59 protein-coding genes (2 of these 59 running past the window's edge) are annotated in these 57671 nt (G+C 45.2%); 25 read left to right on the top strand and 34 right to left on the bottom strand.

All coding sequences use genetic code 11. From position 1 onward, the window contains the following. From AAAA78_RS02600 to flgF, 8 genes are all read right to left on the bottom strand, one after another. A protein-coding gene (locus tag AAAA78_RS02600; RefSeq protein ID WP_340590159.1) for a flagellar protein FlgN crosses the window boundary here: on the bottom strand, positions 1–431 show its 5' portion. It extends 88 nt beyond the left edge of the window; only the first 431 of its 519 coding nucleotides appear in the window; the start codon lies at positions 429–431; its stop codon lies beyond the left edge, outside the window. Positions 432–545: 114 nt separating this feature from the next. After that, on the bottom strand, positions 546–875 hold the full coding sequence (flgM, locus tag AAAA78_RS02595; protein WP_340590158.1) for a flagellar biosynthesis anti-sigma factor FlgM: 330 nt from the start codon (positions 873–875) through the stop codon (positions 546–548). A gap of 80 nt (positions 876–955) precedes the next feature. Continuing rightward, positions 956–1693, bottom strand: a complete 738-nt coding sequence (locus AAAA78_RS02590; RefSeq protein ID WP_340590157.1) for a rod-binding protein — start codon at positions 1691–1693, stop codon at positions 956–958. A 643-nt stretch (positions 1694–2336) separates the two neighbouring features. After that, positions 2337–3344 carry a flagellar basal body P-ring protein FlgI gene (locus tag AAAA78_RS02585; protein ID WP_340590156.1) on the bottom strand — a complete coding sequence of 336 codons (1008 nt, stop codon included), beginning with the start codon at positions 3342–3344 and terminating at the stop codon, positions 2337–2339. Next, positions 3337–4095 carry a flagellar basal body L-ring protein FlgH gene (locus tag AAAA78_RS02580; RefSeq protein ID WP_340590155.1) on the bottom strand — a complete coding sequence of 253 codons (759 nt, stop codon included), beginning with the start codon at positions 4093–4095 and terminating at the stop codon, positions 3337–3339. The genes AAAA78_RS02585 and AAAA78_RS02580 overlap by 8 nt, the downstream gene beginning before the upstream one ends. Before the next feature lie 11 nt (positions 4096–4106). Next, positions 4107–5036, bottom strand: coding sequence for a flagellar basal body P-ring formation chaperone FlgA (flgA, locus tag AAAA78_RS02575; RefSeq protein WP_340590154.1), 930 nt, complete (start codon positions 5034–5036; stop codon positions 4107–4109). 3 nt (positions 5037–5039) lie between these two features. Further along, positions 5040–5825, bottom strand: coding sequence for a flagellar basal-body rod protein FlgG (gene flgG, locus AAAA78_RS02570; protein ID WP_340590153.1), 786 nt, complete (start codon positions 5823–5825; stop codon positions 5040–5042). A gap of 15 nt (positions 5826–5840) precedes the next feature. Beyond that, the gene (flgF, locus tag AAAA78_RS02565) at positions 5841–6656 is read right to left on the bottom strand and encodes a flagellar basal-body rod protein FlgF (RefSeq protein ID WP_295905979.1); all 816 of its coding nucleotides are present in this window, start codon (positions 6654–6656) and stop codon (positions 5841–5843) included. Between the two features lie 223 nt (positions 6657–6879). Between flgF and AAAA78_RS02560 the strand changes: the two genes are divergently transcribed. Both AAAA78_RS02560 and AAAA78_RS02555 read left to right on the top strand, forming a co-directional pair. Next, the gene (locus AAAA78_RS02560) at positions 6880–7857 is read left to right on the top strand and encodes a lytic transglycosylase domain-containing protein (protein WP_340590152.1); all 978 of its coding nucleotides are present in this window, start codon (positions 6880–6882) and stop codon (positions 7855–7857) included. Next, on the top strand, positions 7854–9041 hold the full coding sequence (locus tag AAAA78_RS02555; RefSeq protein ID WP_340590151.1) for an aspartate kinase: 1188 nt from the start codon (positions 7854–7856) through the stop codon (positions 9039–9041). Before AAAA78_RS02560 ends, AAAA78_RS02555 begins: the two co-directional genes overlap by 4 nt. 10 nt (positions 9042–9051) lie before the next feature. Here AAAA78_RS02555 and AAAA78_RS02550 read toward each other — a convergent pair whose 3' ends face one another. Beyond that, complete coding sequence (locus AAAA78_RS02550) at positions 9052–10725, bottom strand: hypothetical protein (protein ID WP_340590150.1); 1674 nt, start codon at positions 10723–10725, stop codon at positions 9052–9054. A gap of 73 nt (positions 10726–10798) precedes the next feature. After that, positions 10799–12331 (bottom strand): hypothetical protein, encoded by a 1533-nt coding sequence (locus tag AAAA78_RS02545; RefSeq protein ID WP_340590149.1) that lies wholly within the window; start codon positions 12329–12331, stop codon positions 10799–10801. A 283-nt stretch (positions 12332–12614) separates the two neighbouring features. Between AAAA78_RS02545 and AAAA78_RS02540 the strand changes: the two genes are divergently transcribed. From AAAA78_RS02540 to AAAA78_RS02495, 10 genes are all read left to right on the top strand, one after another. Further along, positions 12615–13100 (top strand): glutathione peroxidase, encoded by a 486-nt coding sequence (locus tag AAAA78_RS02540; RefSeq protein ID WP_340590148.1) that lies wholly within the window; start codon positions 12615–12617, stop codon positions 13098–13100. Positions 13101–13238: 138 nt separating this feature from the next. Next, positions 13239–15446, top strand: coding sequence for a S8 family serine peptidase (locus AAAA78_RS02535; protein WP_340590147.1), 2208 nt, complete (start codon positions 13239–13241; stop codon positions 15444–15446). Between the two features lie 130 nt (positions 15447–15576). Then, on the top strand, positions 15577–17052 hold the full coding sequence (locus tag AAAA78_RS02530) for an aldehyde dehydrogenase family protein (RefSeq protein ID WP_340590146.1): 1476 nt from the start codon (positions 15577–15579) through the stop codon (positions 17050–17052). An 11-nt stretch (positions 17053–17063) separates the two neighbouring features. Then, entirely contained in the window at positions 17064–18311 is a 1248-nt protein-coding gene (locus tag AAAA78_RS02525; protein ID WP_340590145.1) for a GTP cyclohydrolase II, read from the top strand. After that, positions 18304–19518, top strand: a complete 1215-nt coding sequence (locus AAAA78_RS02520) for a URC4/urg3 family protein (protein WP_340590144.1) — start codon at positions 18304–18306, stop codon at positions 19516–19518. Before AAAA78_RS02525 ends, AAAA78_RS02520 begins: the two co-directional genes overlap by 8 nt. Before the next feature lie 10 nt (positions 19519–19528). Continuing rightward, positions 19529–20158 (top strand): uracil phosphoribosyltransferase, encoded by a 630-nt coding sequence (upp, locus tag AAAA78_RS02515; RefSeq protein WP_295900043.1) that lies wholly within the window; start codon positions 19529–19531, stop codon positions 20156–20158. 9 nt (positions 20159–20167) lie between these two features. Further along, the gene (gene udk / locus AAAA78_RS02510) at positions 20168–20776 is read left to right on the top strand and encodes a uridine kinase (protein ID WP_340590143.1); all 609 of its coding nucleotides are present in this window, start codon (positions 20168–20170) and stop codon (positions 20774–20776) included. A 116-nt stretch (positions 20777–20892) separates the two neighbouring features. After that, positions 20893–21702 carry a hypothetical protein gene (locus AAAA78_RS02505; RefSeq protein ID WP_340590142.1) on the top strand — a complete coding sequence of 270 codons (810 nt, stop codon included), beginning with the start codon at positions 20893–20895 and terminating at the stop codon, positions 21700–21702. 291 nt (positions 21703–21993) lie between these two features. Continuing rightward, the gene (locus AAAA78_RS02500) at positions 21994–22815 is read left to right on the top strand and encodes a hypothetical protein (RefSeq protein ID WP_340590141.1); all 822 of its coding nucleotides are present in this window, start codon (positions 21994–21996) and stop codon (positions 22813–22815) included. 14 nt (positions 22816–22829) lie between these two features. Then, entirely contained in the window at positions 22830–23330 is a 501-nt protein-coding gene (locus tag AAAA78_RS02495) for a hypothetical protein (protein ID WP_340590140.1), read from the top strand. Between the two features lie 35 nt (positions 23331–23365). Here the strand turns inward: AAAA78_RS02495 and AAAA78_RS02490 are convergent, their stop codons facing one another. Together AAAA78_RS02490 and AAAA78_RS02485 are read right to left on the bottom strand one after the other, a co-directional pair. Then, complete coding sequence (locus AAAA78_RS02490; RefSeq protein WP_340590139.1) at positions 23366–23668, bottom strand: hypothetical protein; 303 nt, start codon at positions 23666–23668, stop codon at positions 23366–23368. A 2-nt stretch (positions 23669–23670) separates the two neighbouring features. Next, positions 23671–25230: a L,D-transpeptidase family protein gene (locus AAAA78_RS02485; protein ID WP_340590138.1), complete on the bottom strand. Its 1560-nt coding sequence runs from the start codon at positions 25228–25230 to the stop codon at positions 23671–23673. A 228-nt stretch (positions 25231–25458) separates the two neighbouring features. Between AAAA78_RS02485 and AAAA78_RS02480 the strand changes: the two genes are divergently transcribed. Next, positions 25459–25689, top strand: coding sequence for a CsbD family protein (locus AAAA78_RS02480; protein ID WP_295900050.1), 231 nt, complete (start codon positions 25459–25461; stop codon positions 25687–25689). Between the two features lie 182 nt (positions 25690–25871). Next, entirely contained in the window at positions 25872–26843 is a 972-nt protein-coding gene (locus AAAA78_RS02475; protein ID WP_340590137.1) for a hypothetical protein, read from the top strand. Positions 26844–26879: 36 nt separating this feature from the next. On the opposite strand, the gene AAAA78_RS02470 is transcribed toward AAAA78_RS02475, so the two are convergent. Continuing rightward, positions 26880–27644 (bottom strand): substrate-binding periplasmic protein, encoded by a 765-nt coding sequence (locus AAAA78_RS02470; RefSeq protein ID WP_340590136.1) that lies wholly within the window; start codon positions 27642–27644, stop codon positions 26880–26882. Between the two features lie 169 nt (positions 27645–27813). Between AAAA78_RS02470 and AAAA78_RS02465 the strand changes: the two genes are divergently transcribed. From AAAA78_RS02465 to AAAA78_RS02455, 3 genes are all read left to right on the top strand, one after another. Further along, a complete protein-coding gene (locus tag AAAA78_RS02465) occupies positions 27814–28164 on the top strand; it encodes a hypothetical protein (RefSeq protein ID WP_340590135.1) in 351 nt (116 codons plus the stop codon). 90 nt (positions 28165–28254) lie between these two features. Beyond that, positions 28255–29061: a TIGR02147 family protein gene (locus tag AAAA78_RS02460; RefSeq protein WP_340590134.1), complete on the top strand. Its 807-nt coding sequence runs from the start codon at positions 28255–28257 to the stop codon at positions 29059–29061. Next, positions 29058–29435, top strand: coding sequence for a hypothetical protein (locus tag AAAA78_RS02455; RefSeq protein ID WP_340590133.1), 378 nt, complete (start codon positions 29058–29060; stop codon positions 29433–29435). Before AAAA78_RS02460 ends, AAAA78_RS02455 begins: the two co-directional genes overlap by 4 nt. Before the next feature lie 342 nt (positions 29436–29777). Here AAAA78_RS02455 and AAAA78_RS02450 read toward each other — a convergent pair whose 3' ends face one another. From AAAA78_RS02450 to AAAA78_RS02435, 4 genes are all read right to left on the bottom strand, one after another. After that, the gene (locus tag AAAA78_RS02450; protein ID WP_340590132.1) at positions 29778–29984 is read right to left on the bottom strand and encodes a tautomerase family protein; all 207 of its coding nucleotides are present in this window, start codon (positions 29982–29984) and stop codon (positions 29778–29780) included. Between the two features lie 181 nt (positions 29985–30165). Next, entirely contained in the window at positions 30166–31293 is a 1128-nt protein-coding gene (gene recA, locus AAAA78_RS02445; RefSeq protein WP_340590131.1) for a recombinase RecA, read from the bottom strand. Between the two features lie 72 nt (positions 31294–31365). Continuing rightward, the gene (locus AAAA78_RS02440; RefSeq protein ID WP_340590130.1) at positions 31366–31851 is read right to left on the bottom strand and encodes a CinA family protein; all 486 of its coding nucleotides are present in this window, start codon (positions 31849–31851) and stop codon (positions 31366–31368) included. A 2-nt stretch (positions 31852–31853) separates the two neighbouring features. After that, positions 31854–32333, bottom strand: coding sequence for a phosphatidylglycerophosphatase A family protein (locus AAAA78_RS02435; RefSeq protein WP_295900062.1), 480 nt, complete (start codon positions 32331–32333; stop codon positions 31854–31856). Between the two features lie 388 nt (positions 32334–32721). Between AAAA78_RS02435 and trpS the strand changes: the two genes are divergently transcribed. Beyond that, on the top strand, positions 32722–33720 hold the full coding sequence (gene trpS / locus AAAA78_RS02430) for a tryptophan--tRNA ligase (protein ID WP_340590129.1): 999 nt from the start codon (positions 32722–32724) through the stop codon (positions 33718–33720). A gap of 10 nt (positions 33721–33730) precedes the next feature. Here trpS and AAAA78_RS02425 read toward each other — a convergent pair whose 3' ends face one another. Then, positions 33731–34219 carry a YybH family protein gene (locus AAAA78_RS02425; RefSeq protein WP_340590128.1) on the bottom strand — a complete coding sequence of 163 codons (489 nt, stop codon included), beginning with the start codon at positions 34217–34219 and terminating at the stop codon, positions 33731–33733. A gap of 29 nt (positions 34220–34248) precedes the next feature. Beyond that, entirely contained in the window at positions 34249–35937 is a 1689-nt protein-coding gene (locus AAAA78_RS02420) for an AMP-binding protein (protein WP_340590127.1), read from the bottom strand. 107 nt (positions 35938–36044) lie between these two features. On the opposite strand from AAAA78_RS02420, the gene AAAA78_RS02415 reads away from it, so the two are divergent. From AAAA78_RS02415 to alaS, 3 genes are read left to right on the top strand one after another with little or no spacing between them, the layout of a single operon-like run. Then, entirely contained in the window at positions 36045–37187 is a 1143-nt protein-coding gene (locus AAAA78_RS02415) for a metallophosphoesterase (RefSeq protein WP_340590126.1), read from the top strand. 22 nt (positions 37188–37209) lie between these two features. Next, positions 37210–37674, top strand: coding sequence for a regulatory protein RecX (locus AAAA78_RS02410; protein WP_340590125.1), 465 nt, complete (start codon positions 37210–37212; stop codon positions 37672–37674). Continuing rightward, complete coding sequence (gene alaS / locus AAAA78_RS02405) at positions 37661–40384, top strand: alanine--tRNA ligase (RefSeq protein ID WP_340590124.1); 2724 nt, start codon at positions 37661–37663, stop codon at positions 40382–40384. The genes AAAA78_RS02410 and alaS overlap by 14 nt, the downstream gene beginning before the upstream one ends. 73 nt (positions 40385–40457) lie before the next feature. Here alaS and AAAA78_RS02400 read toward each other — a convergent pair whose 3' ends face one another. After that, on the bottom strand, positions 40458–40940 hold the full coding sequence (locus AAAA78_RS02400) for a hypothetical protein (RefSeq protein ID WP_340590123.1): 483 nt from the start codon (positions 40938–40940) through the stop codon (positions 40458–40460). A 127-nt stretch (positions 40941–41067) separates the two neighbouring features. Here AAAA78_RS02400 and AAAA78_RS02395 point away from each other — a divergent pair, with 127 nt between their 5' ends. Then, positions 41068–41886 (top strand): LysR family transcriptional regulator, encoded by an 819-nt coding sequence (locus AAAA78_RS02395; protein WP_340590122.1) that lies wholly within the window; start codon positions 41068–41070, stop codon positions 41884–41886. Positions 41887–41892: 6 nt separating this feature from the next. Here AAAA78_RS02395 and AAAA78_RS02390 read toward each other — a convergent pair whose 3' ends face one another. The 3 genes from AAAA78_RS02390 to AAAA78_RS02380 all read right to left on the bottom strand — a co-directional run bounded on the left by AAAA78_RS02390 (position 41893) and on the right by AAAA78_RS02380 (position 46686). Beyond that, positions 41893–42492, bottom strand: coding sequence for a hypothetical protein (locus AAAA78_RS02390; RefSeq protein ID WP_340590121.1), 600 nt, complete (start codon positions 42490–42492; stop codon positions 41893–41895). Between the two features lie 103 nt (positions 42493–42595). Next, on the bottom strand, positions 42596–44845 hold the full coding sequence (locus AAAA78_RS02385; RefSeq protein WP_340590120.1) for a hybrid sensor histidine kinase/response regulator: 2250 nt from the start codon (positions 44843–44845) through the stop codon (positions 42596–42598). A 59-nt stretch (positions 44846–44904) separates the two neighbouring features. Then, positions 44905–46686 (bottom strand): hypothetical protein, encoded by a 1782-nt coding sequence (locus AAAA78_RS02380; protein WP_340590119.1) that lies wholly within the window; start codon positions 46684–46686, stop codon positions 44905–44907. Positions 46687–46907: 221 nt separating this feature from the next. On the opposite strand from AAAA78_RS02380, the gene AAAA78_RS02375 reads away from it, so the two are divergent. Next, positions 46908–47297 carry a hypothetical protein gene (locus AAAA78_RS02375; protein ID WP_295900077.1) on the top strand — a complete coding sequence of 130 codons (390 nt, stop codon included), beginning with the start codon at positions 46908–46910 and terminating at the stop codon, positions 47295–47297. A gap of 55 nt (positions 47298–47352) precedes the next feature. Here AAAA78_RS02375 and AAAA78_RS02370 read toward each other — a convergent pair whose 3' ends face one another. The 6 genes from AAAA78_RS02370 to AAAA78_RS02345 all read right to left on the bottom strand — a co-directional run bounded on the left by AAAA78_RS02370 (position 47353) and on the right by AAAA78_RS02345 (position 51588). Further along, complete coding sequence (locus tag AAAA78_RS02370) at positions 47353–47607, bottom strand: hypothetical protein (protein ID WP_340590118.1); 255 nt, start codon at positions 47605–47607, stop codon at positions 47353–47355. Continuing rightward, positions 47607–48953 carry a DUF3373 family protein gene (locus tag AAAA78_RS02365; protein ID WP_340590117.1) on the bottom strand — a complete coding sequence of 449 codons (1347 nt, stop codon included), beginning with the start codon at positions 48951–48953 and terminating at the stop codon, positions 47607–47609. The genes AAAA78_RS02370 and AAAA78_RS02365 overlap by 1 nt, the downstream gene beginning before the upstream one ends. Before the next feature lie 216 nt (positions 48954–49169). Further along, the gene (gene rpsI, locus AAAA78_RS02360; RefSeq protein ID WP_295900080.1) at positions 49170–49568 is read right to left on the bottom strand and encodes a 30S ribosomal protein S9; all 399 of its coding nucleotides are present in this window, start codon (positions 49566–49568) and stop codon (positions 49170–49172) included. Between the two features lie 12 nt (positions 49569–49580). Then, positions 49581–50021 carry a 50S ribosomal protein L13 gene (gene rplM, locus AAAA78_RS02355; protein ID WP_367276354.1) on the bottom strand — a complete coding sequence of 147 codons (441 nt, stop codon included), beginning with the start codon at positions 50019–50021 and terminating at the stop codon, positions 49581–49583. A 113-nt stretch (positions 50022–50134) separates the two neighbouring features. Continuing rightward, entirely contained in the window at positions 50135–50923 is a 789-nt protein-coding gene (truA, locus tag AAAA78_RS02350) for a tRNA pseudouridine(38-40) synthase TruA (RefSeq protein WP_340590116.1), read from the bottom strand. A gap of 29 nt (positions 50924–50952) precedes the next feature. Next, the gene (locus tag AAAA78_RS02345; protein WP_340590115.1) at positions 50953–51588 is read right to left on the bottom strand and encodes a L,D-transpeptidase family protein; all 636 of its coding nucleotides are present in this window, start codon (positions 51586–51588) and stop codon (positions 50953–50955) included. A 180-nt stretch (positions 51589–51768) separates the two neighbouring features. On the opposite strand from AAAA78_RS02345, the gene AAAA78_RS02340 reads away from it, so the two are divergent. Continuing rightward, positions 51769–52038 carry a hypothetical protein gene (locus tag AAAA78_RS02340; RefSeq protein ID WP_340590114.1) on the top strand — a complete coding sequence of 90 codons (270 nt, stop codon included), beginning with the start codon at positions 51769–51771 and terminating at the stop codon, positions 52036–52038. Between the two features lie 62 nt (positions 52039–52100). On the opposite strand, the gene AAAA78_RS02335 is transcribed toward AAAA78_RS02340, so the two are convergent. Together AAAA78_RS02335 and AAAA78_RS02330 are read right to left on the bottom strand one after the other, a co-directional pair. Then, positions 52101–53123 carry a hypothetical protein gene (locus AAAA78_RS02335; RefSeq protein ID WP_340590113.1) on the bottom strand — a complete coding sequence of 341 codons (1023 nt, stop codon included), beginning with the start codon at positions 53121–53123 and terminating at the stop codon, positions 52101–52103. Further along, entirely contained in the window at positions 53124–53885 is a 762-nt protein-coding gene (locus AAAA78_RS02330) for a DUF4423 domain-containing protein (protein WP_340590112.1), read from the bottom strand. A 178-nt stretch (positions 53886–54063) separates the two neighbouring features. Between AAAA78_RS02330 and AAAA78_RS02325 the strand changes: the two genes are divergently transcribed. Further along, positions 54064–54555: a hypothetical protein gene (locus tag AAAA78_RS02325; protein WP_295900086.1), complete on the top strand. Its 492-nt coding sequence runs from the start codon at positions 54064–54066 to the stop codon at positions 54553–54555. An 82-nt stretch (positions 54556–54637) separates the two neighbouring features. Here AAAA78_RS02325 and AAAA78_RS02320 read toward each other — a convergent pair whose 3' ends face one another. The 3 genes from AAAA78_RS02320 to AAAA78_RS02310 all read right to left on the bottom strand — a co-directional run. Next, positions 54638–55738 carry a hypothetical protein gene (locus AAAA78_RS02320; protein ID WP_340590111.1) on the bottom strand — a complete coding sequence of 367 codons (1101 nt, stop codon included), beginning with the start codon at positions 55736–55738 and terminating at the stop codon, positions 54638–54640. After that, on the bottom strand, positions 55735–57138 hold the full coding sequence (locus AAAA78_RS02315) for a CFI-box-CTERM domain-containing protein (RefSeq protein ID WP_340590110.1): 1404 nt from the start codon (positions 57136–57138) through the stop codon (positions 55735–55737). The genes AAAA78_RS02320 and AAAA78_RS02315 overlap by 4 nt, the downstream gene beginning before the upstream one ends. A 524-nt stretch (positions 57139–57662) precedes the next feature. Next, positions 57663–57671: the end of an aspartate-semialdehyde dehydrogenase gene (locus tag AAAA78_RS02310; RefSeq protein WP_340590109.1), read on the bottom strand. It continues 999 nt past the right edge of the window; 9 of the gene's 1008 nt are visible here — the last part of the coding sequence; its start codon lies off the right edge, out of view — the gene reads right to left on this strand; its stop codon occupies positions 57663–57665.

Genomic DNA, 57671 nt, shown 5'->3' with positions numbered 1-57671 from the left:
GTGTCTTTGATATCATTCAAAGCGCCGTTCAATGTGTTCAGAGCGGACTTTGTGAATTCTTCGTTTTCTTTGTTAATTTCTGTGATTCTTTTGATCAGGATATCGAGAGCTGCGTGTTGTGTGCGCAAACGGTCTGCGGCGGGTGTGCCTGCAAGTTTTTGTGCTAGCTCCAACAAACGTGGATTTTCAACGTCAGCGCCGACCATTGTTGCGAGATCCATGGCATAGCGTGAACGCAAAGAATCTTGAGCGCGAAGTTTGAATAGCAACTCTTCTTTGAGTTTGTTGCTTTCATCCAAGGCTTCACGATCTGCTTTGAGAAGAATTTCTTTTTCTTTGCGTACGATATCGAGAAGAGAACGATAGACCTTTGTAAGTTCTTCGAGATTGGCTTCTAACTTGTGAAACGCTCTTTCTACTGTTGCGTCCATCTTCATCATCCTTGATGCCGCTTACTGCGGTTTAGATTTTATTTTTCAACTTCGAACTTGAAGCTGCTTCAGCCTCCGCGCCCCAGCGCTGCGGCTCTGCCGACTGCCGTCGGTTTAAAACTCCAAATGCTCGTCGACCATTTTGTCGGCGATAGCTTTTGCATCGACTTGGTATTTTCCTTCGTCGATCAATTTTCTGAATTTAGCAACTTTCGCTTCGTCAACGTCAGGAGCAGACATCGCAAGTTCTTTGATGCGTTTTGCTTCTTGTGCGCGAGGAGAAAGTTCAACACGAGAAGATTCGCCAAGTGAAGATGAAGACAACAAATCCGCTTTGTTCGTTGCCGCACCCGTGGCTTTATTTTTTACGCCGTCGGCTTTGTCGGAACGAGCGGAATCAGTAAGATTCAAATTTTGTCCGACTTTATTGTGCGTGATCTTCATTGCGATCCTCCATGCTTTCGAGTGCTAAAAGACACTCTTTTGTTCTTTTCATAGTACCACATTGAGACAGTTACACCAAATCATTCTGAGACAGTTTCTGGTCCAGGTTCTACAGTCCAGTAGAGTGATTTTGCCTCTGAACTTAAAAACCCAAGGGTGTCGCCAGCTTGCAGTTTTTGTCCTGTCGAAACATTCGACACAGCTCCCTTAAAAACCATCTGACTTTTAAGACCATTGTCGTGCCCAATTTCAACGAGAGTTTGATTGTCCACAAGAGAACGTTTCCCAAGGAGAACCCCATCCCATGGGGCTTTCACAGGTTCCTGAGGATTTTTTCCATCAGAAGCGAGAGTTGTTTCATTGAGATTGCGATCGATACGATAAGACACAGATTGTTTTTTACCAGGATGCTGAAACGGCTGAGCACGATACTCACTTTTATTATCCAAAGGAAGTGGCCCTTGAGGTTTAGCAACAGGAGCTTTAATTCCCATAGCCACACCAAATTTATCAACAAGCTGCTTGTAGATAACATCAGAAAGCCCAATGCCCCCACGCTCGCCCCATTTTTCAACATAGTGATCATCAAGCTGCTCTTTAAAAATTTTCTCAGCCTGATTAGATTGCACGAATCCACCTTCATGCACAGTAGACCGCATAGCCTTCATCATCTCCCGAAGAAAATGCTTCTCATACATATCAGAAACTTCCCGAAGCTTCTGATCAGGAGTTTTCTGCTGATGAGGCGCACCCATAAACTTAGAATCAAAAGCCTTAAAATTTCCAGAGCCCCCAGATGCGCCATTAATGTCGCTCATACAAGACTCCCAAGAAAAAATTGAGAACTAAAAAATCGAAAATTAGAAATTAGTGAACAAGAAAAAGGTAGTTGGTACCTTTTAGCCGAAGGCCAGATATCAAAGCGTTCAGAAGTAAACACTTTCAGAGTCAAACCGAGCGCCTGAATCCCACTCAACCCCTTTTTCGCTTCTACAACGAACTTTGTCGTGAGAGGTAAGTGAAGGGTTGCAGCAGCCCTGCGCAAGTTCCGCAGCGCCAAGAAAGAGGTGCAGCAGTACTCAGAAAACAAAAAACGAAAATCCAACAATGCCAAGAAAGACAAAGAAGCGCGAGGACTGTCCGAAGCGAAGGGCTGCTGCAACCCTTCACTTACCTCACACGTAGCAATGTCCGCTGTCGAAAGAAGAGAAAAAAAGGGGAGTTGAGTCGGAGAATCATGCACATCCTGTGCTTGACTCTGAGAGTGTAGCTTCGGCTCATGTTCACCAATCCTTGGTGCGTGCTGACCTATTGCTCCTGTTTCCTGCGAGAAACTTTTGACTCTTGACCTTCCATGGTTCGCGATCTCTTCCTCACCCTCCCCGCGTATCTGGCACATCCATGTGTCAGACACTAATACTTCAATTCTATTAAATACTGTGTCATTTCGAAACACAAATTTCATAATACTTCGAGTTCCCCGTGCAAAGCTCCAGCTGACTTGATGGACTGAAGTATAGTAATCAGGTCCTTTGGCGAGACACCCAGTTTGTTTAGTGCCTGCACAAGTTCCCCAACGCTCACACCTGTGTCGAGAACAGCGACTTTTTCTTCGCTGCCTTTTTTACCGTCGCCCACTTTCACTGCGATAGATCCGTGTGAAATGGCAACTTTTGAAATTTTGACTTTATCTCCAATTACAATAGTTCCTGTTTTTTCATTCACAACCACGCGGGCTTTCATGTCGGGATTGATCTCGATAGATTCAATCGTCGCAAGCAACTCCACACCGCGGTTTTCATAAGCAAACGGAGTGATGATATCAATCGTTCCAGCATCTTTCGCTGTTGCGTAGTGACCGCCAAGTTCTTTATTGATTGTAAGAACAGAGCGCGCCGCTGTTGTGAAATCAGGATTGATCAACGTCAAACGATACATTTTGCGAGAAGAAAAATCCGCCGTCATATCACGCTCAATGATGGCGCCATTCGGAATGCGCCCTGCAGTCGTGTGTGAATCTTTTCCGTCGCCACCGATCACGATGCTTCCTTGTGCGACAGCGTACACTTGTTCATTCGCCGCACGAAGAGGGGCTTGCAACAAAGTACCACCTTGCAAAGAAGATGCATCACCGATTGCACTCACTGTGATATCAATCGGATTTCCCGCTTTACCAAAGGCAGGCATTGTTGCTGTGATAATAACCGCTGCCGCATTTTTGCTGGCAAACTCTGGAGAATCCAATTTCATTCCCAGTTTGTCGAACATGCGCACGACACTTTTACTCATGAATTCATTTTTTCCGTCGCCAGTTCCTTTAAGACCAACAACGATCCCGTAACCAATCAATTGGTTTTCGCGCACACCACGAATGCTTGCGATATCTTTCAAACGAGCCGCATTGGCACCCTCATAGTAACCAAGAATGAACAATGCGATGATAGCGAGGATTTGAAAAATTCTATTCATTGCGTGTCTTTCTGATGCTCACGACATCATATTGAGGATCAAGAAGTTTGTCTGAAGTAATTCCCTGATCGTTGAAATCCTCAGGGCGAATAAGTCCTGTGACGATCACTTTGTATTCACGTTTTCCGATCATGAAAGGTTGTTGGCCTTTCACGCGGTAATTTCCATCGGCTAATTTTTCAATCAAGCGCGTTGGAATGTTTTGCACTTCAGCCAACCCGCCTTCTTCTTTTTCCTCTTTAGCAGGTTCTGGTTTTTTTGCTTCAGAAGCCGGAGCACGAGCGCCTTCTGCATTCGCAGCCAATGAGTTGTTCAACTCAGGTTGCTGTTGCTGCTGTTGTTGCTCTTCCAATTGTTTCAATAATTTTTTGATCACGGAAACTTTTGTTTCCACTTGCTTCATCGCGGGGGCATCCAGTTTCACGTTGAGAAGATCGCCCTCTTTGCGCATTTTGTTTTGTGCAAAAAGATAAGCGCCTTGGCCTTCCATCACCCAAGTGGAACCCGCTGTCGCACCCAAATCAGATTCTTCTTCCATGCGATTGCGAGTCATGCGTTTGTACTGACGATCTGTCGGCACACCCATGTTTTGATTGTCCGAATAACGAGGAGCCGATTTGATACTCTCAAGAGCCGGAGCCTCCGTATTTTTTCCATCCAAAGAAGCCCACAAATCTTTCATCGTTGCACAGCCTGCCGTGGCAAAAACCAAGGCCGCCAAAGAAATAAACTGGATTACTAAAGACTTCATGCTGTCATTTCTCATTGCAACTTCACCACACCTTTTTCAATCACGACGCCAGAGAGTACTTTTTGAGTTTCTGTGTTTTTAACTTTAATCATGTCTCCGACAAAGCCGTTGTCCTCAGCCACCATGTTGACGGAGATTTCAAAGTCTTCGTCGCCTAGCAAGGCCTTAACAATCTGTCCCCTCTTAGCTGCCGGTTCACGTTTGAGATCGGAAGTCCAAATCGGGCTTCCAACGGGAAGAGAGCGAGCGGCCAATTGCCCTTGGATGTCTTCAATGCGAAGTGCGCCATCCTTAGCGTACGTCACATCCGTCATCACCATACGGACATCCTGGGATTGCACCCTCTCTCCTTGTAAGATCAATCGAGTCGTCACCGGGGTTAATTGGGACACACGAATTGTTCCTGAGATCCATTTTAACTGGCGCTGATCGCCATCACGCAGTGGCAAAAGGAATCCACCTTTGGCTGAAAGCTGCGTAAAATCCAGCTCCCACTGTTTTTGCGCGGGAATCGGCGTGCTTTGAATTGTGACTTTGTATTCACATTCATTGCAGCGCGCCTGCAAAGCATTCACGATTTTTCTTTGCACTTCTTCACGAGAAATCGGAGTCGAAGCAAAACTCACTTTCACTTTTGAAGGAATTTTGAAAGACGGATTGAGCTTTTTAAGGTTCTCCTGATCTTTCATGGCCGTACGCACTTTTTCTAAAATTTCTTTAGAGTCCAAGTGTTGAGAAAGCAAAAGCTCACGGGCATCTTCGCGGATCACAACCGTGTCCATCAACGAAAGCAACTCTTCGTTTCCGTTTGTCACTGTCGCAATATCACCTAAGCGCAAAAGCGGACGTTGAGAAATTTCCACGCTGCCGGGAATAGAGATCTCAGGTCTTGCCTGCGCTTGAAGAGTGAATAAGAAAAGAACCGCGAAAATCTTCTTCATCAATTATCTCATATTATTAATAGATTGAAGCATCTGATCTGACGCTTGAATCACTTTTGAATTTGTTTCGTAAGCACGCTGAGACGTGATCATGTTCACCATCTCATCAACGATATTCACGTTACTTGCTTCCAACTGTCCTTGTGCCAAATAGCCTGTGCCATTCAAACCCGGACGAGACGCAATCGCCTGACCGCTGGAAGGAGTTTGCGCAAACAAGTTTTTACCTAGTGCCTTAAGACCCGCTGGATTCACAAAATTTGTAATGTCAATTTGTCCAATAGTTGTTGGAGCGTCACTCAGACCTTGAATCACGCGCACTTCACCGTTGGGAGCGACTTCAATTCCAGAAACATCCGGTGGAACAGTGATCTCGGGTTGCAAAGAGTTTCCATTTTTATCCACGATGCGACCTTGAGGATCTTTTTTGAAGGCACCATCACGAGTGTAAGCCACTTGGCCATCTGGAGTGAGAACTTGGAAAAATCCCGCACCTTCAATTTGAATATCTAAAGGATTCTTTGTGACTTGCGCATTTCCACCGGCGAAATCTTTTTGAATCGCAGCGGTGCGAACACCCAGACCTGTTTGCACACCGTTCGGAGAATACGAATTCATTCCCGTTGCCGTGCCTGGTTCTTTTTGTGTTTGATACATGAGATCTTCAAACTCCGCGCGAGATCTCTTAAATCCGTTAGTTGAAACGTTGGCGATATTATTGGCGATCACATCCATGTTCGTCTGTTGAGCCGCCATACCTGTCGCTGCTGTATTCAAACTCTTAAGCATCTAGGAATCCTTCCCTTAATTAGTCTTTCCAACCACGTTAACCATCTTATCCGCCATTTGGTCGTAGGCGCTGATGGCTTTTTGCGTACTCTCAAAAACACGATTCGTGGAAATCATGTCTGTCATCTCTTGCACGATATTGACGTTAGAAGTTTCAAGGAATCCTTGCTTCAAGCTTGGATTGTTGATGTTTGTCATATCGGGAGTGCTGTTAGCTTTAAATGTATAAAGAGAGCCACCGACTTTTTGTAAAGTGTCGGGATTGTTCACATTCACAAGAGAAAGCTTGCCAATGTTCTCTGTGCCTTCAAACACGTCGCCATTGTCGGCAATCGTAATCGCACCTGAACCTTGCAAACGAATCACACGCGAAGCAGGATCAGCACCCGGTTCACCAGCACGCAAAACAGGATGACCTTCTTTCGTCACAAGCTGACCGTTGCCATCCAATGTAAAATTCCCCGCGCGAGTGAGTTTCACTCCACCAGGAGTTGCCACTTCAAAAAAACCTTTGCCATCAATCGCCACGTCCAAAGCATTGCCCGTGGGTTTCAAACCACCTTGCGAGAAATCAGTGAAGGTTCCCTTTGTGTCGACATAACTCTTGTCGCCACCTTGCATATTATAGAAACTTTCAATCGAAGCGACGTCGCGAGGAATTTGCGTTGTCGTTGGTGGTTTCTCATTGGCCGTCAAATATTCTTGGAAAAGTTGTTGGTCGCGTTTGAACGCAGGAGTATTTACGTTGGCCAAGTTATTGGCGATGGTATCTAACTTTGTACTTTGTGCCATCGCTCCGCTAAGAGCTGTGTAGACGCCTTTTACTGACATGTATACTCCTCCACAACTTGCGTAACAGCAAAGCATGTGCCACGTTTTGACAGGACGGATCTTCGTCTGGGAAAAAGCTTCCAAACTCGACTTTCGCCGTGGAGAAAATTTCTGGCCTCCAGTTTTTTTGCATTTGACCGAGGCATTGACCTTTGTCGATGCAGCCAATGAATTGTCAGTTCTTTGTCGACAGTGTCAAAGAATCGGCTTCATAATGATCTTTATGAGAACGTGGGCCGCATTGCTTTTTCCAATTTTGATGACGTCTTTTTCAGCGCATGCTGAAACTCCGAAAACGGCTCCTGCAGTTCCTGTTACGCCGGTCAACCAAGCACAGACTTTAAAAGAAAAATTAAAATCATTAACGGCGCGATCAACCAATGTTCACTCCGACAATCTGATTTTTGATTTGCCTGTGACTTACAATAAAAAAGTGAGCAAGTGGATTGCTTACTATCAAGGGCCTCGCGGCAATAAATGGTTCCGCGAATGGTTGCAGCGCTCTTACAAGTACATGCCGTTCATTCAAGAAGAATTGAAAGGTGCAAATCTTCCTTTGGATCTTGCCTACATGGTGATGATTGAAAGCGGTTTTGCTCCCAATGCGATCAGCCACGCTGATGCTGTCGGACCTTGGCAGTTTATCGAAGCGACTGGCAGCCGTTATGGCTTAAGCAAAACATGGTGGCTTGATGAGCGCCGTGACCTTAAGAAAAGCACACTCGCTGCAACTCGTTACTTGCGTGATCTCTACAGTGAGTTTGGCTCTTGGTACTTGGTCGCTGCGAGTTACAACATGGGTGAAAATGGATTGCGTCGTCAGATTAAAAAATACGGCACAAAAGATTACTGGACTCTCATAAAACTCAATGCGCTTCCACAAGAGACGCAAGAGTACGTTCCTAAAATCTTGGCCGCGATGCTGATTGCGAAAGCGCCGAACCTTTATGGATTCCGCGACTTAGAAAAGATGGATCCGCTCGAATACGAAGTCGTCGTTGTCCCCGGTGGGACGGATTTGGGACCTCTTGCTGATCATCTTGGCGTCACAAGAAAGTCATTAAAAGATTTGAATGCCGAACTCTATTTAGGTTACATTCCTCGTCAGGTGGAAAAACACTTCATCCGCGTTCCGAAAGGAGCAGGTCGACTTGTTTCTTCCTACGTCTATCAGAATCATAGGAAAGTTGCTTTGGAATGAAACCCTTGATCGTGCAAAAATATGGCGGCGCTACTCTCGCAGATCCTGAAAAAATCAGATCTGTTGCCGCCAGAGTCGCGAATCAATCAAAAGAAAATTCTTTGATCGTCGTTGTGAGTGCCATGGGTAAAACCACAAACTCACTGATTGATTTAGCTAATCAAGTTTCTTCTCATCCCCAACGCCGTGAAATGGATATGCTTCTTACAGTCGGCGAACGAATCAGTATGTCGCTCATGAGCATGGCGCTGAACGATCTTGGCTGCCCTGCCATCAGTTTTACAGGAAGCCAAGCTGGAATCTTTACTGATGACTCTCACGTTAATGCTTTCATCAAAGACGTAAAGCCTTTCCGTGTGGAAGAATCGTTGAAGACCGACAAGGTTGTGATCCTTGCAGGTTTTCAAGGTGTGTCTCCGGCGACAAAAGAAATCACAACTTTGGGTCGCGGAGGTTCCGACACTTCGGCGGTTGCCATGGCGGCGTCTTTTAATGCCGATCGCTGTGAAATCTTGAAAGACGTTCCTGCTGTATTTACTGCTGATCCGAATATCGTCAAAACAGCAAGACCTCTGCAAGAATTGAATTACGATCAATTGATGGAAATGACTTTCTGGGGCGCCAAAGTTTTGCACTACCGCTCTGTAGAACTTGCAAAACTTCGCAATGTCACTTTGTACATCGGCCCGGCTTCTAATAAAACTTCTGACGGCACTCTTGTTAAAAAAGGATTGAATATGTTTGAATCCTGCAAAGCACTCTCTTTAAATTCTCATGAAATGGTTTTAGGAATTCTTTCGAAAGAAAAAAATCCGGCGAAGGCTCTTAAAGAACTACAAACTTTGTTTGATCAAAAACAAATCGCCTTCCCGCAGCTTCTTCACTGCGAGATGAATGCGGATAAATTGGAAATGCTTCTCACCGGTCCTCAAGAAATCGTTCAGGCGATTAAAAAAGAATTGCAGAACCATCCGCAATTTTCTCTCTTACCAACAGATTTCTCCACAGTGACAGTGACTTGCACAGGCGCAACGTCACCTGAAATCACTCAACAAGTTTTAAATGTCTTGGCAGATCGACAGCTGCACAGTCACAAATTGATGATGAGTGCGATGAGTGTCACTGTTCTAGTCGAGGCTCCGATCCGCAAACAAGTGATCGAAAGCCTGCACCAATTGATTTAAGAATTAGACATTAAGGAAGCAGAGTCGGACTCATCACCTGATAACGGTTTTGAATCTTCTGCCAAATATTTGAATGCGGTCCTGTAATTCCATCAGGGCCACCCATTCCGGAAATGCCACGCTTTGGATCGAACTGACCACCTGGCAAAAACTTTCTAAGATCAGGTCCACCTGGAGTTCCCGCTGCACCATTAGCACCGCCGACGCCAACACCACGACCATCACCGCCGCTTCCTCCGCCGTAAGAGCCGCCACCAAATCGGCCGCCGCTTCCGCCACCGTAGAATCCGCCTAAGACAGATTTATCTTCAGAGGCTGCAGCGCCACCGCCTCCGCCCGAAGAAGGACCTCCGGCGGAACCACCCGAGCCACCGCCACTCAAAGTGCCGCCGCCTTGACTGCCATCAACACCATGATCACTTCCTGATGAAGGTTTTCCTGGAGTGATTGATGGAAGACCTGGAATATCACCACCGAAATCTGGAGCGCTGTTGTTACCACTTGCTAGACGAGACGAAGAATCAATAGTGCCCGGAGTTCCCACTGCGTCGCCACCCGCTTTTTGAGCAACACCACACATAGGATCGTTCGGATTTTTAATACACACGCAGACTTTGTTCGTCGTTGCTTCTGTCGGATTCGAGCAGTCGACAGGGCCCGCTGTTTTACAACTCACGTGTGTTGGATTTGCTTTACAGAACTCCGTCACCTGACCTGAAGTTCCCGACGTCAATGAAGCACATTGAGAAGCATTTGCTGAAGTCGCACCATAGTTTTGAATCGCCTGTTGCGCTTGATTCATTTTTGAATCGAAGTTACCGCATTTTTTCACGGAATCATCGGCAGCGGACAATAAGTTCGATGCTGTTGCTTGATTGTTTTCAGAAACACATTGAAGGTTTTGAGTCAGATAAGATTTCGCATCGGAACAAGCTGACTTACAACTATTGATAGAGACATTGCAAGTCATACGGTAAGCCGCAAGCGCTCCGTTGGCCGCTTGAGTGAAGTCCGCCATTCTTGAACACGCCGCCTGAATACTTGCAGACGTTTGTTGACCCATCATCAAAGCTAACTGCGCACCGGTGTTGGTGACATCAGCCATACCGGAATCATTTTTTTCATCGCAAGTATAAGAAGCGTCACTGTATTCACTGTCACATTTTTGTTTCAACTGTTGATACTGTTGAACGCAAGATGCAGAGTTCTGACTTTGACTGGGTCGGCACGCATATCCTGATTGAGTATTGTCATCCGCAGCGCACTCCCAACCAGACTGACATCCACCAGGACAGCGATTGTTATTGTCCCCTGGACATTCACACTTACCATTCACTAAAACTTGAGAGCCTCCGCCTCGGCAGGGTCCAGAACATCTATTCTCTGAACCCGCAACGGGTCTGCAAGAATAACTGGTTCGTTCTGAATTGTCGGCGTGGCAAGTATAACCTTCTTGAGTACAACTAGCCTGACAGCTGCTGAGTGCTCGACTGGCTTGAAGATCAAAACCGGGAATGGGTTCGCATCTATAAACTGTTGCTGAAAATGGATTGTTCTTAACGTTACACTGATACCCTTCTCCACAAGTCTGAGCACCGCAAGTCTGCTGTGCATGCGCTTGCATTCCGAAGCTGATTATCAGAGTGAAAAAAAAGACGAAGTGGATCGCTAGCGAACGAATCATTCCCATGTTTGTACATATCGGATCGATCCGTCCGCAACTTTACAAAAGTATAACCGTGTCTCAAGGTGAGACGCTATGGCACCAATGAAGGCCTTACCACTTGATATCTGTTCTGAATTTTCTGCCAAATATCTGAATGTGGTCCCGTGATTCCATCAGGCCCTGCAGCTCCGGCAAGTCCTCGCGCACGAGGATCATATTTTCCTCCCGGTAAAAATTGGCGAAGATCTGGTCCTCCAGAGTTTGCAGTGGCTCCTGTGTTTTGCACGGCAACTCCGCGAGAGCCTGCACTTCCATCACCACTTCCGTAACTGCCTTTGTAACCACTGCCGCCACCACCATAATATCCACTCAACACATCATGAGAATTCGCGGCACCACTGGCACCTTCTGCTGAAGTTCCTGTCTTCGCTCCCGCATTTCCAGCACCAGAACCAGTGCCTGTAGCAGAAAGGGTCCCGCCGCCTTGACTGCCATCCACCGCTTGACCAGAACCATCCGAAAAAGGTTTTCCCGGCATCACGGGTGGAAGATTGGGTAAATCTCCAGAGAAGTCTTCCGAGCCACCACTTGCAACGCGCGAAGAAGAATCAATCAGACTTGTATTGCCACCATCTGAAATGGCCTTTTGCGAATTTGAACACATCGGATCATGAGGATTTACGGAGCAAACGCAGACTTTATTACTAGTGGCCTCTTTAGGATTTGTACAGTCAACAGGTGCTGCTGGATTGCAGCCGACCGCTGTTGGATTTGCTTTGCAATATTCCGGAACGGCGGTCGTTGTTCCTTTAGAAAGTTGCGCGCACTGACTGGCGTTGGCCGCTGTCATGCCATAGTTTTGAATGGCCTGTTGCGCCTCATTCATCTTCGCATCGTAATTGTTACAACGACCCGCAATGGCTTCGGCCGAGGAAACCATCGCAAGACTGTTTTGATTGCGAAGTTGGAGAGTGATTTGGCGCGCGCTCTCAGAGACATTTGGTAAATCAATGTTACCCGAGGGAGAATTCACAAAACAATTCGAGTTGGATTTAGAAAAGTTCACAAGATCCGCGCACGCCGAGCGACAGTCTTTGATGGCCCCGCTGCACATCAAGCGATAAGCAGCCACCGCACCATTCGCAGCCTGAGAAATATCAGCCATTTTTGAACACGCAGCTTGAATGCTGGCCGACGTCTGTTGTCCCATCATCAACGCCACTTGCGAGGCCGTCGCAGAAACAGAGTTCATCCCCGCATCGTTTTTTTCATCACAAGTGCTGTCCGTTTCTGAAAGTTTGGTTTCACATTGTTGATAAAGCTGAGCAAACTGCGTCTGGCATTGTGACGCTTGAGCATTTTGATTTTGTGTTTGCTGTTGTTGTTGTTGATTTGTCGCAGGAACATTTCGCGCATCAGCCGCTGGCGTTGTTGTCCGTCCAGTGCTTGGCTTGCTTCCGCAATAGCCTTCCATCTGAGTTTGCACGAGACAGTTGTCATAACCTTTAGGGTTCAGCGTGGGGTTGTACTGGCTTTCACAGAAGTACTTGCAGCCCAAAAAAGGATCCGCCGCCTGCACTTCCTGCAAGGACCAAAGCGATACGCTAAGGAGGGTGAATGCCAAAAATACCTTTTTCCCCATGGTAAGCTTATCGGCACTAAGGCTAGTTTCCTAAACAGACTCACAAATCTTTCTCATGATTTAGTGAGGACGATCTTGTATTCACCGCCTCTTTTTCAGCTCAATGTCTCATTCTGAAACTGCGTTCCCATGCAAATATTAATTTGTACCGCAAACAACCTCACAATAATTCGACGGCCTCTAAGCATTTTCTCTTTTCATTTTTTGCAGGTTGATGTCGAATCACTTTGAGGTTTTTAAAAAGTTTCGGGTAAAGGAGCTCATCATGGAAAAAACTCTTCAATCATTTTCAGTCAAAGGTGCCGACGGTTCACAGGTTTCTCTCGATAAATACAAAGACCAAGCCGTTCTTATCGTGAATGTCGCGAGCAAGTGCGGTTTCACTCCTCAGTACAAGGGCCTTGAAGAGCTTTATGAAAAATTCAAAGATCAAGGCTTCACTGTTCTTGGTTTTCCTTGCAACCAGTTCGGAGCGCAAGAGCCCGGCAACAACAGTGAGATCCAAGAGTTCTGCCAACTCAACTATGGCGTGAAATTTCCCGTGATGGCGAAAGTGGATGTGAACGGCGACAATGCCGATCCTCTTTATCAATGGTTGAAAGAGTCCGCTCCGGGACTTCTTGGGACTGAGATGATTAAGTGGAACTTCACAAAGTTTTTGGTGGGACGTAACGGGAAAGTTTTGAAACGTTATGCTCCTCAAGAAGAGCCTAAAAACATCGCTGACGATATTCAAAAAGCTTTGGCTTAACAAGTTCGTTTCAAGAACGAAGTGTCGGCCTTGGTCCCCTGTCTGATCCCTAGACAGGAGCAGGCCTCCAAATCCCCTTATTTCCCTCTGTAAGGGCACCTCGATTGCAATCGTTTTCATTAACGAAAGAGGTGTCCTGTGACTTTGAAAATCTTTTTCCAAGTTCTTCTAAGTTTTCTCATTTTGGGACAGGAACATCTTTACGCCGCCGTCGAAGTTAAAAAAGAAAAATTCGCCAACGGCAACACCGCCAACGAATCTTACTATCAAGACAGTCAGCTTGTTGAACAACGCTTCTATAGCACGGATGGAATTTTCACGTCATGGCAACGCTATCAGTATCCAGAACCAGGCCATGTGATCAAGGCCAATATCTCCGTTGAAAAAGAATCTTTTGGACAAATCAAATGGCAAGAAGAGTGGACCGGTCTTAACGAGAAGAACGACACGACTGAAAATTCAGTACGCTTACGCCGCTGGGTTTACACGGAAGAAATCCCCTACAAGTTTGAGTACATCGAAAACTACGAAACTAAAAAACCTTTTCGCATTCTTAAAAAAGATTATCTGAACGACAAAAATCAATTGGTTTCTTCAGTCTTCTTTTCATACAAAGACAATGAAGAAAAGCCTTATGCCTTCGTCGAAAAAAATGCCCAAGGGAAAATCATCTCCCAATTCTCTATGTATGAACCCTACGACCTCGTAAAAACTCTGCGCGCCCAAGGCAAATCAGAAAAAGAAATCGAGATTTTAAAACGCCAAAGAGAAAACTCAAATAAATTTTTGATCGCCATTATTGATTCAGGTTTTGATTATAACCACGAGGCCTTGGTGGCGAAGTGGTGGAATAATCCCAACGATCCTATTGATGGTATCGATAACGATAAAAACGGTTGGGTCGATGATAACTTTGGATGGGAGCAAGTTCGCAACATAGGCCTCCCAACAGAATCCTCCACGGGGTTTCAAAAAGACAACCGCCCCCTTTCTCATGGAACTCACGTGGCTCATATCGCCATTCGTGGTCTTGATAATGCTGCGCTCATTGGTTTTGCTGGCGACTACACGCAAGCAGCTTATGTTGATCGTATTTCCGCTTTCTTAAAACAACATCAAGTGAAAGTCGTGAACATGAGCATCGGACTTCCAAGCGATAACAAAGACCTCTTAGGTCTGCGCGATGCTATCAAAGCCTATAGCCGCATGATCGACAACAATCCCGATACGTTATTCGTTGTAGCTTCCGGAAATTCTGAGCAAGATCTCGACGACTATAAAAACCGTCAGTATCCCGCAAGTTTCACTCAACCCAATGTTCTTAAAGTTGGTGCTTTAGATGCTTCGGATTATAGCGAAGTGACTCCGCAAAATGCCAAAATGGCCTACTTCTCGAATTACGGAAAGAACAGCGTTGATATTCTTACACCCGGAGTAAAAGTGAGCGCGGCAAGTCTTGGCGGAGGACTGATCGCTCACTCCGGAACTTCCATGGCGACACCTTATATGGTGAACCTTGTTGCACGACTCTGGAGCGAGCTTCCTCATCTGAAAGCTTCCGAGGTGCGCGAACTGTTCATTAAGACCGCTCAAGTTCTACCAACGCCCGCTCCGGTTCTTTCAAAAGGTTATGCCGATTTAAACGCCGCTCTTTTACAAGGAAAGATCGACCACCTTCTTGGTAACTACGCAAAAAAAGGCGGACCCAATTGCTGGAACTCAGCAACGTACCTTGCGAACATCTCTGAAGCTGTTCACCACACTTTAGGAAGTGAGTTTGCATTCGTGATTGATTCGCCTTTATGCAAACAGGTTTCAAAGGAAGAAATGAAAAAAGGGGATATCGTTGCTCTCCGCCGTTTCAACAAAAACGGAAAACTTCTTCCCGCTCCTATGTTTTCTGAAGTGCACGGCTACACTTACTTAGGAGACGGCAAAGGATTTACAAAAAACGGGGTGATGGAAACAGCTCCTTATCAGATCCAAAATGCGACTGAGATTTTTGATTTCTACAAAAGCAGCGAATCTAAAAATTGCAAAATGAACGGCATTGACCGCGAACACTGCAACCTTAAAGAAGTCGCTTATCGCTGCACGGATCTTGAAACGTACATGTCTAAAAAAGGTGGCTTAAATGTTTTTGAAAGAGATGTTCTTTTAAAAATTTCGAACCTCGAAAAAAACATGCAAGCGAAACTGCTTTATGGACAGGTCATTTCACTAGATTTCGATAAGGTCATTAAGGCTGTGCAAGAAGATATCGAGAATCTTAAAACCACTGGCAGCTCTGAACTTGTGACGGATTATTTCGATGCGAGATTGGAGTCGCTAAATACGCAGTTTTAGTTTGCGTCCAAATTTGTAAAATCAAAAAAGTCCCCAACATTACGAAACTGACAGCAACTCATTTTCGTTTGGCAAAGCTAAGGGGCTGAGCAATCATTCTAGTTTTTATTGCTTCGGCAAGAGGAAAACTATGACTGTTCAGATCCCTGTTCAACCGATCGAATGCCAGAACTTTGTCTCTGGAAAATTTAAAAAAGGCTCCGGTACAAAAACCGAAGTTATCAGCCCCTACACTGGAAAAAAAATTGGTGAGTTCTTTAACTCCACGCCGGAAGACGTGAACGCCGCAATTTCTGATGCCGTGACTGCGCAAAAAGAGTGGGCCGAAGTTCCGATGAAAGAGCGCACGAAAGTGATGTTCAACTTCCGTCAAATCCTGATGCGCGACCTTGATGAAATCGCTCACTTAAAAAGTTCCGAATCTGGAAAAAGTTTTGCTGAAGGAAAAGCCGGTCTTTTAAAAGGCATTGAAGTTCTGGAATTCGCGATCGCTCTTCAAAACATGGACCTCGGTGGAAAAAGCGAAGTCTCCCGTGGAGTTTCTTGCGAATACCGTCGCGAGCCTTTAGGTGTCGTTGCGAATATCACGCCGTTCAACTTCCCTGCCATGGTTCCGATGTGGACGATTCCTATCGCTTTGACTTTGGGAAATGCTTACATCTGGAAGCCTTCTGAAAAAACACCTCTCACATCATTAAAAATTGCAGCCGCTCTCAAAGAAGCGGGACTTCCTGACGGACTTTTCCAAGTTCTGCAAGGTGGAAAAGAAACTGTCGAAGCTATTATCGACAATAAAAACGTCAAAGCTGTTGGCTTCGTGGGGTCAACGAAAGTTGCCAAGACAGTCTATGAGCGCGGAACTCAATTGGGTAAACGTGTTCTTGCCCTTGGTGGCGCAAAAAATCACATTGTTCTTTTACCAGATGCGAATCCAGAACTTTCTGGCATCGGCATCAGTGACTCGTTCACAGGATGCGCAGGCCAACGTTGTATGGCTGCGGCTGTGTTGTTAGCTGTTGGCAACGTCGATAAGCACATCGAAAAAATCACAGAGCGCGCACGCTCTTTGGTTCTAGGAAAAGACATGGGTGCGATCATCACAAAATCCCAAGTGGATTTCTTAAATACAGCCATCGCAAAAGCTGAACAAGAAGGTGCGAAGGTTTTGTTAGATGGCCGTAAAGCCAAAGCCCCTGCGGGAATGGAAGGCGGACACTGGATTGGTCCTACAATTCTAGATAACGTTTCTCCTAACAGCGAAGTCGCGAAGGTGGAACTCTTTGGGCCCATCTTAAGCATCATCCGCTGCCAAGATATTTCTCAAGCCATGAAAATTGAAAACAGCGTTGAATACGGCAATGCCTGCTCTGTGTTCACTTCCAGTGGGAATTTAGCTGAAAAAGTCGTGCGCATGGCTTCCACAGGAATGGTCGGCGTCAACGTCGGTGTTCCTGTTCCTCGTGAACCGTTTTCTTTTGGTGGCGTGAATGCTTCTAAATTCGGTCACGGAGATATCACAGGCCATCACTCTTTGGATTTTTGGTCGAACGTTAAAAAAGTCACAGTGAAATGGGAAAAACAAGACGACAACAACTGGATGTCGTAACAGAGGTTCTTATGAAAAGATCATCGCATGTTATTTTAACATCACATTCAAGTCAGGTTTTCAAAGACAGCTTGCCGATCAACTGGGGCGCAAAAGACCCTGCTGTGCGTGGCCCTGTCATTGCTTCTTTGACTGATACAAAAAAAAGAAACGCCATCGGCACACATAGCGGAAGTTATACCGTTTATCGCGCGCTTTCGATTGCTCAAGGCAAGTATTCAACACTTCACAAACCAGATCTTCATAACACCGAGAGTCCCGTGAAAATCGGACCCTTTGCTTCTTGGTTTGATCCGCAAAAAATGGTGTCCATTGATCCTTGGGGATTCGACGTTCCTATTCATTTCAAAAAATACTTTGATGAAGGTTACGACGTGCGCCCAACAGTGGCGGTGACTCAAGCGCATTTACAAATTCCTGAAATCTATGAAGCCATTGATAAAGGCCGTTTGCACATCGACGGCAAAATTATCAATGAGCACAAAGATATCAAAATCACTAAAGTCGCTTTTGAACCTGTATGGTATTTACCAGGCATCGCTCAACGCTTGGGTGTGGAGGAAGGTGAATTAAGAAAAATCCTTTTCCAAGAAACCGGCGGGATGTTCCCGGAGCTTGTGACAAGACCGGATTTAAAAGTCATGCTGCCACCAATCGGCAATACAACCGTTTATATTTTCGGAAATCCACAAGACCTTGCAAATCCAAATGTGGAACTTACGTGCCGTGTGCATGACGAATGCAATGGCTCTGACGTGTTCGGTTCTGACATTTGCACATGTCGTCCGTATTTGATTTACGGCATTGAAGATGCGGCAAGAACAGCGCAACGTGGTGGCGTAGGCATTATCGCCTACTACCGCAAAGAAGGTCGCGCCTTGGGAGAAGTGACGAAGTTCCTCGTTTACAATGCTCGTAAGCGTCAAGCTGGAGGCGACTCCGCAGCAACATACTTCCACCGCACAGAATGTGTCGCGGGTGTCGAAGATGCACGCTTCCAAGAGTTGATGCCAGATATCTTGCACTTCTTCGGAATCACAAAAATTCACAATCTGCATTCCATGAGCAATATGAAATACGATGCGATCATTAAAAGCGGCATTGAGGTCGTAAATCGCATTTCCATTCCTGAAAACCTGATCCCGGCTGACGCGAAGGTGGAAATCGAAGCAAAGAAGGCCAAAGGTTATTTCAATGCAGGTGACGCCAAATCGGGAGAAGAACTTAAAAACGTCAAAGGAAGACCGATCGATGAATAATCACACTTACACTGAAAAAGATTTGGACTTTTTGCTGTCTCCTTTGGCGATCCGTCAAAGTGCCGAGAAAATTTTAGAACTGACACAAGCAGGACAAACGCATTTTCAATATCATCCTGATAAATTCAATCACGTTGTCGACTATGTGGTGGAAGTGATTCAAGCCAACTATCCAAGTCTTGAGATTCCATTCCACTCACGCTGGGGGCACTTCCGCGTGGGCGGTATTGATCGCGTAAAAACTTTGGAAGAAAAAATGGCGGGCTTTGATCCCATGGAAAAAGCGCGCACGAAGTTTGATTTAGTTATTACGTCCGTTCTTCTTGACGCCGGAGCTGGTGCAACATGGTCTTACCGTGAAGGTTCTTCAGGAAAAACATTTAACAGATCTGAAGGTTTGGGCGTCGCAAGTTTTTATCTTTTTATGGAAGGAAAACTTTCCAACGACAAAGCTCATCCTTTCCGCGCAACGGGCGAGGGACTGCAATATCTTTCTCAAGAAACTTTAGAAAAGGCTTTCCAAGTTTCAAAAGAAAATCCATTGGTGGGTGTTGAAGGTCGTTTGTCTTTGTTGCGCAATCTTGGAAAAGTTGTGAGTTCCAAAAAAGATCTTTTCCCTGGCGCTCGTCCTGGTGGCTTAGTGGATTACCTCCACAATCGCTACGGAAAAAAAATCACGGGACCGCAAGTTTTGCGTGCTGTGCTTGATGGCCTCGGAGAAATCTGGCCGGGTCGCGTGAAAGTCGGCGGCGTGAATCTTGGCGATATCTGGTCTTACTCCAAAGTTCCCGGCGGCTTAGCGGCCTTCCATAAGCTTTCCCAGTGGATGAGTTACTCTTTGATGGAGCCTTTGATGGAAGCAGGCTTTGAGCTTGTCGAAGTTGAAAAGCTCACGGGCCTTGCCGAATATCGCAACGGCGGACTTCTTTTAGACCTGGGACTCATCACCTTGAAAGACCAAGCTCTATTAGAAAAATCTCACCGTCCTGATTCCGAATTGATCATCGAATGGCGCGGCCTAACAGTTTCGCTTTTGGATCGTATCGGTGAAAAGGTTCGCTATAAACTAAATAAATCAGATTCAGAATTCCCTCTTGCAAAAGTTCTTGAAGGTGGCACGTGGTGGGCCGGTCGTAAAGCTGCCAAAGCCTTGCGCGCTGATAGCTCCCCGCCATTAAAAATCGAGAGCGACGGAACCGTTTTTTAAGGAGTCTCCCGTGAATAAAGTAAAAGTTATTGATCACCCGCTTTTAAGACATAAACTTGGTTACCTTCGCGACAAGGATACCTACTCTCACGAATTTCGCGAAATCGTGAAGGAAGTTTCAAAAATCCTCGTTTACGAGGCCATGCGCGATTGGAAGCATCTAGAAACCGTCGCCATTGAGACCCCGATTGCTAAAACGGTCGCTGAGCGCATCGTAAAACCGCCTGTGGTGGTCTCTATCATGCGCGCAGGGAACGGGATGCTGGACGCCGTTTTATCCATGATCCCTAGGGCGAGCACCGGTTTTATTGGAATTTACCGCGATAAATTCATCCACAATACGGTGGAGTATTATTTTAAAATGCCTCAGGACGTGCAGAATAAAGAAATTATACTCTGCGATCCTTTAATTGCCACTGCCGACACTATTGTGGCAGCTATAGACAGATTAAAAAACTACGGAGTAGGTTCCATTAAGGTGTTGAGCATCTTAGCGAGCCAAACAGGTCTTGAGCGCATCCTGCATTTTCATCCCGATGTCGAGATCTACACAGTGAACGTTGAGACTGAAATCAATGAACTGGGTTACCTCGTTCCGGGCCTTGGCGATGCCGGGGACCGTTTGTTTCAAACAAAGTAGGATCAAAGCATGAGCGTGTACATTATCGGTGTAGCAGGTGGTAGCGGGTCAGGCAAAACGCATTTCGCAAAGCAATTGCAAGAGCAATTGGGCGATGACAATTGCATGATCCTTTATCAAGACAACTACTACATCGATCAGTCACACCGCTTCGAAGGCTGCGGTTCCGTCAACTTTGACCACCCCGACAGTTTGGATTTTTCTCTTCTTGCGGCGGGTTTAAGAAAACTTAAAAAAGGTCACGACATCGAAATTCCCATTTATGATTTCGTGACTCACACCCGCCGTCCTGAAACGATCAAAAGCTCTCCTAAAAAAATCGTCCTCGTCGACGGCATTTTGATTCTTCATTCCAATGAAGTGCGCGCGGAACTTGATGAGGCGGTCTTCTTTGATACGCCCGAAGAGCTTCGTTACCAAAGACGTCTGCACCGTGACGTGAATGAGCGCGGGCGCACTCCTGAAGGCGTTAAAAAACAGTTCGAGTTGCACGTGCGACCTATGCACAATCAATTCGTCGAACCTTCAAAAAATTTCGCTGAAACCGTGATCAAAGATCTGGGTGAATACAGTGAAGCGTTGAAATTCTTTTGCCAAAAGCTTTCCGCATTGAACTGATCCTTGCCCGTCTGCAATGAACAAAAAGAAATGATTTCAACGCTCGCATTTTCTTCCCATTGCGCACTCTCTTCTGATACAAGCCTTTACATCAACAAACCATAAGGGAGTTTTAAATGAAATCATTGCTTAAAAAGGCAACGCCTTTCGTGTTCGTGTTTTCTTCACTCGCTGTTGCCGCTGGTCTTATCACTAAAGAAGAAGTGAATAAAAAAGTCGCTGCGATCGTAGCTCCATTCAATAACGAAACAACAACAATGGATATTAGCTTCACGGATTTGAACGTGGATGCTGTTCGCGCTTTGGATTTCGGTATCGCTGCCACTGTGACTAAAAAAGGACCCGAGAACGAATTAGCTTTGAAACTTCAAAACGCAAGCTACCACTATGGTGATGGTTCTGCTCCGACAGCAGCGGCGGACTTGTCGTTGCAATTGGATCTGAAAAAGGCTTTTGGTCAAGAGACGATCAACCAATTCGGTACAGACTTGGATCAATTGGCGAAAGATCTTGCTTCTGAGTATACAAAAAAGTACGGCGAAGCAGCGATCCTAGATATCGCGATGGAAGACTTGCAAAAAGACGCTCAAGGAAACGTGCAGTCTGCAAGATTGCGCATCAACGCGACAATCGATATGACAAAACTTCCTGCAAACTTGAAACTTGAAGACGTTGAACTTAAGTCTGTTCAAGCTGTTTTATCGGCAAGCACGGGTGGCGTGAACGGCAAAATCCAAGCTGTGATCAATCCTGCTTACAAAGGTTTTGATGCCAATCAGCCAGGTCTTAAGGAGATCATCGAAAAGCTTCTTAGCGACGACAAAGAAACTTACGATAGCATCTCTCAAATCACAACGATGCTAGATCACGTGGCAACTTGGTTGGTGAACCAAAAGCCAGAACAACCACCACAACCACAGCCGTAAAAAATCTCTTAAAATAGAGAACCAAAAAAGCCTCAGCTCTTCTGATCTGGGGCTTTTTTTATTGTCAAAAAGATCATCACAAAATCAATCTTATCAGAATCAATCAAGGCAAGTCTCAGCCTGGCATTCGTATATTTCAAACCAGCATTCCTCTTTTCAAGCGTCCAAAGCTTTCTATAATTAGATCCTATGCAATACTTACGACACCTCGTTGCTTTACATACAATCCTCCTCGTCTTGACTTCATCGGCGCTCGCGGACTGGACTTCGAGAAATAGGTTGGAACTTGGAATGACAGACAACGCTCTTTTGACAAACACCAATAAAGAAAGTGATTTTTTTCTTTCATTGGGAACAAGAAACTCTTTTAAGACTGATGAGAACGTCTTCGGATTGCGTTTAGGCTATAAAGACTACAGCAAAGAAAACTCCAACGATGTCTTATTATGGGGTCTTTCAGACCGTTTAAAATGCTGGTCTGATAAAACATGTCAGGTCGAATTAAGAGGCCAAGAATACGTCTATGGGGAACCTATGACCACAGATAATTCTTTTAGTAATTATGGTGCTGTGTTTTCCATAGAAAAAAATTACGCTTTCTCCGCAAGAACCACCTTAGATCTCACCACCGCCTATGAAGCACGCGATTACTATTCTTTAAATCGCCTGGACCACATTTTAAGTGAAAATGCGATTTACGGTTATGAACTGAACTCGGCGACGTATCTTGAAGCGACTGGCGAAGTAGGTCTTAATCTTTCTTCAGAAAGCGCCTTTAGTTCTTACTATATTTTGATTTCAGGGCTTATCGAATATCAACTCATGCCGCAATGGGATCTCACGGGGGAACTTGGTTTCAAACAGACAAATTTTCTTTCCAGAGATTTAACGACGGAGACGCAAATCACGCGCAAGCACGGTCAAGTCGTGAGTAAATTCGACACCGCTAAAGAAAGATATTCCGCGGTATTTTTGACTGTCGAAGCCAACCGAACCTTGTCTTCTGATATGTCCGTGGGATTTTCACTGCAAAACTATTCGCAAAAGTCCCGCAGTGGTTACCAAGATTACAACGAAACGGTTCTTTTAGGAAAGTTTCTCGTCAACTACTAACAAAGGAGTGTTGTATGAACAAAAAACTTCTCGTGCTTCTCTTAGCAGGCGCCTTAATCAACCCGCTGGGCGCTTATGCCGAGGACGAAGCCGCAAATACTGAACCCGTAGCCACCCAGGAAGCTTCGACTTCCGATAATCTAGCGAAGCTCAAGGAAAAATACGGCTTCACGGATGAACAAATCAAAGCGATGCAAGATTCTAAAATTTCTGAGTCGCAGTACAGTATGGTCGGCGCTCTTGCAAAAGAGTCCGGCAAATCTGTGGATGAGATTTTAAAAATGCGCACAGAACAAAAAATGGGCTGGGGAAAAATAGCTAAAGAATTGGGTGTTGATCCTAAAGTTCTTGGACAATCCGTGTCTTCGATGCATAGACAAGATGACACTGAAATGAAAAAAGAGAGAAAAGAAGCTCGCGAAGCTCGTAAAGAGGAGCGAAAGCAAAAACGAGAGGAAAAAAAAGAGGCTCGTAAAGAAGAACGCGCTCAAAAAAAAGATAAGAAAGTTCAGTAATAACTAAAAGGCCCCTATAAAGGGGCCTTTTTCAATTAAAGAATCACGTCGATGATCTGGTTTTTTTCGTTCACTTTAATGCGAACAGCAGTTTTGTGTTCTTGGCTATCAACCAACGCTTGAATTTTCGCCTCAGGAAAACTCATTAAGTTTTTAATAATCAAAAGCTGTTGCATGCCGACGATTTTCACCATCGCTTCGTTTTCCATAGCTTCAACGTGCTCAACAATACCTGTTACTAGTACTTGAGAAGCCGCCGCGATCGGAGCCGCGCTTGCTTGCTGAGTCCAGGCTGTGAAAGAAAAAGACAATACCAGAGTTAAAATAAATTTTGTCATAACTACCTTCCGATTCCTCGAACTTTATTTAAAATCAATTGATTGTGGCCGTAAGCATCTTCTACGAAACGGATTACACCATCCGAGTTCATTTGCGAAGTTACAGGCATTAAATATACATAAATAGGGTTCTTCAAATTCACGCGTGTTTCATCTGGAAGAACTTGTCCTGGTTTCACGACGAAGTTTTCGATCTGAGGACGTGACCATTCCGTTCCCGCCAAAAGATATTCCGCCAAATCCAAAGGTTTTTCCAAACGCACACAGCCGGAGCTGCGCAAACGCTGAGCTTCACTGAAAAGCTCTCTTTGATTTGTGTCATGCAGATAAATCGCGTAAGGATTCGTCATCATGAACTTCACCACACCCAAAGCATTCATGTAGTTTGGTTTCTGACGGATATAGAAATTCACGTTGGCCGAGCTAATACCTCTCCAGTTGATCGTTGTCGGATCAATCGTGCGGGAAAAATCAGACGTATAGACTTCAAAGTTGTTATCCGTAAAGTATTTGCGAATGCCGTTCTTATCGAGGTTCTTAATAATCTCAACTTTATCATTGAGGAACACCGTTGGCGGCACTGTCCACGTTGGATTCAAAACAAGGTAAGTCACCTTATCTCGCATCGTCGGCGTTTTTCTTTCTGTAGTTCCGTTGATAGTTTTAAAACTCATCACTTTGTTTTGTGCTTTGTCTGTCAAAACAAAATGCGAGAATGCCGTATTCACGAAAATATGACGGTCCTCAAGACGTTGTGGCAACCAGCGCAGTTTTTCCATGTCAGCTTGGATCTGACGAACGCGCTCTCCACAGAACACCCAGAAGAATCCCCACGTACGACCGCCCGGAGAAATTTTTCCGTCAGGTTTCATGCGCAGATTTGTTTGCACGTCGTTGATTGCCTGAAGCATCTCTTGGTCGAAGACATCGTCAATGCTTGAAATCTTGTAACCCAAAACTTGCAAACGTTCTTTCAACTTCACAATCACAGGGTGACGGACGCCCAGGGAAAGTTCTTTATTCACCGGACTGATGCGATCCCAACCGCCCTTCAACAAAAGCGGATACAAGCGACGCAAAGCCTCGCGCAAAGAAAGATACGCTGGTGACTGCGGAGCAATTTGTTCTAAAACCAGATCCGCTTTGCCACCATTTGCAAGAATCAATGAATTGATTTGCTCCACTGTGAAAAAATCTTTGCGTTTGATTTTGATATCAGACGCAAGACTTTGAGGATCTGTGCTTCCAATCGCCACATCTTTTAAAGCTTGCAGATACACTTGCAAAACTTGGCGGCGTAAAGGAGCTTGCTCGATCTGTCCTGAAATGAAGGCCTGCTCCATCTCGGGCGTCCAGTACGCATTCGGATTCATACCGTGAGACCAGATATTCACCAACGCCTCACGCACCGAAGACATATCCAGCGCATTCAAAGCATTGAGATAATCTTGAGAACTCGCCAACGAGTTCATCGCTGTCATAGGTTCCGCATAAGCTCGGGGCGCTACTGTTCCTACAGAAATTGCGAACGACAGAGCCGCCAGGAGATATTGTTTTCGCATGTTCACCTCATCAGCGAACCCATTGTTCAATAAACCTGCCGCCGTAGGGTTCAATTTAAGGGGTTATAAAAAGACTTAAGAGAAAATAATTCCCGATCGCCTGTTAGGGGTGACAATCCCCGCCCTCAGGGATTTTTGCCCCAGGGTGTTCCTTAAGAACGAATTAAAGCCCTTTGTACCTTGGCACTCCCCCTGCTTCTCTTCCTAGACAGAGACGGGAGAGTGATTATGATGAACACACAAATCTCTAAAGAAAATTGGCCCGCATTGAAAATGGAAATTCAAAAAACCTGGGAGGATATTTCAGCCGATGAACTGGAACTTACTCACGGAAGCATCAAATCCATTTACGGACTGGTGGCACAAAAATGCGGCCTTCACGAAGAGGAAGTGAAGTTTCGACTGACTTCCTTGCTAAAAAAATACGACAGTCCTTTGAAAAGAAAATTCAACCGCTAAAAAAACTTAAAATTTTACTAAGAATTGGCCGCAACAATGCGGCCAATTTCTATTTTTCGACGCATTTCATCGCCCTCAGGATGCATAAATTCGTTTCTAGAAATTTATGGAACACTTGCACGGAATAATCTTGAATCCTCCAACTCCTCCCCCTAGCCTGCCACCAAATTATGGGAGGAAGAATGCGTTCGCTTATTTTTACATTATTCTTGGCGAGCTTTTCAGTAGCACAAGCCGCTCAAATCACTAAAACAACTTTTGCGTTTCCTGGACGAGTTGAAATTCACGTTCAACCACAAGTCAGTGAGCTCGATGTTCTCTTTGTCATCGATGACTCCGGAAGCATGAGTGAGCATCAAAAAAATCTGATCACGAACATCCCCGCTTTAACAAAAGCCGCCCTTAAAAACGGCGTGCATGTTCATGCAGGTGTTACAACAACAACGATGGATTGCACTTACGGCGGTATCTGTGCTGGTAAGTTCAATGGTGCAAATAAAATTGCCGATAGCAACAGTCCTGACTTCTTAACGACCCTGGCGACGAACTTGAATGTTAATACAAACGGAAGTGCGAACGAAAGACCTTTTGATGCAACGATCGCAGCTTTATCTGAACCTGCATTGTCTCAAGACCATCCTGGCTTTTTAAGATCCAATGCTCATTTGGCTGTCGTGTTGTTGACGGACGCAGGCGATCAAAGTTCACCTCATGTCACTCCGGAAATCTTCTCAAACTTTCTTAAGGCTTTGAAACCGAATCCGAATCAAGTCACTGTGGCTGCTATTCAAGTTTTGGCAAATGATAAATCTTGCATGACTTCAGAGGACCAAAATGACCGTATCGAAACCGCCGTTAAATTGCTGAATGGAAAAATCATCAACCTTTGTGCGCAAGACTACGGAAACCAATTGGGTCAGCTCGGTGCGGGTCTCGTGGGTCAAGTTACTCAGGAAATTCCTCTGACAACCGCTCCTGATGTGAGCAGCATCGTTGTCACTTTCGGATCGACAACCTTGATCGCTGGAGACATGCACTACGGCTGGGTGTACGACTCAGTTAAAAATGCTGTCATTCTTGGTAGCAAGATCGATTGGTCTAAGATGAGTGGTGAGGAGCTTGTCGTGAGCTTTATCCCTAAAAACTGGAAATAGATTTTTCCTAAAAAAGCTCTCTTCGGAGAGCTTTTTTTATTTTTCGTTTTCGATGTATTTGTTCATAACTTTTTGAACAAATCCTTCTTTCTTAAGCTGGAGAAGAATTTTGTTGTACTGCTCGGTCAGCTCTTTGGCTTTCTCTCCTTTGGCTTTTGAAAAGGCCACATACGAAGGATTGGCGGAAAGAACATAGACCACTTCGAAATCGTCCAAGAAGCCCAGTCGCTTGCTTAAAAATTTAAAAACTTCTTCAGATGCGATGGCGACATCAATTCGTTTCGTTGCACCCTTGCGGCCCAGTTTGTTGACGAGCATTTCTTCGTTGTTACTGAGATCAAGATTCAGATTCTTTTTATAAGCGTCAAACTTAGGACCATAAGAATACTGATCGTTAATTCCGACAGTCAGCCCCTGAAGATCGTTCAGACTGTTAACGGTGATATGCTTCTTCTTCGGAGCAAAAACCACGTTGCGAGTGTGGCTCATCGGTTCACTGGTAAAATACAAAAAAGCTTCGCGGTCAGGTGTCTTAAAGGGCGGAAAGATTGCATCGACCTTTCCAGTTTTTGCCATCACCATCACTCGCGCCCAGGGATATGTGACGAACTCTGCTTCCACATTCATGCGCTTGCAGATTTCGCGAATGATTTCGACGTAAGTACCTCTGAGTTCACCGTCTTCTTTATAAATCTTTGGTGGCAAGCTGTCCGAGGAAGCAAATAACAACTTTTCAGCAGCAAGCACTCTTACTGACGAAAACAGAATGAGAGAGATCAGGAAGAGACTTTTTAAAATCATATCCCGTTATAATATACCGTTAAAGATTAATCAAAGAAGACTCTTGGCAGAAATTACCCGTGTCAGATTTTGACACACTTTGTGTCAAAATTTCTGGTCACAGCAGCAAAGCCGCGATACTACCGGGACCAAGAAAACAACAAACAACCCTAACGAAAAGGACTGATTTATGAAAATGGTTATCGCAACAGCAATCTTCTCTCTTATTGGCTTCCAAGCAATGGCTTCTGCTCCGGTGGATCAAGCTATTCTCTTCACATGCGAAAGCGCGCCGAACGTGGACTCTGCTTTAAAAGTTTTTGGCTTCGGTGATGAAAAAGAAAACGGCGCTCAAATCGCGGTTTTCCTAGGTGGCGAAATGCTTGTGCAAGACGAAGGCACTTTCGACAAAACAACTGGCAAGTACGAAGGCCACATCTTCGATATCGCCGTCAGCCGCCAAGGCGCCGTGAGCATTACAGCCAAAGCAGCAAACTCTATTCTGAGCATCGGCCAAACAGACTCTTTGGTTTGCCAATAAGAAATTCTTACGCGATCAGAGGGTAATTACCGCCCTCTGACACGGTTTGTGTCAAATAGGTAGAGTTCAATTAAGGTCAATGTTAAGCCCATGTTCATGGAAGTCGTCAGCATTAAAGGCAAAAAAATCCAAGCCAGGAACTTTAAGCAGCTCCTGCAAGAAGAGCTCGTGGCAAGATGTCGCAACAACCCCAATTATTCTCTTAGATCCTTTGCGCGCGCCTTGCAAATAGAGCCATCTGCATTGTCTCAAATGATCAATGGCAAACGTCCCATCACTGAGAAAATGAAACTGCGCCTGGGGGCCGCTTTAGGTCTATCCACGGAACAAATCCGTAAACTTCCTGCCTCAGAAGAAACATCATCGGGAAGTGCTTCAGAAATTCATTTTCAACAACTGGCTTTAGATACTTTTGCCGTGATTTCCGACTGGTATCACTACGCGATTTTGGAACTCACTTACCTGGAAGACTTCAAGCCCGACGCACAATGGATCAGCCAGCGTCTGGGTATTACCAAATCAGAAGTGAACATTGCTCTGGAGCGTTTGCTTCGCCTGGGACTTCTTAAGAAAAACTCTAAAGGCAAATGGATGGACGCTTCCGAAAACGGAGAGCTGACACACTTAACACCTTCAGAGACTTCCGACGCCGCCAGAAAATACCAGGTTCAGCTTTTAGCACTTTCTAAGCGGGCCGTACAAGAAGTGCCACTTGCCGAACGCAGTCACACATCAGCCACTTTGTGTTTTGATCCCGACGACTTGCAACTGGCAATTTCTAAGATTGGCGAATTCCGCAGATCTTTTGCTCGTGAAATGCAGCCGAAAAAAGCAAAAGACGTTTACCAATTGCAAATTAGTTTTTTCCCTCTCACAAAACGAAAGGAAACTTTATGAAACTTCGTTTCAGTATGATCGGTCTTTTTATTCTTGTTATTTCAAACATCGCTTCTGCTCGTATCCTTAACGGAGTCAAAGAAGGAGGCGGTGATGATTCTATCATTTTTGTCTGCAAGAGTTCTACGCATACGGATTCGGATCTTCAAATCTTGGGTTTAGGTTCATCTTCGAATGACATTCAACTGCACATCTTCACTCAAGGTCAGTTGGTCGCGTTAGATGCCGGCGTTATCGACACTCATACCGACAGATATATTGGACAGTCTTTTGATATTCATATAGCAACCTCAGGAAGTATTACAGCCAAGGCACCCAACAATGCGTTTGTTGTCGGAGTTTCAGATTCTTTAGTCTGCGGATGGAATCCATAACGTCCTACGCAGAAAACTCTGCAAATCTTGATGTTCACGGAGGAAAATAGTACTTAAACTACTTCCGTTAGAGCTAAAAAGTATCGGATCCCAAAACCACCAGTGAAATCTAACATCTTAGAGCCACCTGAAATTTATATTAAAACAATAGCGAACTTCAAAAGAGGTCAGAGACATGAACTGGAAGCATTACGTAAGGCCAACAAGATAAAATACAAACAGCCTGGAGCTTAAAGAGCCTCTTCACGCCAAAAGGTGAAAAAACCAGGTTGTTTCCAACACGGGGGGCGCATCAACTCGAATCACAAACAAAAAATTAATGCTTACTTTTTTTTGTGGGACTTATTCTAGAGTGGAAGTTTTTTTCCACTGGTCAGTCGGCATTCCAGAAAATCCCCAATCTTCGTCAGCGATTTCTTGAATAACAATATGGGTGTGTTCAGGCTTTTTATGCAGCACTTTGACCAAGGAGTCAGTAATATCTTTGATAAGCTGAGCTTTCTGTTCTTTCGTGGCACCTTTAGTAATTTGTACATTTACGTATGGCATAGACTTCCCAGTTTTTCAGCCATCATAGTGAAATCAGCAAGGTCAGTACAAGTCAAATTCATGTAAATTCACATGATCACTAAGAAGCCAACTTCTTTGAAAAAGGAAAACCCACTCCGGAGAGTGGGTTCCTTTTAGCTTGCGCGACGGAAGTCGCTCTGGCACTGCCCGTGTCCGCGGATTAGTGCTTACCTTTTTTTGCTTTTTTTGGTGCTGCTTCTTCAGCTTCAACTGGCTCTGTACCTTCGTGGTCTTCGCCGTTGTTTCCGTTAGCGTCTACCAACAATTTGCCGATGCCATTCGCTGCCAAGATTTTTGAACGAAGCTCAGTCATGTATTCTGGGTGCTCTTTCAAGAATGTTTTCGCAGCATCGCGGCCTTGGCCCATGCGCTCGCCATTCATAGAGAACCATGCACCTGATTTTTCTACGAAGTTTGCAGTCACTGCTAGATCAAGAAGATCGCCTTCTTCAGAAATACCTTCGCCGTACATCAAGTCGAATTCAACCTTCGTAAACGGAGGAGCCATTTTGTTTTTCACAACTTTTACCGCAGTACGGTTACCAGTGACGTCTTCACCGTTTTTGATCGCGCCCACACGGCGTACATCCAAACGAACTGAAGAGTAGAATTTCAATGCGTTACCACCCGTAGTCGTCTCTGGATTACCGAACATCACACCGATCTTCATACGGATTTGGTTGATGAAGATAACAAGAGTGTTTGAACGGTTGATTGCCGCAGTCAACTTACGAAGAGCTTGAGACATCAAACGAGCTTGAAGACCTACGTGAGAATCCCCCATGTCACCTTCGATCTCTGCACGAGGAACCAACGCCGCTACGGAGTCGACAACCAATACGTCGATCGCGCCAGAACGAACAAGTGTTTCAGTGATTTCCAAAGCTTGTTCACCAGTGTCTGGTTGAGAGATCAAAAGATCTTCTGTGTTCACACCCAATTTACGAGCGTAGTTAACATCCAATGCATGTTCCGCATCGACGAAAGCAACAACGCCGCCTTTTTTCTGAGCTTGAGCAATAACAGACAAGCAAAGAGTTGTTTTACCAGAAGACTCTGGTCCGTAGATTTCTACGATACGACCTTTTGGAAGACCACCAATACCCAAAGCGATATCCAAGCTCAATGCGCCTGTGCTGATCGCTTCTACGTCTTTAACCAAAGATTCATTTGCGCCCAAGCGCATGATTGAACCTTTACCGAATTGCTTTTCAATTGCTGAAACAGCCAATTCCAATGCTTTTGTTTTTTCGTTGCTTGCTTTTGTATCCACAGTTGTTGTTGCCATCTGCGTATTCCCTCTCTCTCGTAGCATTCGCTACGACACTTTTATTGTTAATGTTGCCGGCCGGGGCCGATCTTAAACCTTGTCGAGAACTTCACACAGCCAACGAACTGAATAGTCGACGGACATCTGCTGGATGGCTTTGCGATCTCCCGAAAAGAATTCCTTTCGTGAGTCTTCAAACCCCGGTCCAGCGATAGCAATGCATACAGTGCCCACTGGCTTCGTCGGTGTTCCACCGGTCGGACCAGCGATGCCTGTAATTGCCACAGACCAATCAGTTTTTAGCTGCCGACGCACTCCGTGCGCCATTTGACGAGCGACTTTCTCGCTCACCGCACCCTCTTGCATGAGAGTGTCTCGACGGACCCCCAGAAGATCCACCTTCGCCTCGTTAGAGTAAGAAACCACAGAGCCTAAAAAGATGTCGGATACGCCAGGCTGCTCTGTCAAAAATGCGGAAAGTGCACCTCCAGTACAACTTTCTGCAAAACCCACTGTGAGTTTTCGGTCGCGAAGGGATCTAATGAGTTCTTGAAGCTTCTCGTTGTTCAGTGACATTGTTACGGCACCAACACCTGAGAGCCCAACCAATTGGTTTGAGTGTAGAGAACTTGCATGATGAGACTCGCAATTATCCCCGCGGCCACATCGTCCACCATCACCCCAAGACCTCCTTGGATCTTCTTATCTAAATATCCTATGAATAAAGGCTTTGTGATGTCCAGCAATCTGAACAGGGCAAAACCGATTAAAATGGCCTGCCATGTCAAAGGAAGCCAGACCATAGTAATAAGAAAACCTAAAACCTCATCAATTACGATCTCTTTATGATCGTGACCACCCTTGTCCTGCTCATAAACTTCGCAGGCGGCAATTCCGACGGGGAGCAGCAAAACAATCGCCCCCATGTACACCAAGGGTCCTAATTTCGACAAAAGAAACACCAACGGAATCGTCGCGACAGTAGCGGCTGTGCCCGGGCCTTTAGGAAAAAGACCAACGCCAAACAAGGTTGCTAATTGCTTTAAGAAATTGCGCATAGATAGGAGGTACGCCGTACCTTTTTGCATTGCAAAGCAAAATGATGGGCGTCAAAACAGCAAGCTGCTGGCCGCATTCACCTACAATAAAATTTTATAGCACCCATCAAAATTAGCGATTCGACTTTATGAACTCTACTAACAGATACTGCAAAAGCTGGAAAAATGCGCCTCACCTGAACTGCACTTTGAAGACTCGCGGGTCTCGTGAGTTGCGCAAGTTTTCCGGCGACAATCAATGGGCCGAAAGTTTCATGTTACGTTCGTTAATATCTTCATTCTTATCTTTTTCTTGGTGGCGCTAGCCGCCGACTCATTTTATTTTGGGGTAAGCCCCTTTTTATTCCGTTTTCGTTGTTAGATTTTAAATTTTGTCTTTGGAGATTTTATGAAACCCGTCATTTTGACTGGAGATCGTCCCACAGGCCCTTTGCACTTGGGGCACTATATTGGTTCGCTGAAAAATCGTGTGGAATTGCAAGAGACACACAAGCAATATTTGATTATCGCTGACGCCCAAGCGATGACGGATAATTTTAAAAATCCGCAAATGATTCGCGAGAACATTGTCGAGGTGGCTTTAGATTATTTAGCCGTGGGTATTGATCCTGCGAAAAGCACGATCTTTGTTCAATCGATGATTCCGGAACTTTTTGAAACCACTTTTTATTTTTTAAACCTTGTGACCGTCGCACGCTTAGAGCGAAATCCCACCGTGAAAACAGAAATCGCGCAAAAAGATTTTGAAAGAAATCTGCCCGTGGGGTTTTTAACTTATCCTGTAAGCCAAGCAGCCGACATTCTTTGTTTTAAAGCCGACGTTGTTCCTGTTGGAGACGATCAGAATCCGATGATTGAGCAAACCAACGAAATTGCCCAAAGATTCAATCATCTTTACAACACGGAACTCTTCAAAAAGGTCAAAGCTCTGGGAGGAACCCAAGGGCGTTTGCCCGGAATCGACGGTAAAGCGAAGATGAGCAAGTCGCTGGGAAATTCCATTTCACTGGCGGAACCCTTCGACCAACTGAAGAAAAAAGTACAGAAGATGTATACTGATCCCAACCACTTGCACATTGAAGATCCCGGACAAGTCGAAGGAAACGTTGTTTTCACTTTCTTAGATGCTTTTGATCCCAACAAAGAAGAAGTGGAAAAATTAAAAGATCATTATCGTCGCGGAGGACTGGGTGACGGCACTGTTAAACAACGTCTGACCCAAATATTAGAAGAAATGATTGCGCCGATTCGAGCTCGCCGCGAAGAGTTTGCCAAAGACAAAGGCGAAGTTTTAGAAATCTGTCGCAAGGGCTCCGAACAAGCCCGCGAAGTCGTCGCACAAACCGTCTCAGAAATGAAAAAAATTATGGGCGTAGGGAGCATTTAGCTCCCTACTTTTAATGTGCTTCCGTTTTTTGATCGGGATCTAAACTCCAAAGAGGCTTATCTGCTTGCATGTCGACGGGAACGGAGTAGTTTTCATGCACAATCAACCATTGGCCGTTGACCTTTTTGTAACATGCTGTTTGCCGCGCCCAACTGTCAAATTTTTCGCCCGAGTTTGCTTGTCCAGTCATATGACAAAGGCAATGACTAAAGGCCACGTCTTCACCCGCTGTCACATGAAGATCGCGAATTGAAAAATTACTTTCTCCCATTTGCGTGATGTTGCTCCAGTTTTTCTTGTAAGCATCTTTACCAAAAATTTGCAGTGGTGGCATCAAGTCAAAAGCTATCACTTCGGGAGCGTAAAAGGACATGATCTCTTCTAAATCTTTATTGCTAACGGCTTCCGCATACTGCTCCATCAAGCGAGTGATTTCAGCTTCACCCGTTGAAGGAGAGCCTGATTTTTTTTCGGAAGGTTGGGTTGATTGCAAAGCCATAAAATTCTCCTTTTCACGTATAAAAATCACTAGGGCAACTCTTGCGCCCATGTTTCACCAAGATTGATTTTTGCGTCCTCTTCCCAGAACTCGTAAGGTGATTTTTCTCCGGCAATGCGTTTGTTTTTTTCTAGCGCAACAAGCTCACCGCGAAGAATTTCTCCCGAAGTATTTTTTGGAATTTCTATAAATTCCACGCGACGGATTCGTTTAAATGGAGAAAGACGCATGCGTGCGAAGTTCATAATATCCAATGCAAGCTCTCTTGTTGGTTCAACCCCTTTAACAAGAGACACCAGAGCTTTGGGAACAGCTTCGCGGATCGGATCAGGACTTGGAATCACAACGGCCTCGCTAATCGCGGAAAATTCTTTAAGAACAAATTCTAATTCGTAAGGACTGATGCGATAGTCCGAAGATTTAAAGATGCCATCCACACGTTCAGAGAATGTGTAGTTTCCAGCATCGTCGATGTAGGCTGTGTCTCCGGTATGATAATATTCGGTGGAGGTATCAATACCTGACATCAATCCCCACGGATGATTCTTCAACGACACACACACTTCGCCAGCGTCGACTTTGCTTCCTTGTGCATCTAAAAGAGCAATTTGATATCCGGGCAAAGGTCTTCCCATCGTACCGAAACTGTTTTTTTCTTCAGGCGGAATTCCGATCAGAGTTGAGGTTTCTGTTTGTCCGTATCCGTCACGCACAAAAATTCCCCAAGCTTTATAAACCTTCGAGATGATTTCAGCACTCAAAGCTTCCCCTGTGCTCACCGCTTCGCGCAGATGCACTTTGTAAGAAGCTAAATCTTCTTGGGTCAGCAAACGCCACACTGTCGGAGGAGCACAGAACGTTGTGATTTCATATTCACTTAAAGTATCAAGAATCAATTTCGCATTAAAGCGCTCTTGCTTAGAAATGAAAATGGTGGCGACGGCGTTCCACGGAACAATAAAATTATTCCAATCATGCATCGCCCATCCCGTCGAGTTGATTCCTAAATGAATGTCGCCGGGACGAAGACCAATCCAGTACATGGTTGAAAGATGGCCAATCGGGAAACTTCCGTAAGAGTGCTCTACAATCTTAGGCTTCACCGTATTTGCTGAAGTAAAATAGCGAAAAAGCGGATCGGTCGCTTTGGTCTTTTCCGCAGGTTCAAAGAAATTACTTTCTTGATAACACTTTTCATACGGAGTCCACCCGGGCAATTCACCATCGACCAGCAAAGAGATCACGCTGGAATTTGAAACGTCAAATTTTTCGGCGTGTTTCTTTGTCGTCGCAATCATTTTAATTTTTTCGCGATTCAAACGGTCTTTAAGTTCCTGCTGAGAAAGCAAAGGATTGTTGGGAACTAGAACCGCTCCCACTTTCATCGCACCCAGCATGATCTCCCAGAGAGCTGCATCGTTTTCGATCAAAAGAAAAACCGAATCGCCCTTTTGCACGCCTTGGCTTTTAAGGAAATTCGCGACCTGATTAGAGCGCTTGGAGAGTTCTTCAAAGGTGTATTTCTTCTGCTCCCCTAACTCACTGACGATCCAAAGAGCTAAGTTATGATTGCCCTCCGCCATGGGATCGAAATAATCCAGGGCCCAGTTGAATTCTTCAAACTGCGGCCATTGAAAATGGTTGTAGGTGTAGTTGTAGTCAGAACGATGAAGAATTAAAAAATCCCTCGCCTGTTCGAATTCACTGCGAAAACTCATACAAACCTCCAGGGACTCACTAAGGGTAACACCGAATTCCCTGGACGCCGATCTGTGTTTTTACAATGAGCTGTGCAAAGACAGGGAACCATGTTATGACCTTGCCTATGGGTTTATTTCGGACCATCGCAAGCTCTCTTATTCTGGTTATATTCATCTACGTTTCTCACCAGTTGACTCGCTTCACGGATTTTACGTGGGTGGGCACGACCTCGTTGGTGGCGTTTTTGGCGCTGCTCTTTACAATGGTGATTGGGACCTTCTTGTTTTTCTGGAAAGAAAAAAATTTGGACCACAAACCATGGCGAGATCGTTTGTTAAATGGCTCTTTAACGGTCATGGCTTATATTAATTTCTTAGTGAGTTTTGTGATCCTGCGTGATCTCTTTGCCTTCGCCGATAATTTAATTATGCCGACACCGTTTGAGCATCTGTACAGCTCCCAAGCCACAGCGGCCTTGTTGGGGCTTCCGGTTCTGTTCATCGTTTTAGGAAATGCGATTGTGCAAATCGGACCTCGTCTAAAAAAGGTTCCGGTGTTTTTTAAAAACCTTCCGCAAGAACTTGAAGGCTTGCGTATCGTTCACATCAGTGACTTGCATATTAGCCCAAGTCTTCCGACTTCGTTTGTACAAAAATTAGTAGCACGCGTTTTAGAGATTCAGCCCGACGTGATTGTTTTCACGGGCGACATTCTGGATAGCTTCGTGGAAAAACACGCAGAGGAATTTAAAATTCTTAAAAACCTCAAAGCCCAGCATGGCATTTATTATGTCCCGGGAAATCATGAATACTATTGGGACGCGCACAAGGGACTTCAAGCGTTCCGCGAGTTGGGTTTTCAAGTTTTAGTAAATGAAACGGCCAATATTCCAGTAGGTTCAGCTCTTTTGCAGGTTGCCGGAGTTCCCGATCCCGCCGCAGGACATTTTAAACACGAAAGCCCGGACTTTGCCCGTTTGCAAAGCCAGCAACGTGAAGGCAGCTTTAAACTTTTGCTTTCTCATCAGCCTTCGCTGGCGGCCCATGCGCAAATCGCAGGTTACGACTTGCAGCTTTCTGGTCACACCCATGGCGGTCAGTTCTTTCCGTGGAATTGGTTGATCGTCTTTTTTGAGAAGTATTCCAAGGGTCTTTACCGCCTAGGAAATATGCAGCTCTATGTCAATCAAGGCACAGGCTATTGGGGTCCGCAATTACGCCTTGGAACATATTGTGAGCTGACCGAAATTGTTCTTCGCAAGAACTAAAAAACAGAGTAATAATCTGGGGATGTCTCGAGAGAAAGATCCCCTCAAAACCCGACAAGCAGCTAAAAAGAAGGTCATGGACCTTATTGCCCGTCGGGACCATTCCGAAAAAGAACTGCGCACGAAATTGCGAGAAAAGTTCTCAGACGAAGAGGATTTGGGAAACATTGTTGATGAGGCCATCGACTTCGCCAAGGACAACAACTGGCTGGGAGATCCCAAGGACCTCGCCCATCGACTGGCTGACATGCTTCACCGTCGCAACAAGGGCATTCACTACATCAACAATTACCTTCGCGAAAAAGGTCTGCCTTCGGTAGAAACAGACCGAGACTTGGAGCTTGAAAAGGCTCTTTCGATTGTCAAAAATAAGTATGATGAAGATTATGAATTCTCGCGGGAAGATAAAGCCCGAGTCGGACGACTCCTGGCTTCCCGTGGCTTTGATTCCGAGACCGTAAGAAAGGTTATTTATGAAAAGCTCTGACATCCGCAACGCCTTTGTGAACTATTTCAAAAAAAATGGTCACACTCATGTGGGTTCTTCTTCTTTGATTCCTGAAAATGATCCGACGTTGCTTTTCGCCAATGCGGGTATGAATCAGTTTAAAAATACTTTCTTGGGTCTTGAGAAGCGTGACTACACTCGCGCCGTGACTGTGCAAAAGTGCGTGCGCGCCGGTGGTAAACACAATGACTTGGAAAATGTAGGATTCACAGCTCGCCATCACACTTTCTTTGAAATGTTGGGGAACTTTTCTTTCGGCGACTACTTCAAAAAAGACGCGATTCACTTTGCGTGGGAGTTTTTGACAAAAGAATTGCAAATACCTAAAGAGAAATTGTACGTGACGGTGCACTTGTCTGACGATGAAGCCGCAGACATCTGGCACAATCAAGAAGGCATTCCTAAAGACCGCATCTTCCGCTTTGACTCTGATAACTTTTGGAAAATGGGCGACACAGGTCCTTGCGGTCCTTGTACAGAGATTTTCTACGATCACGGTCCTAAAGCAGGAACGATCTCTGATCCTTACAAAGGGATCGCAGCCGGTGAAGATCGTTTCGTTGAAATCTGGAATCTGGTTTTCATGCAGTACTTTGAAAATCCTCCGGGCACGTTGACTCCATTGCCAAAGCCTTCTGTAGATACAGGTTCGGGTCTTGAGCGTGTTGTGGCAGCGATGCAGGGTAAATTTAATAACTACGACACAGATCTTTTCCAACCAATGATCGAACTGGCTTGCAAAATTGGAAACGTGAAGTACATCACAGATCGCGAAATTCTTGCGAAAGACAAAGAACAAGCGGAAAAAACAGCGGCTCTTCGCGTTTTAGCGGATCACTGCCGTTCAACTTCCTTCTTGATTGCTGATGGCGCACTTCCTTCCAACGAAGGCCGCGGTTACGTTCTTCGTCGTATTATGAGACGTGCAATTCGTTACGGCCGTAAACTGTCCGCAGATCAGTCTTTCTTGCCTGGGATGGCAGAGGCTTTGATTGAAAGCATGGGCTCTGTTTATCCAGAACTCAAAGAACGTCGCGATCACATCTTGAATACCATCCGTGACGAGGAAGACCGTTTCATCAGCACTTTGGATAACGGGACTAATATTTTGATGGATGAGCTTGCGAAAGCAAAAGCCAAAGGTATCAAAGAACTTTCTGGCGAAGTTGTTTTCAGAATGTACGACACTTATGGCTTCCCTGCTGACTTAACTCGCGTCATTGCAAATGAAAACGGCGTGGAAGTGAATGAAGCGGCATTTGAAAAAGAAATGGAAGCGAATCGTGCAAAATCCAAAGCCTCTTGGAAAGGGAAAGCTTTGGGTGCGGATGAGCAGCACTTGATCAAATTCGCAAAAGATTATTTGGCGAGCGGTAAAGCTGTGAAATTCACGGGTTACAATGGTTTTGCAGATGGTGGAAAGATCACGGCTCTTTCTAACGGCCATGAAGTCGTTACGTCTTTAAAACAAGGCGAAAACGGCGTGATCATCCTTGATCAAACGTCTTTCTATGGTGAAGGCGGCGGTCAAGCCGGTGACATCGGCTACCTCATGGAAGGCCCTTCTCGCGCGAAAGTTGTGAATACAACAAAGATTGACGATATTATTCTTCATCATGTGGAAATTGAACACGGTGATTTTAAAGTAGGTGCAAGCGTTGATACGATTGTAAATCCATTTGAACGTCGCAATACCATGAGCAATCACTCAGCGACTCACTTGTTGCACTCAGCTCTCCGTAAAGTTTTGGGTGCACATGTAACGCAGGCGGGGTCTTTGGTGGACTCACAAAAAACCCGCTTCGACTTCACTCACAACAAACCGTTGAGTTCGGAAGAGATCAAACAAATCGAAGATCTCGTCAACGAACAGATCGCACAAGCTCACGACGTGAAAGTAGAAATCATGAGCCCGAAAGAGGCCCAAGCTAAAGGAGCGATGGCGTTGTTCGGTGAAAAGTACGGCGATCAAGTGCGTGTCCTCACGATGGGCGATTTCTCTTGCGAACTTTGCGGCGGTACGCACGTGAAGAACACTTCACAAATTCGTTTGTTCAAAATCGTCTCTGAAGCGGGCGTCAGCTCTGGTGTTCGCCGCGTGGAAGCGATCACAGGCGATGGTGCCGTGAAATACGCAATGAGTTCTATCGCTCATTTCGACGACGCTTTAACGGCAGCAGGCCTACAAAAAAGCCCTCACTACTTAAAACATCTTGAAGCGACTGGTGAAACTTCGACACTCGCAAACCGCGTGGAAGCTTTCAAAGAACAGATCAAGCAGATGGAAAAAGAAATGAAGAAGCTTCAAGGCGGACAAATCAATGTCGACGACCTTGCAGCCAAAGCATTGAGCTTTAAAACAAAATCTGGATCTTCAGCAAAATTGGTTCTTGCTGACGTGGCTTTGGATGACAGACAAGTTCTTGCTGAAGTGACAGACCATTTGAAAAACAAAATTCAAAACGGTGTTGTCGTTGTTGTCGGCCAAGGTGAAGGTTCTCATCCTATTATTGTGAGCGTTTCTAAAGACATCACAGGCGAAACAAAAGCCGGTGATCTTTTGAAAGAAGTCGCAGCGGTCATGGGTGGAAAAGGGGGCGGTCGCCCTGACTTCGCTCAAGGAGCAGCTCCAAATCGTGGCAGCCTGCCTCAAGCGTTCGATAAAGTAAAAACGCTTCTTGGCGTTTAAAAAAGGCATAAAAACTAAAAAACCCTAGTAAGAAATTACTAGGGTTTTTTTATACTTCATTTCCGCACGAAGTTTATCTAGACATTTCTCCGCTACAGGAAGGGTATCCCTTCGAATCAGTGACAACCTCGTCGCGCTCAATAGTTACCTCGACACGTCTGTAAGAGCTTGAACCCACGCCCATTTCTCCTGTGTTTAAGGTGAATCTAGAAACCGTCATCACTTCCACATCACCGTTAAAATTTCGGAAAACCAATGTTAGATTGTTAGCCAAGCAACTAAGTCGACCATCTTTAGCCCATGAGCAGTTTTCTTTGGGCATACTCATATCAAGTCTATTAAATGCTTTTTCCGGCGGCAGCCCTAGTTTATCAGCAAGCTCCAAGCGATCTGCATATCCAGCGGCATCAAGACGCAAAAATATTTTCCCGTCCGTTTGCTTCGCCGAAAAGATACTAAAGTACCTGTCGCGGCAGTTCATAAGGTTGGTTTCAGTTGCATTGGCCACTGAGAACATCGTGCTGAGCAGAAGTACAGAAAAGATAATTTTTTTCATTTTAATAGTCCTTCTTAAAATTTTTTCGAAACCTGAAAAGAACCTATTTGAAATTATTGTATAAGTAAAATATGGATAAACTTATAACATATATAGGTAAATACTTATGAAATACAGACTGAACGACATGAGAAACTTTGTGGAAATGGCCTTGTGTGAAACCATTGTTCAATGCGCAAATAAGCTGGAAATCAGTCAGCCAGCCCTGTCAGAGAGCCTTAAACGCTTGGAGCATGATCTTGGTTGCACGCTATTTTACAGATCAAGAAGCGGCATCCAACTTACGCCGACAGGAAAAATAATGTTAAACAAGGCGCAGACAGCCCTGCGTGCTTTGTCAGATTTGGATATTGCGACAGACAAAGAAAATATATTCGCAGGCAGGACAATCATTATCGGCTGTCATGCCACAGTTGCCCAATACTCAATACCGAAAGCTTTAAAACATTTAAAGTCTGTGGCTCCTGATTACAAGATTGAGCTGAGACATGACCTTTCACGCAACATCCAATCCGAGATTCAAAAAGGGACCATTGATGTAGGGATTGTCATAAATCCTGTCCGTGTCCCTGATCTGGTTATTACTCCGATTGCAACAGACGTGGTTGGAGTGTGGGCTCATAAGAGTTCAAAAAATCTGGACACTATTATTTGCAATCCAGATCTCTTTCAAACGCAATCCATTTTAAAGAAATGGAAAGATAAACCTCGCAATATCATTTCAACAGAAAGCTTGGAGCTTATTTGCAGACTTGTTAATGAAGAAATTGGATTTGGTATTCTACCGGAAAGAGCCGTTCATTTATTTTCAGGACCGCTAAAACAGCTTGAGAAATTACCGGTCTATAAAGACGAAATTGCCCTCGTGTACAGACCGGAATTTGGAAAAGTTCCTTCGGAACGTCTTACTATTGAAGCCTTAGGAAAAGGCTTGATGAATTCGTGATTCAGATTATTCGCAATCCATCTCTGTCCAGTGTTGCTTTACGTGAGAAACGTAAGCCTGAAACACGTCTGTGAGAGCGCCGCACAGATCTTTACGGCCGCGACCGCAGGAATCTTGCTCTTCACCTAAGTTCACGCGTTTTTCATTCACAAACAACGAAGCATAACCTGGTTGATATTTCATCGCACAGATTTGATCTTCCGCTGGAGCCGAAGCAGCACAGATGTTTGCACCACCGAGAATTGTTTTAAGCTCTTGCAAGCTTCCTGAATCCAAACAACGTTTTTGCAAAACAGCGTTGGAGTCATCCATCAATTGAATAGAACCGGATTGCAATGAAATCACCAAACGATAAGGAGTCACAGGGGATGCTTTTTGGGCAACAGAGCCGTCTTCAGAAATATTTGGAATTTCAACATAGGTTACTTTGCCGGCTGTGGATACCGAAGATCCACCTGTGGAAGAATCTCCGTTTGAACTTTGCGGAGGAAGATTGACGGAAACGTCACTCGCCGCAAGATCCAATGACTGCATCTGATTCTGAGCACAGTTTTGGAATCCCAAAACGAGACACAATGTCGCTACGAGTGCCAAGACTCTTTTCACAATTCCCCCCTGATTTCACGTCTCGTAATGAATAAAAGCAATATCCATTCCGGGCTCAGACCTACGTAATATCGGGATAACCTGTTATAAACTTAACGCTGTATTAAGAGTTTGCAGGAGCTGTCTCACCTTGAGGAAGACAGTATTTTTGAACAAGCTCCACCACCGTTTGCTTGCGCACGGGCTTGCCACAGTGTTCATCGGCTCCGGCATTGAGACTTTTCTCAATATCTTCCATAAAACTATTCGCCGAGATCACAATCACCGGTGTTCGCGTTCGATTCTGCATGCGTTCCAAATCGCGAAGCTTGCGAATGGTATCAAGGCCCGAAATGCGCGGCATTTGGACATCCATGAAAATCAAATCATAGTGATTGCGTTCCCACATTTCCAAGCACTCATAACCGCCATACACAGAATCCACGATCACGAACTCAAGCTTTTTCATATAGGCCTTTAAGAGCATGTGATTTTCATCCATGTCATCGACAATCAAAACACGGCGAACCATCACCCCGGCTTCACGGGCCGGCTGCTGCACAGGAGGCGCCGCAATTCGCGTGGTCCAACGCACATTCCAGGGCTCTGCTTTACGGCTTTTCATAAGGATTGAAAAATAAAACTTCGATCCTAGATATTGCTGACTTTCACAGTGCAACTCCCCGCCCATCAGTTGCACGACTTTCTTGGAAATGCTTAAGCCTAAACCCGTGCCACCAAAACGGCGAGTCACCGAAGAGTCCTCTTGCCCAAACTCATCAAAGATCTTTTGCATATTTTCTTGAGCGATACCAATCCCCGTATCTTTCACCTCGAAAAGAAAATATTCATGATCTGCATCGTTCCCCGGAAAAGGCTTCACTGTAAGTTCAATGGTGCCCCGATCTGTGAACTTCACGGCATTACCCAAAAGATTCATCAGCACTTGTTTTAAGCGCAAAGAGTCGCCAACAATCCAACGATCTTGTTCTGGTCCATTAAAATGAAATTGCAAAGCTTTGCGCAGAATCGCAGTTGAAACTAACGCCTCTACTTCACGAATTAAATCACTGAGCAAAAACTCACGACTTTCCAATTGCATCCGACCGTATTCGAATTTTGAAAAATCCAAGATATTATTGAGCATGCTTAACAAAGTATCGCCGGCACTTCTTAAAGCGCCCAGAAGATCTTTTTGTTCACCGTTAAGAGGAGTTTCTTCCAGTAATTCTGCTGATCCCAACATCGCATTTAGCGGCGTGCGGATCTCATGGCTCATTGTCGATAAGAACAAGGACTTTGCTTTGGTTGCCGCTTCAGCTTTATCGCGAGACTCACGAAGTTCTTCTAGAACCGATTTATCCTGAGTCACGACATATTTGCCTGTGAGCCACACCATCAGCGTTAAAAAGAAATACGCCGTCAAAGCCACAAAACCAAAGAACACCAAACGGAAATACAAGCCGGAATAGGCTTCCGTTTTTTCCTGGTAGATAATCATATGCCAAGGACGTCCCTTAAGAGGTTTTGAATAAGTGAGATAAGTCTTTCCATCGGCTCCGGGAAAATCCTGAAGTTTCTGTCCCTGAATATTAAATATTTTTTGCACAATTGTCGGCATACGGCGGAATTCATCTTTCGTGAATGCCCGAAGATATTTGTATCCCACCAAAGGAAGATCACGAGCAATCAGTGGCAGCACCGGACGACCGTGACTATCGACGATAATAACTCCACCGGTGTCACCTAAACGGAATGAACCCAGACGGTGCGCGATATCGCTGGCCAAGGTATCAATCCCGACAACGCCCTCAAGTTTTCCATCGGAATAGATCCCCATGGTTGTGCTAAACATGACTTTTTCCATGTAGCCTTTGTCGAAATAAAAATCCGAAAAATTCACTCCCGGGTGGCCATCGTTCATAGCCCACCATTGCGCCTCGGGATCCGTGTAATAACCAGGCTCAGGAAACTGTTCAGAAACGAAATAATGAGGGTCATTGTATTTCGGATTCGCAAAGAGAGAGTAATCCCTATGCACCACATAGACGTAAGAACTTTTGCCAAAATATTTTTTGGCCAGTTGCGGAGCCAAAGCAAAGTACGCGTTAAACTGCGTTGAGTGTGGGGCTATCGTTGAAGCGGCGAAGTTTCTAAACTTTTCTACACGGGCCGACGCGGGCATAGCTTCGAAAAGATCCACCATGCTTTTTAATTTTTGAACGTTCGCCTCAAGAATAAAAATATCCGTATTAAGACGATCGACTTCGCGAGAAAGTGCGGGCTCCATGCGCTCGCGGATAGCTCTTTGTTCGGAAATAAACAAATGCGTGCCGTACACTCCTATCACCAAAAGGAGAATCAGAGTTGTCACCAACTGATTGAGCCAAAAAATGTGGACCAGTGTCAGCCTTTGTTTCATCGATCCCGCAATTAGAAGTTAATACCTGCGCCGATAGTTCCAAAGAACGTCGTCAGCTTCGCGCCAGAGCCATCCGATTTTTTTTCAAAGTAATAATTCTTCGAACCAAAACCCGCTTCACCAAAAAATCGGGGTGTCCACATCACCTTTCCATGAAAGTTGATGACGTAATCGTTACCCAAAGAGATGTCGCTGTCTGTGGAAGAAACGTATTTAATAAACTCCATATCCACCCACTTCGGATAGTTCATAAACGGAATTTTGCTAAACCAATAATCCAACACGCGTGGCATGGAGCGGGCCCAGAAAAGACCTACACCTGTTTTTGGAACGGTCAAATCACCGACTTGCATGGATTCGTAAGCTAAAATCAAACCCACCGTTTCATCTTTTTCCCATAGGCCCGGCTTAAAACGGTAACGCAGATCCGCTTGCGCTACTTTCAGATCGACGTCTTCACTTGAACCCGTGTCGTCGGAAGCCGGAAGCTTCGTGATTGATGTGAAATAACGAGCGCTCACGCCCCATCTTTGTTTTGAAAGATAGTAATTTTGCCAACCAAAGACGTCGTTAAACCACCAAGAAACGTGTCCTTCACCCAACATCACAAAGTCACTGCCGCTGGTAAGAACCCCCGTCAAACGCAAACTCGCCTCACCCGCGCCACCGCGATAAATGTCCAAATAAGATTTGTGCGTTACTTTTTCACCTGGAACTTCAAGGAAGGCCGTGTTCATCGCAAATTTTTCGGGCGCCGAAAACTCCCAGACCTGCAAATGATCTTCAGCGTCTTTAACCGTCATTTTGTCCTTCGCCGAATAAGTTCCCAGCAAAGATTTATCAGAAATATAACGGCGGTCTTTCTGTCGAGGAGGATCCGTGATTTCCAAAGCATAACTGAAAACCCCTCCGGATTTTCCAGGCAGGATCAAACGCGCATTTTTTTGAACAACGTCGGCCTGCCACAAATCACGAGAAGCTCCGATGGTGCTTTCAAAACCCAAAAATTTTGTGACCTTGCTGTAGTCATTGCCAGGAAGAATCTGCGCTTCCGCTTTCAGTGGAGCAGGAAGTTCCCCCGTGAGAGTCACCTGACCTTCTTTTTCGGATTCAATCATATCTTTGATAACAGGAGAAATTGGTTCAGAAACGAATTCATAAGTAGCATTATTATTCAGTGTCGCTAGAAACTGAACTGGGGCACCAACAGCGACTTCCTCGATACCTTTTAATTTCTTTTCTTCATTTTGAATAATCACGCGAGCCGTGGCTTCTGATTTAGCCGGACCCATTTGCATACTGGATTCTTTGATCTCGATTCCGTACCATTGTGTGCAGAGACTTGAATAACCTTTTTCGATTTCAGAACGCAGACAGAAACGAAAGTGCTCGCCATCTTTCCATTGCGGCGCTTTTGCTCCTTTTAGATCTTTAAACGACCAGACACCCGTACCTTCGGCCTTCTGTTTCCACAACTCTTTTCCCTGCTGGTTGATGATTGTGATCTCGCCACCGGGAACTAATTCCTGATTCCACGTGAAATTCAAAGCTTCATTTTCCAATCGTGCTGAAAAAGAATCGGCATCGAAAATAAGACCGTTGATTTCCAGTGATTTGCCTTTAGATTTTTTTAAATCGTAGTCGACTTGCGGATTTTTGATTTTTAATTCTTGATCCATCACCGCAAAAAATAGTGGCTTTGAATACTCCGGATATTTTTTCTCTGGAGTTTGCGCAAAAGCGAAAGATAACCCGAGGCTGATGCAAGTCAAAGTTGCGAATACTACGTTCACAGTTAGCGTTCCTTTTTATCTATTCTTAACAATCAGAATAACCGCCAAATAAAGCTCTGTCCGTTAAATCACAATGAATCAGACTTTGTGCTAGCAAAGAATATGCGTCCATTTTTCCGGGAATTTCCACCCTATCACCCGATAGTGCGATGCATTTGCATTGCCTCACAGTCCAGCGTGAAATAGCCTCCCTACCGTTTGACACCTAATGGAGGGTTTTCATGAAAAAGCTTATCGTAGCAGCTTTGGTTCTTATCGGTTCTTCTGCAATGGCAGACACAACAGTTTTGAAATGTGTAGTTCCAGAAAGTACTTCTGTGAGCTTGAACATTGATCTTGCTGACGATCAATCAGCAGATTTCGTTATCGTTTCTTTGAATGAAAAGAGCGCTCAATCTGTGTTCTTCTCTCAAATGGATAAAGGCACTGTAGCGGCGCAAATCCAAAACGGTTTCTTGAATCTTTTGGCTTTGACTGACAAATCTTCTCAAGAAGATGGCGTTATCAAAAACACAGGTTTCTTGGGCTTGGGTAAAGAAGCCGACGGTTCTTTCGGCGGCTTCCTTGCAGCTAACGGAAACATCTACCCACTTTCTTGCACAACAAAATAATTTTTTGCTAACAAGAAAAACGAAAAAGGCTCCTCACAAGGGAGCCTTTTTTATTCTATCTTCCGATCACCGCACCGGCATTGGATTTCAAGCACTGCACTTTGCATTTCTCGTCAACGCTGACAAGAGTTCCCGGGATACACGTAAGATAAAGCGGACGTATCAACGACAAAGCCTGTTGATGGTTCACATGTTTAGAACATTGTTTTTTCATAACATCTTGAACAGACTCGACCTTTCCAGCATACGCCGGAGATTTTAAAGACAGCAAAGCCACAATAAGAAAAATAAATCGGACGATTTTCATCATTAGAAATCCGTCCTTAAACTGAGGTACAAAGTTTTCACTTCGCGATCAGAAGACACAACCGGACCAATGAAGGTCGGTAAATTTGAAAACTGCTGCCAGCGAAATCCCGCACGGACCGTTGCAAAGTCCATCCATTTTTTCGTGAAATAAAAGTGATGACCAACTCCATTGGTGCGATAAAAGCGCGTCAAGTCTTCATCGGCCGAAGAAAAATAGAGGGAATTCTTAGAACCCTCTAACCACTCATAACCTGTTGCCCACTGATCTTTTCTATAACGCAAAGAAATCAAGGCAACATGTCCATTGAGCGTGTCGGAATTTTTCGTCGTTCCAAAACCAGTGCCCGGTCCGTTGAAAAAACCGTCGCTCTCTGTTTGATTGAAAGTGTAGTTTAAAGAAATATCAAAATTTCCACGATCAATTCCTAACATCTCCACAGAGGCTGTGGCTGCACGAGAAGTGATACTTAAATTGGAAGTGCCCGCACCTGATGAAAACGGCAGATTAGAAAACTGATAGGCCTGCAGAATAAATCCAAGCTCTTCCGTAAAAGATATATTTTTTGAAGAGTAATCCGACTGCAGCGCCACCAAATCAATCAACGTGTTTAAAGAAGTTCCCGTCGGAACTCCCGCATTGGTGTCAGATTTAGGAGGATTGAGATTTTCATCATTCGCCCCTGCTCGTCCGCCGTTCACATCACTAAAAGGCGTGTATAGAGCACGCAGCGCCCACTGATTCCCCTCAGACAATTGCGAATCCAGGCGATAGGTCAAAGCCGCGCCATCCAAAGGAGAGTTGTAATTCATTAAAGGATAAGTCCCCTGACGTGGTCGTATATCCCAATAATTTGTCGGAGAGCCATGCACCGTGGGAAGACGACCTACCGATAACGTCCAAGCACTTTGCGCCGGAGATAAATCCACATACGCACGCTCAAGATAAATCGCAGACCCCGTATTCCCGTAGGCAACATCCAAGTCATCATTGAATACACCGTCAGATCCTTGCTCTCTCCAACGATTGAAAAACTTTGTCGCCGTCGTGCGCGAGTAAACTTTGATCTGCGGACTGACCTCTGCATCCGCATTCAAAGAAAAACGCAAATGCCAATAGTCCAAACCCTTGTGATCTTTCGCGACGGGATAGGTTTCTTTAACGGCGATATCATTGTAGGAACTCACCAGAGTTCCACTGAAAGAAAAGTAGTTCAGAGTTTGATTGGCTTCGAGTTCCGCAAGTCTTTGTTCAACACTTTTCGCAGGCGCGACAGACGTCATCACCGCTGGCTCTTGCGCCAGGCAAATACTGCTAAGAATGAAAGTGAAAACAAAGATAACTTTCACGATGAACCCCTCCCCTTCGGGATTAACATTGTGAAAGGTTCGAATCAATCAGAGGAAAATTACAATTCGGAAAGACAAACAGAAGGAAAGAAAACACAAAAATGCCAGGAGGGCATTTTTGCGCGCAGCCCGCGAAGCGGGTTTGGGCCACGATGGCCCAAACAAAAAAAGGGAGCTGTTTGCAGCTCCCTTTTCTTCTCCGAAAACTCGAAACGATTAACGTTTAGAGTATTGGAATCTACGACGAGCGCCGGCTTTACCGTATTTTTTACGCTCAACCATACGAGGATCACGCATAACGAATCCAGCTTTCTTCAAAGTACCTTTGAATTCAGCGTTGAATGCGATCAATGCACGAGTGATACCCAAACGGATTGCACCAGCTTGTCCAGACTCACCACCACCTGAAACAGTGATTTTAGCGTCGAACTTGCCAAGTTGGCCCAATAGATCAAGAGGCTGTACGATCACCATGCGTGATTGCATACGGCTCAAATAATCATCAGATTTTTTTCCGTTGATTGTGATTGTGCCTTTACCAGGCTTCAAGAAAACGCGCGCTGAGCTCGTTTTTCTTCTTCCAGTTGCATAATAGAATTTATCTGCTGCTGCCATTGTCTACTCCGATTACTTCTTAGTAGGAAGTGTGTAAAGAGCTGGCTTTTGAGCAGCATGAGGATGCTCAGCACCAGTGTACGCCTTCAATTTCATGATAACGTGACGAGAAAGCTTGTTTGTAGGAAGCATTCCGCGCACAGCTTCGTGCATGATGAAAGTAGAATCTTTCTCTTTTGCTTGAGCTGCAGTCATCTCTTTCAAAGAACCGAAGAAACGAGAGTGACGGAAGTACTTCTTGTCATCCCATTTAGTTCCAGAAAGCTCCATTTTGTCCGTGTTAATAACGACAACAAAGTCACCAGTATCAACGTTTGGAGTATAGATAGGCTTGTTTTTACCACGAAGAATGTTAGCAACAGTTGTAGCTACACGACCCACTTTTTGGTCAGCGGCATCAACGATCCACCATTTTCTTTCAACTTCATCTGCTTTTGCATTGAAAGTTTTCATTATAAAGGTCTCCAGTTTCATTTGAACGCAGCAGTTTTACCGTCTGTGCATTCGGCAAAAATATGTTTGAGTTTAACAACGGGCTCTTACACTATTTTGCGGGAAGGGATGTTTTAAAGTTCTATACACCGGTTGTCAAGGTCCTGAGGATAATAAACTCTCATCAAATAAAGACCCTGCGCGGGCGCCGGAGGACCGGCCTGACGGCGATCCATGGCATTGATTATCTCTGCCATTTTACTAGGGTTTTCGCCTTTACGCTCCAGCATTAACGACGTTCCCACGATATTGCGAACCATTTGCTTTAAAAAGCCATCTCCGGTGATATCGAACTGCAAAACATCGGGACGACGCCATTTCCAGTCGGCCTGGAAGATCTCGCGGACCGTGTCTTTAATAGGCGTACCGACCGATTGAAAGCTCTTAAAGTCATGATTTCCCAAGAGAAATTTAGAACTCACCTGCAGATGCTCAAGGCTCACGTCCTTACGAACCCAATCGGCATAGCGGTTCATGTGGGCGCTGGGACGAGGGCGGTTCAGAATCAAATAACGGTAAGTCTTGTGAGTCGCCGACAGGGTTGCATGAAACTCTTCGGGAGCAATCCATGCCCTTTTCACGACAATAGAAGGAGGCAGATGAGAGTTCAGGGCCCAACAAATGTCCCATTTCTTAGCGGGATCAATCTTGCGATGCGTAGAAAAGTGGCAGACTTGGTTTAGCGCATGAACCCCGGCGTCCGTGCGACCCGAGGCAAAAAGCGTGATCTTTTCGTTAAAGACTTTCTCTAAAGCCTTCTCGATCACGTGAGCCACTGAAATTTGGTCTTCTTGTTTTTGTTTCTGCCAGCCGCAGAACCCGGTCCCGTCATAGGCGACGGTAAAGCGCACTTTTGTAGTCATGGCCGGAAGGTACCAGCTTCCCTTTGTCTCTACAAGGTACCAGGTACCTTTTTCTCCTCCGGAGCTTGGGGCTGATGCTGAACTGAAGATTTGCAGATCTCAATCGCAGTACCTACATCGACAACGGAGTAAATCTCACGAATCTCTTCGTTTGTGACGGCCATACAGCCTGCTGTCCAATTGTATGGATGGAAGCCTTGAACGAATCTTAAGAAATCCGGTCTGTCAGGATTTGGAAAACCGTGAACCATGATATTGCCGCCTGGAGATTTTCCCTTTGAGCGCGCGTATTCCGTATCGGCTTTGTTTGGATAAGAAACGTGAAGGCTTAGGTAGTAAGCGCTTTGTGGATTTTTACTATCGATATAGTAAATGCCTTCAGGAGTTTTTTGATCTCCTTCAAACTGTTTGTGACCATTAGGTTGAAGACCGAACGCCACTTTGTAAGCCTTAAGAACCACATCGTCTTGAATGAGGTAAAGATCCTTGCGATCCTTAGAAACCAGAATGCGATCCACTTTCTTTTTGTCTTTGATGAAGCGGCTGAACTGATCGGTGTTCAAATGAGGAAGAGTATCGACGCGTTTGATGTCGTCGCAGTAATGAGTTTCAGCCAAAGCCGTAGAAGCCACCACAAAACTTAGAAGAAAGAATAATGTTTTCATGAGAGCAGAATTTACAGGTCTTCGAGGGTTCCCACAATAAGGCCCTCGCGGAACGGGAAATAAGGAAAGGATTGTCAAAAGAGTAGACATGAAACTTTTCAGGGTCCCTTGACGAAAGAGAGCTCTCATCGTACTTCTTGCCATCTTTTTTAAAAACCTAACCCTTTTAAGGAGTACCTCATGAAAGCATTTATCGTAGCTATGATGTTAGTTGCTGGTCCTGCAATGGCGCAAATCAACGTACAAGACGAAACTATCAGCTCTCGTCCAGACGATTTCGAAGTTGAATTCTTAAGCTGGTGTGAAGACAACAAAGTTATGGGTCAAAACTATTCAACGGGCGCTGTTGAACTTCGCGCTGATTGCTCTCCTCAAGGTTTGACTTGCAAGACATACAACATCTTCCGCATGAACAGATCTATCTTCACTGCTGCTTGCGTAGAAAAATAATTAAACTTTTAAAGTTTAAAAAACAAAAAACCGCATGAGTTCTTCATGCGGTTTTTTTGTTTCTACCAGGTCTGTAGAGGGTTCAGAGGCAGGCGGATGATTTTCCACCAAGGATCTTTGTACTGATCCACGCCCAAAGAGTCTTTGATATAGATCCATTTTCCCGTTGATGATTTCACCATACGGAACGTGATATTGATTTTTGAATCATTGTTGCGAATAAAAATATTCGTCTTATAAACGCAGTTGTTCGACACATTCCCCGTGATCATCACACTCAGAGTGTCATCTTTTTCTTTAAACTTAGACCAGTGCACGTTGTGCAGGATCGAAGCCTGAGGCTTTTTATTTAAAAGCTCCAAGTCTGGAATCGGCAAGATCGGAATTGGAACTGTGATACCGACACAAGCGACGGCTTCTTTGTATTCTTCGCTAATATCGATCACGTCATCACCGACGTTCAAAAGAACTTCCGGGAAAGATGTTGTGAGGTTCGGATTAAACACTGTCGCAGAAATTTCAGAGTTCCAAGGAATCAATGGCGTGGAAATAAATTTTTGCTGAAGAAGCAAAGACACTCTGACACCCAATAAATCCAGCTCTTCGTGAGTGTAGTTTCCATAGTGGTGACCCATCTCGTGAACAAGGATGGCCACAGCTTCGGGGATAGAAACGGGATCGTAACCTTCGGCTTCACTCTTCGTGTAAAGAAGATCTGAGTTGATATAGATCGGGCTTCCGACAGTGCTTCCTGTTTTTGCCACACGAACAAGGCCGTCAATAATGAACGAACCTGGAGCGTTTTTCTCAGAGGCGAAGATCAGTTGCTTGCTCGCCTTTTCTAAGGACATATGATCGTAGATCTCTTGCAAAAGGCCGCGCTGACGTTCTGTCAGTTTGCAGGAATCCGTCTTTAAGCAGATCTGAATGTACTTATCGAGTTTTTCGTAAGCATAGAAAACGTTTTTCTCAGCGATACCGCCGCCGTTATTTACCAGATCTCCGCCGCGCAAAATTCTCGCGTTGGCAGATACGGCTGAGACACTCACGATCAGGCTCAGGATAAGAGCGTTCAACTTCGTCATTTAGTCCTCCGATTCTTTCTGAAGTTTAGTAAGAGGAAACAGTTGAAAAGAGAGCGTATAGACTTCAGAAACTTCGCCTTCTTCTAGCAAACTAGCTATTTTTTTACGAGTCTTTAGTAGGATTTCCTTGGCCTGTGGCAATTTTTCCGGGTTCACGGCCATGGTCACAGAGCCGAATTCCCGCGTATTGACGGGATCTCGGTGTAATGATTGCTCTGCTAAATGCAAATTCTGATTGTGATGCTTTCTAATAGCCGCAGACGGAATTTCATTAGAAGTTGTTAATGGTTTTACTGTGCGCTCCATACGCCCGCGCACTTTTTTAATGAGCTCCAATCTAAATAGACGCTCTAACGCCACTTCAGCTTCTTCTTTCTTTATATTAAGTCGTTCCGCAATCCATTCAGGCTTCGCAGAGTTTGTTTTCAACTTTGCTAAATTGAGGATCGCAATATAATGCCAGTCTGCGATCAGACGAAACGTGTCTTCATCAAGCATGGTGCGGTCGTCGACTTCCGTGCGCGCCGCCGTTTCTTTATAGTTTGCCCAGATCTGCTCTTTTACTAGAGGAGAAATCAAAAGTTTCTCCATCACTTTTTGCACATTGGATTTAGAGAGAGATCTTTTTCCAGCAAGCACATCTGAAAGACTTGTCACGCCGACATCTAAATCGCGGGCAAACGCACGGATGGAATAAGCGGAATTGCGCATCTGTCTTTTTGCTAATTCTTGGATTAATAAATTTTTTACAGTCATTTCCATGCCGCATTACTAGCCCAGACACTGTTTAAATGCAAGCCCTCGGGACAGATTGTCCCGTTTTAAAATGTCGGGACACTATGTCCCGATCAGGGTCTAGACAGGTTGGAACGCTTGAATTACTTCTAGTCGTGTTCCGAGATACGAAAAAATAAAAACAACCTTTTAAAGGAGAACGAAAATGAAAAAACTATTTGTAGCAATCGCGTTGGTATTGGGTGCAGCACAAGCTCAAGCATACACAGCTCCAGCATGGGCATGTAACTTGGGCTTCAAAGGAACAGCTCACGGTTTCAAAGTAATCTTGGGTAAATATTCTTATGAAGGCCGCGGTGATTTGAACTGCGTGAGCCTCACTGGTCAAACTGCTCACTACCCTGTGACAGTATCGATGAAAGCAGCTCCGCTTTCTCCACAGGTCGCAATCGGTCGCATGGAATTGACAGGTCAAGCGGCAGAGATCGCATTGTTTGACAGCAACCCAGAATCTATCTTGGGCACATACTATGTGGCACAAGCTCAAGGTGCGGTTCTTGGTGGCGTTGGTATCATCACAGCGACTCGCGTAGACCTTCCAGAAATGGCTTTGAAAGTGTCTTTGCAATTTGCAAAAGGTCTTGGTGTAAACCTTGGTATCAACCGCATGGAAATCGCGCTTGATCAATCTCGCTAGTCTTTTTTAATTGAGCAAAAAGAAAAACCCGAGCGTCACGACGGCCTCGGGTTTTTTTGTTTTTTATTTTTGTAAAAATTATTTAGTAGTCGACCACCACACCCGCACCGATGATGCTTGATGTGAAATCCAAATCTTCGTTAAACGTATTCAGATAACGATAATCCAAAGAGACCCATAAATTTGAAATGCCGTATTCGGAGCGAAGAGTAAAGGCTGTGTCTCTATTCATAGCAGAAATATTAAACAACATTCCCGCGGCACCGTAGGCTCCCGGGGTTCCTACAGCTGAAGGTGTTTTACCATCATCGCGAAACTCGCCGACAGCGACGTAAGTTCCGCCGCCTGCGATATAAGGTGCAAGCCATTGGCGTGACATCCACTCCAAACGGTAGACGACACCGACATTCAACGGAATTGCGACAAAAGTGTATTTCTCTTTCGGAGTCAGTCCACCCATGGAAGCATCCACAAAGCGACCGTTTCCGTGTGCCACGAGGAAGCCAACACCGGCTTGCACGCCCAATTTTCCGTAACCTGAAAAAGGCTGCCATTCATAATCAAACATCATCACGGGTTGCTGGCCGTCAGAATACATCATCTCAAATGTCGTTCCGTCAGCCGCCGTGATTTTTGGCGGGTCCATCATTCCAAAACGGAAGGAACCTGTTTGATCGTACTTGCCAGTCTCTTTTGTTTTATAAACGTAAGCGCCCTCTTTGGTGATGGCGATAAGCCCTTTGGCCGCTTGCGGATGGTGAATGTATTCCACACCACCTTTGGAAGTGCGTTGAACCACATTGGAAGGCTGAGCTTGTTGCACAGGTTTTACTTCGACAACCGGTTCAGCAGGAACCACCGCTGGAGCTTCTTCGACAACGGGAGCTTGCGGTTCTTCTTCAAATTGCAACTCTTCTTCCAATTTTTTGTCGGACTTAGGTTGCTCGTTCAGATTCACAGTTTCTTTTTTTGCAGGAGCTTCAGGTTCTGAACTTTTGATTTCATCTTCAATCGAAAGAGCTTCCGCTTCATCCGGTGAAGTCGGTGCATTCTGAAGAGTGTCAAATTCATTTTCTTCCTGCACAAAAGGAGGCTCCTGTGGAGCGGATTCTTCTTGAGCACGAACGGTATGAAAGGAAACAACGGCGAGCAACGCAACGATATATTTAGGCCAAGATCTCACAGCTCACCTCGGAATCTTCTTCCCAGAACCAGACGGCGATAAAGTTCGATCATTGAAAGTGTCGCCAAAGATAAAATCATGAGAGTCGTCCAGAATCCAAAAGCCACACTCATGCGTGCAAAAAACAAAAGAGGCCAAAGCCCGACGCGCACGAGGCCTTTGCTGACTTCACTTTCGGCAATGAGGTTGGCGTAATAAGGACTGTGCTTATAATAGAATTTTACAAACGAACGTCCCCAAGAATGGCTGAGTAAAAATTTATTACGGAAGTCTCTAAAGCTTTGTACTTCCGGAGCCATGTCGCTGCCAAATGCCGCTGTCGCAATAAAACAGTGCTTGTCATCCAGAAGACCGATCACTTCCGACGGTGTTGTGCAAAGTTCAGCCACCGTTACTGGAGACCCCGGTGTTCCAGGAATGGGCGTGAAGAAAGAAATAATTCCCGTTGTATCTTGATTCGCCATGACCGTGCAGTAGTGAACGCCGTTATCAAGACCTGTGATGCGGTCATCTGCCACCGGAGGGTCTGCGGATTTATTGACAGAAACATTGTAGTAAGTGGAAGCATTTGAAAGACGAGCCAGAATTGTAGTTTCCGCTTCACCCGTTGTTTGCTCTGCCTCAGTGAAGAATACCAGATTTGAATATTCAAGGCCTGCGACGGGAGTCGCTAGTTTGGTTGCGGAAATCACAAGCTCATCGGCATAGATTTTTCCATCACCAGGATAAGCTTTGAAGTGACAGAAACCACTGTTATCTGCTGATGCCGTTGTATTGCAGTCAGTATAGAACCACTCGGTTCCTGCTGCTGAAGTATCAACGAAGCGAGAAATGACCGTAAAACTTAAAGACTCTGTGGTTGTGCTACCGTTGGCTGTTGTATCGATCCCAATAACGACTTCTTTATTAAAATTCGTTTTACAATTCGCATCTCCGGAAGCTTCTCCACACAAAGCTCCCCAAGGAATTTGGGTATTAAGAACAGTTCCACCATCTTCAATGGTCTGCGTGATCGTTGTGAGCTTGTTGTCACCAATTTTAACAAACGGAGAAGGACTTGTTCCCGCAGCCCCTTGGAAAGCCGTGCGAACCACAAGATTCAAATTCACGTAAGCATTTGTCTTGTTACAAGGCCAAAGCTTCGAACCACCAATATCAGCACCCGTGCAACTATCACAAGTACTAGTGCCATCCATACCCGCAGTACAAGTACCAGCAAAACCACCATAAATCTTAGGTTTAGTAGCATCCGAAATATCTTGATTAGAAGCCCCGCTGATAGACACCAAGGTCATAGTGGCAAAGCTAGAAGAAGAAATAAAAAGACCACCCACCAAAGCCAAAAAAGCCTTAGTCGTCATAGATCCCATCTGAATTCCAATCCTTGGAAATAGAGCCATACCACAATCGAACCATGCCAAAGTCCGGAAGTCAAAAAAACCCACCCTCCAAGACTTTTGTCGCAACATTCAGAGACGGTAAAAAGAGGATCTACCGAACGAAGCTTCGGGGCGGCCGTGTGGGCTAGGAGGGGGCTGAAGCACTCCCGCTCCGTCAGACACGGCATCGTGCCTCACCGCGCTTTGGTACGACGTCGTGTCGGCGCGGAGGTCTGACTCCGCGGAAGTGCTTCAGCCCCCTCCTAGCCCACACTGCCGACAAAGTTCTGTCGCTAGAACACTATTTTTTGGTTTGAATATCGCGCTAGTTGAGGACACATACCAAAGCGCAAACGGGCTGGATTTAAATTGTCGAGACGCTTTTTGAGTTGGTTGCGTTCGGAATTTAACCAGCTAAATCCCTTACCTATTCGGGCATCGCGAGTTCCGCAGCAGCAGATCCCAAAGGGATCGCGTCCGCGAGGACTGTCTGAGCAGTGACCGGATAGGTAAGGGATTTAGCTGGTTAAATTCCGCACCCGGAACTAACTAAA

The sequence above is a fragment of the Bdellovibrio sp. BCCA genome (assembly GCF_037996825.1).
Lineage (GTDB): Bacteria > Bdellovibrionota > Bdellovibrionia > Bdellovibrionales > Bdellovibrionaceae > Bdellovibrio.
Note: the sequence above shows the minus strand (reverse complement) of the source record. Positions and strands in the feature narration are given on the sequence as shown.

Coding starts and splice junctions, on each gene's coding strand:
- AAAA78_RS02490 (WP_340590139.1), bottom strand. CDS start 23,668: ATGACAAAATTTATTTTAACTCTGGTATTGTCTTTTTCTTTCACAGCC.
- AAAA78_RS02375 (WP_295900077.1), top strand. CDS start 46,908: ATGAAAAAGCTTATCGTAGCAGCTTTGGTTCTTATCGGTTCTTCTGCA.
- AAAA78_RS02450 (WP_340590132.1), bottom strand. CDS start 29,984: ATGCCATACGTAAATGTACAAATTACTAAAGGTGCCACGAAAGAACAG.
- AAAA78_RS02370 (WP_340590118.1), bottom strand. CDS start 47,607: ATGATGAAAATCGTCCGATTTATTTTTCTTATTGTGGCTTTGCTGTCT.
- AAAA78_RS02480 (WP_295900050.1), top strand. CDS start 25,459: ATGATGAACACACAAATCTCTAAAGAAAATTGGCCCGCATTGAAAATG.
- AAAA78_RS02330 (WP_340590112.1), bottom strand. CDS start 53,885: ATGGAAATGACTGTAAAAAATTTATTAATCCAAGAATTAGCAAAAAGA.
- AAAA78_RS02460 (WP_340590134.1), top strand. CDS start 28,255: ATGTTCATGGAAGTCGTCAGCATTAAAGGCAAAAAAATCCAAGCCAGG.
- AAAA78_RS02560 (WP_340590152.1), top strand. CDS start 6,880: ATGAGAACGTGGGCCGCATTGCTTTTTCCAATTTTGATGACGTCTTTT.
- trpS (WP_340590129.1), top strand. CDS start 32,722: ATGAAACCCGTCATTTTGACTGGAGATCGTCCCACAGGCCCTTTGCAC.
- AAAA78_RS02395 (WP_340590122.1), top strand. CDS start 41,068: ATGAGAAACTTTGTGGAAATGGCCTTGTGTGAAACCATTGTTCAATGC.
- flgF (WP_295905979.1), bottom strand. CDS start 6,656: ATGTCAGTAAAAGGCGTCTACACAGCTCTTAGCGGAGCGATGGCACAA.
- AAAA78_RS02550 (WP_340590150.1), bottom strand. CDS start 10,725: ATGATTCGTTCGCTAGCGATCCACTTCGTCTTTTTTTTCACTCTGATA.
- AAAA78_RS02475 (WP_340590137.1), top strand. CDS start 25,872: ATGCGTTCGCTTATTTTTACATTATTCTTGGCGAGCTTTTCAGTAGCA.
- AAAA78_RS02580 (WP_340590155.1), bottom strand. CDS start 4,095: ATGAAGTCTTTAGTAATCCAGTTTATTTCTTTGGCGGCCTTGGTTTTT.
- AAAA78_RS02520 (WP_340590144.1), top strand. CDS start 18,304: ATGAATAATCACACTTACACTGAAAAAGATTTGGACTTTTTGCTGTCT.
- AAAA78_RS02315 (WP_340590110.1), bottom strand. CDS start 57,138: ATGGCTCTATTTCCAAGGATTGGAATTCAGATGGGATCTATGACGACT.
- rplM (WP_367276354.1), bottom strand. CDS start 50,021: ATGAAAACTTTCAATGCAAAAGCAGATGAAGTTGAAAGAAAATGGTGG.
- AAAA78_RS02425 (WP_340590128.1), bottom strand. CDS start 34,219: ATGGCTTTGCAATCAACCCAACCTTCCGAAAAAAAATCAGGCTCTCCT.
- AAAA78_RS02495 (WP_340590140.1), top strand. CDS start 22,830: ATGAACAAAAAACTTCTCGTGCTTCTCTTAGCAGGCGCCTTAATCAAC.
- AAAA78_RS02415 (WP_340590126.1), top strand. CDS start 36,045: ATGGGTTTATTTCGGACCATCGCAAGCTCTCTTATTCTGGTTATATTC.
- rpsI (WP_295900080.1), bottom strand. CDS start 49,568: ATGGCAGCAGCAGATAAATTCTATTATGCAACTGGAAGAAGAAAAACG.
- AAAA78_RS02500 (WP_340590141.1), top strand. CDS start 21,994: ATGACAGACAACGCTCTTTTGACAAACACCAATAAAGAAAGTGATTTT.
- AAAA78_RS02340 (WP_340590114.1), top strand. CDS start 51,769: ATGAAAGCATTTATCGTAGCTATGATGTTAGTTGCTGGTCCTGCAATG.
- AAAA78_RS02335 (WP_340590113.1), bottom strand. CDS start 53,123: ATGACGAAGTTGAACGCTCTTATCCTGAGCCTGATCGTGAGTGTCTCA.
- alaS (WP_340590124.1), top strand. CDS start 37,661: ATGAAAAGCTCTGACATCCGCAACGCCTTTGTGAACTATTTCAAAAAA.
- AAAA78_RS02470 (WP_340590136.1), bottom strand. CDS start 27,644: ATGATTTTAAAAAGTCTCTTCCTGATCTCTCTCATTCTGTTTTCGTCA.
- udk (WP_340590143.1), top strand. CDS start 20,168: ATGAGCGTGTACATTATCGGTGTAGCAGGTGGTAGCGGGTCAGGCAAA.
- truA (WP_340590116.1), bottom strand. CDS start 50,923: ATGACTACAAAAGTGCGCTTTACCGTCGCCTATGACGGGACCGGGTTC.
- AAAA78_RS02435 (WP_295900062.1), bottom strand. CDS start 32,333: ATGCGCAATTTCTTAAAGCAATTAGCAACCTTGTTTGGCGTTGGTCTT.
- AAAA78_RS02590 (WP_340590157.1), bottom strand. CDS start 1,693: ATGAGCGACATTAATGGCGCATCTGGGGGCTCTGGAAATTTTAAGGCT.
- flgA (WP_340590154.1), bottom strand. CDS start 5,036: ATGAAGAAGATTTTCGCGGTTCTTTTCTTATTCACTCTTCAAGCGCAG.
- AAAA78_RS02505 (WP_340590142.1), top strand. CDS start 20,893: ATGAAATCATTGCTTAAAAAGGCAACGCCTTTCGTGTTCGTGTTTTCT.
- AAAA78_RS02525 (WP_340590145.1), top strand. CDS start 17,064: ATGAAAAGATCATCGCATGTTATTTTAACATCACATTCAAGTCAGGTT.
- AAAA78_RS02345 (WP_340590115.1), bottom strand. CDS start 51,588: ATGAAAACATTATTCTTTCTTCTAAGTTTTGTGGTGGCTTCTACGGCT.
- AAAA78_RS02420 (WP_340590127.1), bottom strand. CDS start 35,937: ATGAGTTTTCGCAGTGAATTCGAACAGGCGAGGGATTTTTTAATTCTT.
- AAAA78_RS02530 (WP_340590146.1), top strand. CDS start 15,577: ATGACTGTTCAGATCCCTGTTCAACCGATCGAATGCCAGAACTTTGTC.
- AAAA78_RS02465 (WP_340590135.1), top strand. CDS start 27,814: ATGAAAATGGTTATCGCAACAGCAATCTTCTCTCTTATTGGCTTCCAA.
- AAAA78_RS02455 (WP_340590133.1), top strand. CDS start 29,058: ATGAAACTTCGTTTCAGTATGATCGGTCTTTTTATTCTTGTTATTTCA.
- flgG (WP_340590153.1), bottom strand. CDS start 5,825: ATGCTTAAGAGTTTGAATACAGCAGCGACAGGTATGGCGGCTCAACAG.
- AAAA78_RS02440 (WP_340590130.1), bottom strand. CDS start 31,851: ATGTCACTGAACAACGAGAAGCTTCAAGAACTCATTAGATCCCTTCGC.
- AAAA78_RS02400 (WP_340590123.1), bottom strand. CDS start 40,940: ATGAAAAAAATTATCTTTTCTGTACTTCTGCTCAGCACGATGTTCTCA.
- recA (WP_340590131.1), bottom strand. CDS start 31,293: ATGGCAACAACAACTGTGGATACAAAAGCAAGCAACGAAAAAACAAAA.
- flgM (WP_340590158.1), bottom strand. CDS start 875: ATGAAGATCACGCACAATAAAGTCGGACAAAATTTGAATCTTACTGAT.
- AAAA78_RS02410 (WP_340590125.1), top strand. CDS start 37,210: ATGTCTCGAGAGAAAGATCCCCTCAAAACCCGACAAGCAGCTAAAAAG.
- AAAA78_RS02540 (WP_340590148.1), top strand. CDS start 12,615: ATGGAAAAAACTCTTCAATCATTTTCAGTCAAAGGTGCCGACGGTTCA.
- AAAA78_RS02485 (WP_340590138.1), bottom strand. CDS start 25,230: ATGCGAAAACAATATCTCCTGGCGGCTCTGTCGTTCGCAATTTCTGTA.
- AAAA78_RS02555 (WP_340590151.1), top strand. CDS start 7,854: ATGAAACCCTTGATCGTGCAAAAATATGGCGGCGCTACTCTCGCAGAT.
- AAAA78_RS02585 (WP_340590156.1), bottom strand. CDS start 3,344: ATGAATAGAATTTTTCAAATCCTCGCTATCATCGCATTGTTCATTCTT.
- AAAA78_RS02325 (WP_295900086.1), top strand. CDS start 54,064: ATGAAAAAACTATTTGTAGCAATCGCGTTGGTATTGGGTGCAGCACAA.